Consider the following 56,032-nt stretch of genomic DNA (forward strand, 5'->3'; position numbering starts at 1 on the left):
CGGTGATCTGCGGTCCATCGGATTCGATGATGACGCCGCAGCCCACACCGCAGTAGGGGCAGGTGGAGCGGGTTTCGGTCATGGGCTCAGGCCTTGGCGGTTCTGCGGGCGGGGCCGGCGATCGGGCGCACCAGATCGGTGGCCTGCGTGGCGAGCTGGTTGGCGTCCAGGAACACCTGGCCGTTCTCCACCTTCACGCTGAACTTGGGCGTGCAGCCTTCGTCGGGCGCCGACGCCTGGCCGTCGCACAGGCCGATGGTCCAGTTGTGCAGCGGGCAGGCCACGTGGGTGCCGAAGACGATGCCTTGCGAGAGCGGGCCGCCCTTGTGCGGGCAGCGGTCGAGCAGGGCGAACACCTCGTCCTGGTCGTTGCGGAAGATCGCGACGTCCAGACCCTGCTCGCGCGCCACGCGGCGCGAACCGAGCACGGGGATGTCTTCAACCTGGCAGATGGGGGTCCATTGGCTCATGTTCATGGGGCTTTCGCAGTTTTCAGGATTTCACATTGGCGTAGAACTCGGTCACCCGGTCCATCACGCTCAGCAGGTTTTCGCTCGTCACGAAGACGTCGGACAGCGGCCGGGGAGATGCGGAAGCGCCCGACTGCACGCGTTGCAGCGCCTGATCGAAGAACAGCCACTGGCCGTCGGCCAGCACGAGTTCCTCACGGATGCGCGGCGTGGATTCGGGGGCGCGGCGCAGCAGCTCCATGGCGCTCAGGAACTCGCTGCGGGCCTTGCCGATCTCGGCCACCGCCGCCGCCGGATCGACCGGCAGCGTGGCGGCGTAATAGAACTTGGCCATGCGCTGGGACAGCATGCGCTGGCGGCCGGCGATGTTGACCAGCTTGCCGACCGGACGGCCCATGGCCGCCTCGTACTGCTGGGTGCCCTGGTGGGCCAGGGCCAGCACGCGGGCGTCGGCCTTGAGCACCTTGGTCGCGTTGTCCTTGCTGGGGGTGGCACCGACCAGGGCGCCCTGGTAGTCGCTCCAGGCCGCTTCCAGCGCAACGTAGGTTTCGCGGATCTCGGGCGATGGGGCGAAGGCCTTGAGCTCGGCCAGCTGGCGGTTGAACAGGGCCATCGACTTGTCCAGCACGGTCTGGGCGATGCGGCCTTCCGTCTGCTGGGCCAGTGCGAGCCAGGCCTTGCCCAGACGCTGCGAAAGCATGCGCTGGCGACCGGCCTTGTTGATGGCGTCGGACAGGTCGCTCACCTGGGCGTGCAGACCCAGGGGGGCTGCGCCCGCGAGGACCAGGAGGTGGCGGCGTTGCATGGTGCCGGCCTCAGGCCTTGACGACGGCCACGGGGTCGAACTGGCGCGTGTCCACGGCCGCGTCCTTGAAGTCGAACCACGGATCGGGTTCGCCATCCAGCGCGAACTGCAGCTGTTCCCACAGCGCCTTGCGGCCGGCCGCGTCGTCCAGGATGCGTTTCTTGACGTAGTCCAGGCCCACGCGGTTGACGTAGTGCACGGTGCGCTCCAGGTACCAGCCTTCCTGGCGGTACAGCTCGCAGAAGGCGCCGGTGTACTCCATCACTTCCTCGGCCGTCTTCACCTTCACCAGGAAGTGCGCCACCTCGGTCTTGATGCCGCCGTTGCCGGCGATGTACATCTCCCAGCCCGAGTCCACGCCGATCACGCCCACGTCCTTGATGCCGGCCTCGGCGCAGTTGCGCGGGCAGCCCGAGACGGCGAACTTGACCTTGTGCGGCGCGTACATGCGCCACATGGCTTTCTCCAGGTCCTTGCCCATCTGGGTCGAGTCCTGCGTGCCCATGCGGCACCACTCGCTGCCCACGCAGGTCTTCACCGTGCGCAGCGCCTTGGCGTAGGCGTGGCCGCTGGGCATGCCGATGTCTTTCCAGACGTTGACCAGGTCTTCCTTCTTCACGCCCAGCAGGTCGATGCGTTGCCCGCCCGTGACCTTGATGGTCGGGATGTTGTACTTGTCGGCGGCGTCGGCGATGCGGCGCAGCTCGTCGGCCGTCGTCTCGCCGCCCCACATGCGCGGGATCACCGAGTAGGTGCCGTCCTTCTGGATGTTGGCGTGCGAGCGCTCGTTGATGTAGCGGCTCTGCGGATCGTCCTTGGCCTGCTTGGGCCAGGTGCTGATCAGGTAGTAGTTGACGGCCGGGCGGCAGCTGGCGCAGCCGTTGGGCGTCTTCCAGCCCAGGGCCTTGAAGGTGTCGGCGATGGTCAGCAGCTTGTCGTTGCGGATCGCGTCGCGCACGTCCTGGTGGCTGTGGTCGGTGCAGCCGCACATGGCCTTCTTCTTCGGCGTGGCCGAGTAGTCGCCACCGGCGGTGAACATCAGGATCTGCTCGACCAGGCCGGTGCAGGAGCCGCAACTGGCGCTGGCCTTGGTGTGCTTCTTGACCTCGTCCAGCGTGAACAGGCCCTTGTCCTTGATGGCCTTGCAGATGGTGCCCTTGGTCACGCCGTTGCAGCCGCAGACCTCGTCGCTGTCCTTCATCGCGGCGGCCTTGTTGTGGCCCTGGTGGCCGACGTCGCCGATATTGCTTTCGCCGAACATCAGCTTGTCGCGGATGTCGCTGACGGTGCGGCCTTCGCGCAGCAGCTTGAAGTACCAGCTGCCGTCCACCGTGTCGCCGTAGAGGCAGGCGCCGACCAGCTTGTCGTCCTTGATCACCAGCTTCTTGTAGACACCGCCGAAGGGGTCGCTCATCACGATCTCTTCCGTGCCTTCGCCGCCCATGAATTCACCGGCGGAAAACAGGTCGATGCCCGTCACCTTCAGCTTGGTCGAGGTCAGCGAGCCGGTGTAGCGGCCGATGCCGAACTCGGCCAGGTGCGTGGCCAGCACCTTGCCCTGCTCGAACAGCGGCGCCACCAGGCCGTAGGCGATGCCGCGGTGCGCCGCGCATTCGCCCACCGCGTAGATGCGCGCGTCGGTGATGGTCTGCATGGTGTCGCTGACCACGATGCCCTTGTTGACGTGCAGGCGCATGCTTTCGGCCAGCGCGGTGTTGGGGCGGATGCCCACGGCCATCACCAGCAGGTCGGCCGGCACCTCGCTGCCGTCCTTGAAGCGGATCGCCTTCACGCGACCGTCGTCACCGCCGACCAGTTCCTGCGTCTGCGCGCCGATCAGGAACTTCATGCCGCGCTCTTCCAGCGACTTCTGCAGCAGCTTGCCCGCCACATCGTCGAGCTGGCGTTCCATCAGCCAGGGCGCGACGTGCACCACGCTGACCTGCATGCCGCGCTTCATCAGGCCGTTGGCCGCTTCCAGGCCCAGCAGGCCACCACCGATCACGACCGCGTGCTTGTAGGTGGCGGCGGCGTCGATCATGGCCTGCGTGTCGGCGATGTCGCGGTAGGCCAGCACGCCTTTCAGGTCCTTGCCGGGGATGGGCAGGATGAAGGGGTTGGAGCCGGTGGCCATGATCAGGCGGTCGTATTCCGCCGAGACCTTTTCTCCGTTCGGGCCGACCGAGTGCACGATGCGCTTGACGCGGTCGACCTCGGTCACCTTGTGGCCCGCGTGCAGGGTGATGTGGTTGTCGGTGTACCAGGACCAGTCGTTGAGGATGATCTCGTCGATGGTCTGTTCACCGGCGAGCACCGGCGAGAGCAGGATGCGGTTGTAGTTCGGGTGCGGCTCGGCGCCGAAGACCGTGATCTCGTAGAAATCGGGGGCGATCTTCAGCAGCTCTTCGAGCGTGCGCACACCGGCCATGCCGTTGCCCACCATCACGAGTTTCATCTTTTTCATTGCGGCGACTCCTGTCTGAAGATCACGGGGGATCACGGGGAAAAGGGGTCTGGCTCCGGCGGACGCACGCAGGCGGTCACATGGCGGCACGCAGGCCGGAACACAGGTCAAGGGAAGGTCGAAGCCCGGCAGAGCTGCCGGGGTGGCGCAGGCACAGGGCCGGCACCGGATCGGTCACTGCGCACGTCGTTGTGCACAGGGCCCCGACGCGAGGCCGGGGTTGGACGCGTCGTCACGTCTGGCCTGTTCAATGCAAGAGGTGTGCCATATGATCGGCGCCCCATCGGCTGGCCCGCCGCCGCTCCCCCGGCGTCGGCCGTCAACGCCGCGGCCGCGACCGCCCCGCATGACCACAAGTCCTTGATTCATATGACGTCCGTGCTGTTTCTTCGCCAGGGTTCCCGGGGCCTGCTGCCCTTGCCGGCCGACCTGGCGGCCGCCGGTTTCGAGCTGCTGGCCACCGTCGACGACTGCAGCAAACTGGTGCAGGCCAGCGTGCAGCACGCACCAGATCTGGTGGTCGGCGAAGCCACGCGCCCCGACGACGCCCTGTTCAGGGCCACGCAGACCCTGTCGGAGGTCGCGCCGCGCCCGGTGCTGCTGTTCACCGCGGACAACGACGCGGCCCACATCGAACGCGCGATCGGCGCGGGCGTGCACGCCTGGGTGGTCGGCGGCTACGGCGCCGAGCGGCTGCGCCCGCTGGTGAAGCTGGCGCAGGCGCGCTTCGGCCACGAGCAGGCCCTGCTGGCGCAGCTGCGCGACGTCTCGCAGCGCTTCGAAGACCGCAAGCTGGTCGAGCGCGCCAAGGGCATCCTCATGCGCGCGCGGGCGCTGACCGACGACGACGCCTTCCAGATCCTGCGCACCGCGTCCATGCACACCAACCAGCGCCTGGGCCAGGTGTCCGAGCAGATCATCCACTCGGCCCATTTCGCCGAGGCCGTCAACCGCGCGGGCCAGCTGCGCATGCTCTCCCAGCGCCTGGTCAAGCTCTACCTGCTGCGCCTGGCCGACGTGCAGTCGCGCCAGCAGCAGGCCCTGCTCGACGACTCGGTGCAGCGCGTGGACGCCAACCTCGCCTGGCTGGCCAAGGGGCTGTCGCAGCCCAGCTTCGGCGACCTGCTGGCCCAGCCCGGCGCCACCTGGCAGGCGCTCAAGCCCGCGCTCAAGGGCAAGCCCGTGGCGGCGCAGGTGCCGCAGGTGGACGCACTGGCCGGCCGCCTGCTGCAGGACGCCGAGCGCCTGACCACCAGCCTGCAGAGCGCCGGCCCGGTGGCTTCGCTGCAGGTGCTCAACGTGGCCGGCCGCCAGCGCATGCTCTCGCAGCGTTTTGCCCAGATGGCGCTGATGGACCTGCTGGGCGTGGAGGAAGGGGTGGAAGAAGGCGCCGCCAGCCGCAGCGCCGCCATGACCGCCGTGCAGCACGACTTCGAGCGCGCGCTGGCCTACCTGAACGGCCTGCCGCTGGCCACGCCCGACATCCGCGCCGCGCTGGACCAGGCCGCCACCGGCTGGCAGCAGATGCTGGCCGCGACACCGCAGGACCGCCGCCCTGCGGGCCGCGACCGGCTGGCGCGGCTGGAGACGGTGGCCAACGCCAGCGAGGCGCTGCTGGATTTGTTCGAGCAGCTGTCCACCCACTACGAGCGCAGCATGCAGGTGCTGATGGGATGACCGGATTTGTGCAATGCACCAACTTCGGGCGCTGTTCTTGCTAGAGGTGGTGCATGGCTTTTGACATCGACATCGGTTACGCCAGCCAGGCGGGCCGCAAGGAACCCAACGAAGACTTCTGCGCCGCCATGCTGCCGCCGCCGGGGCAGGCCGACATGGGCTCCATCGTCGCCATCGCCGACGGCGTGAGCGCGGGCGGGCTGGGCAAGGAAGCGGCGCAGACCACGGTGACCAGCCTGGTGCGCGACTACTACGGCACGCCCGACACCTGGGACACCACGGTCGCGATGGACCGCATCATCGGCGCGCAGAACACCTGGCTGGCCGGCGTCAACCGCCGCCGCCAGCCGGCCATGGGCCTGACCACGCTCACCGCCATGGTGCTGCGCGGCCAGGGCTACACCCTGGCCCACGTGGGCGACACGCGCGCCTGCCTGCTGCGCGACGGTGTGTTCACCCAGCTCACGCACGACCACGTCGCGACCCACCCCGACCTCAGCCACCAGCTGCTGCGCTGCATCGGCGTGGAAGACCGCGTGGTGGTCGACTACACGCAGGGCGACCTGCTGGTGGGCGATCTGTTCCTGCTGATGAGCGACGGCGTGCACAACGTGCTGCCCGAGGCGCGGCTGAAGGCCCTGCTGGACGAGCACGGCCCCGGCGCCACGGCCCAGGCCCTGGGCGAAGCGCTGGTGGCCGCCGCCCTGCAGCGCGGCAGCCAGGACAACGTGACCGCGCTGGTGGTGCGCGTGCGCGGGCTCGACAGCGCCACCCTGCAGGACCAGAACCGCCTGGCCGCGCAGCTGCCCATCCCCCCCAAACTCAAGCTGGGCGAACAGATCGACGGCCTGCACGTCACCGCCGTGGTGGCCGACAACGGCATCAACCTCGTCTACCAGGTGCGCGACCCGGCCACGCAGAAGCTCTACGCGCTCAAGACCCTGCACCCGCAGCGCGCGCACGACGCCGAGGAGCGCGCCATGCTCGCGCACGAGGCCTGGCTGGCGCGCCGCATGGCCACCAGCCGCGCGGCCGAACACCTGGTGGCGGTGCACGACGCGCCGCCCACGCGGCCGGCCGGGCAGGGCGCCAGCGCCTTCTACCTGCTCTACGACTGGCACGGCGGCGAATCGCTGCAGCACATGCTGGATCGCCAGCACCGCCCCGGTGTGGCGCAGTCCATCGCCATGGCCACGCAGGCCGCCAAGGCACTGGGCCACCTGCACCGCCAGGGCGTGATCCACCGCGACGTCAAGCCCGCCAACCTGCACCAGGGCGAAGACGGCGTGCTGCGCCTGCTCGACCTGGGCGTGGCCCTCAGCGGGCGCGAACCCGCGTCGGCGCGCGCGCTGCACGCCGGCACGCCCAGCTTCATCAACCCCGAGCAATGGGGCTTCCGCCTGCGCGGCGGCGGCGTGGACACCGACGCGCCGCCCGAACCGGCCGACGCGCGCAGCGACCTCTTTGCCCTCGGCGTCACGCTCTACCAGCTGCTGACGGGCAAGCTGCCCTACGGCGAGGTGCTGCCCTACCAGGCCGGCCGCTACTACCGCGACCCGGTCGCCCCCAGCCGCCACCACCCCGAGGTGCCGATCTGGCTCGACCACATCGTGCTCAAGGCCGTCAGCCGCGACCAGAAGCAGCGCTTCGAGACCGCCGAAGAGCTGCTGCTCGCGCTGGAGCGCGGCGCCTCGCGCCCGCTGACCGCACCGCCGGCCACGCCATTGATCCAGCGCGACCCGACCATGTTGTGGAAGCTGCTGCTGGGCTTCAGCGTGCTGCTGAATGTGCTGCTGGTGTACTGGCTGGCGTTTCTTCCGCGCTGAGGCCGGGCCGGGCTTCGGGCCCGGCGGGCGATCGGTGGGTGCACCACCGCTCCAGTCCCTCGGCCACGGTGGCCGGAGGCGGCATGGCGCGCATCTCTTCGGCCAGGCGCCGCGCGGCGCCGGCCCAGGCAGGGTCCGACAGCAGGTTCTCGGCGGCCTCGCGGATGTGGTCCGTGGTCTGCGCCGGCGGGGCGATCGTCCGCGCGACCGCGGCCTGTGCCAGGGCACGCGCGTTGCGGAAGTGGTCGGCGCCCTGCGGCAGGACGAGCTGCGGCAGACCGTGCGCGGCCGCGGCCAGGACGGTGCCCGCACCGCCGTGGGACACCACGAGATCACAGGCCTTGAGCACCGCGGACTGGTCGACGAAGGTCGCCGCCTGGACATTGGGGTGCGCGGGAACCTCCTCGGGGCGCCCATCCGGGCCGACCGAGACCACCACCTGCGCGCCGGTGTCCGCCAGCGCGCGGGCCGCCTGCAGCAACGCAGGGCTGCGGTGGAAGACGGTCCCGAACGTCAGGTAGACGCGGGCCGGTTGTCCGGCGGGACGGGGAGCGCGAAACCGGTGCCCGGCCGGCAGCACGCAGGGATTCAAGGCCAGGCTGGCCGCCGCCCGCGCGGGCGGGACCGGCGACAGGCCCGGCGGCGCGACATGGATGCTCCGGTGGCGGTACAGCCCGCCGTCGTCCGGGACCGGCAGTCCCGCGCGTTGCCACCAGGGGCCGAACCAGCGCATGGCGTCCTGCAGGTAGGCCGGTGGGACCGGCAGGCCATATTCGTGCGTCAGCCAGGGAAGGCCCCGCTGCGCGCAGACCAGGGGCGCGGCCAGCGCCGCCGGTTCGAGCACCACCAGGTCGGGCCGCCAGCGATCGACCGCGTCGCCGAGTGCGTCGAACATGGCCGGTGCCAGCGTGGCGCCGAACAGGCGCGGGAAGACCTGGGCGGAGAGCGCCTCGCCGGTGACCTGCAGCGCGTCCGCGTGCCGCTGCCGGAACGCCAGCCGGCCAGGCCCGAACGCGGGGCCGGCCGGAAACAGCGCCATGTCCAGCCCGTCCAGCCACCGCAGTGCGTCGGGTGCGGTGACCCAGGCCAGCCGGTGTCCCCGCGCCTGCAACGCCGCGGCCAGTGGACGCATCGGCAGGAGGTGCCCGAGTCCGCCGGTGGAGCAGAACAGAACCTTCATGGCCGTCGACCGCACATGCCCGGGCCGCAGGGCCCTCAGTCGGCGGTGAGCCGGTATTCGTCGATCAGCACCGCCCAGTCGGCGAGCTCCCGCCTGATCGTGGCCGCCACCTCCTGCGGCGACGCCGCCTCTGCGGCCAGCAGGCGCCGGCCCAGCTCCGCCTTCACGTCCGGCCGCGCGGCCACCGCCTGAACCGCCTGCGCCAGTCTCGCCTGACGGGCGCCGTCGACGCGCGCGGGCACGTACAGCGCCTGCCATGTCGGAACGGCCACGCCGGTGAAGCCGGCCTCTGCCGTGGTGGGCACCTCCGGCAGTGCCGCGCTGCGCTCGGCGCCGATCACCGCCAGCAGGCGCAGCGCGCCAGACTTGGCGTGCGGCTGCAGCGCGGACAGCGGGCCGAACATCAGCTGCACCCGGCCCGCCAGCAGGTCGGGCATGGCCTGCTGCGAACCCTTGTACGGCACGCGCGTCAAGGTGGCGCCGGCGGCCTTCATGAACTGCGCGGCCGCCATGACCTCGCTCGGCGTGCTGGTGGCGACGTTGAGGGCGCCGGGCTGCTGGCGGGCCAGTGCGGCCAGTTCGGCCATGGAGGTCGCGGGCACCCCCGGGTGGACCGCCAGTCCGAACGGCACGCGGCCGATCTTGCCCACCGGCGCCAGTTCGCGCACCCAGTCGAAGCCCGTGTCCCTGGCCAGCAGCGGCGCGGCGATCATGGAGCCGGGGGCGTACAGCAGCACCTGGCCGTCGCCACCGGCCGTGGCCACCTCGCGGGCGGCGATGAGGCCGTTGGCGCCCGGCCTGTTCTCGACCACCACCGGCTGCCCGAGCGCCTCGGTGAGGTGTTGGGCGGTCAGGCGGGCGATGAAGTCGCTCGGGCCTCCGGCCGGCAGCGGCACGACCATGCGGATGGCTCTGGCCGCCGCCGGATCTGCCGCGGCCGGTTGCGCGAGCGCCGGGCCGAACGGCACCAGCGCGGCGAAGACGATCAGGAGTTTTCTCAGGTGCAGCATGGTGGTTCCTTCCGGGGAAGCGCCGGTTCGGGGTGACGGTGGTCACGGCAGCCCCCGGCGGTTCGATGGACCGAACTCTAGGCAAACCGCCAGACCGTGGAAAGCCGATTCCGGATGACATGGCCTTTAACCTCCGGTAAAAACGGGAGTCTTCGACTTCGGGTCTTCGGGACATGGACAAGCTGCGTGCCTTGCACTATTTCGTGGTGGCGGCCGAGGAGGGGAGCTTCTCGGCCACCGCACGCCGGTTCGAGGTCAGTGTGCCGGCGGTCACCAAGATGATCGGCGCCCTGGAACGCGAACTCGGCGCCCGGCTGCTCGATCGCAGCACCCACGGACTGCGGCTCACCGCCCGGGGCGAGGCCTACCGGGAGATGTGTGCCCCCTTGCTGGCGCAACTGGAGCAGGCCGACAAGCTGGTGTCGGACCAGACGGCGGCGCGGGCGCGCACCCTGGTCGTCGGTGTGCCGCCCCTGCTGTCGCGGACCGTGCTGGTTCCGGCGCTGCCGGCCTTCCGTGAGCGCTTTGCCCATGTCCAGATCGAACTGCGGACGGTCAATCACCTGACGGTGACGGACGCCGAGGCCCGCGGAATGGACGTGCTGGTGGCGCTGGGTTGGCCGGGGGCGCTGGACTTCATCCAGGTGCCGCTGGCCCAGAGCCGCCTGATCGTCTGCGCCAGCCCGGCCTACTGGCGCCAGCACCCGCCGCCACGCCACCCCGCAGAGTTGCAGGCCCATGCCTGTGTGCTGGTCCGTTCGCCGGAGGGCACGGTGCTGGACCTCTGGCGGCATCACCGGGGTGACCAGGTCGAGACCGTGACCGTGCGCGGCTGGTTGACCTGCGGCAGCCGGGACGACGCGCTGCAGGCGGTGCTGCATGGCCAGGGTGTTGGCCGTTTCGCCGATCTTTCGGTCTGGCACCTGGTCAGGGAAGGGCGGCTGGAACCGGTGCTGATGGACTGGGACAGCGTGGACTCCCCGCCATTCCATGCGCTGGTGCGGCCCGATGCCCGGCGGGATCGGGATGTGCAGGGCTTTGTCGCATTCCTGGCGCGGCTGCTCCAGGGACTGGAGGCGGAGTGCACGGTGGCCGTCGGCCCGAGAACCCCCACCGAACGCCCGGACTGGTACGGCAAAGGCGTCGGACGCGCGTCGACGCGCGGCGCCTGATCCCCTTCTTTCAACCATGACGCCATGACCTCATCGCACACCGCTTCCACCATCGTCGTCATCGGTTCCGGGAACATGGGCGCCGGCATCGCCGCCATCTTCAGCGCGGTGGGCCACCCGGTCGTGCTGCTCGGCCGCGACCTGCCGGCCCTGCAGGCGAAGCTGCCCGCGATCGAAGCGCTGGCCGCCACGCTGCAGCCGGTGGCCCCGCCAGGCCCGCTCGGCGCCGCCGACCTGAATGAATGGAATGACTGGGGCGGCGTGGCGCTGGTCATCGAAACCATCAGCGAAGACCTCGCCGCCAAGCGCGCCCTGTTCGCCGAACTCGACCGCCGCGTGCCGCCGCACATCCCCATCGGCAGCAACAGCTCGGGCCACGGCATCGACGAGATGACCGAGGGCCTGGGCACCACCGACCGCATGCTCAACCTGCACTACTCCATGCCCGCGCACATGGTGCCGATGGTGGAAGTCGCGCTGGGTTCAAACACCCGCCTGCCGCTGGCCGAAGGCGTGTGCCGCCTCCTCCAGTCCACGGGCAAGAAGACCACGCTGATCCGGCAGTACATCCCCGGCCTGCTCATCACGCGCCTGCAGCACGCGCTGATGCGCGAAGCCCTGTCGCTGGTGGACCAGGGCATCGTGACCCCGCAGGACATCGACGACGCGGTGCGCTTCGGCTTCGGTTTCCGCTTCGCCGCGCTCGGCCCCATGGCGCAGAAAGAAATGTCCGGCTGGGACACGCACGTCGCCTCCGGCGCGTCGGTCTACCCCAGCCTGTCCAACATCGGCACCCCGCCGGCCTGCGTGGCCGAGCTGGTCCAGCAGGGGCGCACGGGCATGAAGAGCGGCGCGGGGTTGGCGGAGTGGACGCCGGAGGAAGTGGTCGCGTTCAAGCAGCGCTACGAGGCGCGTTTGCGGGCCGCGTTGGCCGTGTTGTCGGTGGCGCCGGACTGATGGCTTGCTCGCGACCCGGACCGGCCTCGGACGCCTGGCGATGCCGTCCATGTCAAACGCTGGGCAGCTCCATCCTCTGCGCTAGGCGATGTCCTCGTGAATGCACAGGTAGTTGCCCTCGGTGTCTTTGAACCAGGCCGCTTTCTCTGCGCCGAGCACGCAGACGTGGTTCACCGTCTTCAAACCCGGGAAGTCGTAGTCCTCAAACACAACGCCCGCGTGTTTCAGCTTCTCGATGCTGACGGCGATGTCCGGCACCCGGAAACTGATGGCGGTGTGATCCGCTTTGGTGCCTTCAGGCTTCGGAAACAGCGCCAACGTACTGCCAGCAACCATGTAGACAAATTTGCCGTCTGGCTTCAGGCCACCGGGCTTCAAACCCAGGCAGCCCTCATAGAAGGCACGAGCACGGGCCATGTCCTTGACCGGGAGCATGGTCGTCACCGTCGAGTCGGACAACATAGACAGTCCTTTCGCTTGGTTCGGCCAAGCCGTGCCCCATTGGCAAGCACCCCGTCGGTTCGGCCGGACAAGCAGCTTACGCCTGGCAGTCCAGTCTTTCCAGAGCACAACCCCTTTCCTTTGAGCGACCTGCGAACCGGCGACGTCACGCGGTGCGCGCCCGCCCACCCTTTTCCGCCCAGGTCCGCGTCCAGCGCACCTGCATCGTGCGCATCACGCCCAGCATCAGCACCGAGAACACGGCCAGCACGACAAAGCCGATCAGGAAGCTGTCGGTGCGCTGCTTGGCCTGGCCCATGAGCATGGGCACCAGGCCGCCGCCCAGGGCGCCGATCTCGCCGATCATGGAGCCGGCCACGGCGGTGGAGGTGGGCCAGCGCAGCGGCACCAGCTGGAACAGCGCGCCGTTGCCGGCGCCCAGCGCAGCGAAACACACGATCAGCAGCAGGGTGGTCAGCACGATGGAGTGCGCCGACAGGCCCACGCCGACCAGCGCGACCGCGACGACGACCAGCACCACGGTCAGCGTGTTCACGCCGCCCCAGTGGTCGGAGATCCAGCCGCCGAACACGCGCACCGCGGCGCCCATGAAGGCGGCGAGCATGGTGAGCTGGCCGGCCTGCACCTTGCTCACGCCGAACTGGTCGTAGTAGTAGGTCGGCAGGAAGGTGGTGATGCCGATGAAGCCACCAAAGGTGACGACATAGATCAGGCTGAAGACCCAGCCGTCTTTTTCCATCAGGCAGGCCAGGTGGTCTTTCATCTTGGCGTGCTCGTCGCGGTCGGGCGGCTCCTTGGCCATGAAGGCCACCACCAGCATGGGCACGAACGAGGCGAGGGCGGCGAAGCCGTAGACGGTCTGCCAGCCGAAGGCCTGCGCCAACGGGGGCGCGGTCAGGGCCGCGACGGCGGTGCCGACGTTGCCCGCACCGACCAGGCCCATGGCCAGGCCCTTGTACTTGGGCGGGTACCAGCCCGAGCCCAGCGACATGGCGACGCCGAAGCTGGCGCCGGCCACGCCCAGCAGCAGGGCCATCTTGAGCATGTCGTCGTAGCTGTGCACGAAGAAGTAGCCGAACGCCATGGTGAAGCAGATCAGGCTCAGCTCGACCAGGGTAGCGGTCTTGCGGCCCACGTACTGCGCCAGCAGGCCGAGCGGGAACCGCATGATGGCGCCGGCCACGATCGGGATGGACAGCAGCAGGCCCTTCTGCGCGGCGGTGAGATGGAACTCCTCGCTGATGAACGGGGCCATGGCGCCATTCATCACCCAGATGACAAAGGAGAACATCAGGTAGAAGAAGGCGGCGAACAGCGTGGGCGTGTGGCCACTTTGGAGGAACGAGCGAAATCCGGCCATGGTCGTGGTCTGCAGTGGGGTGGGTCGTGGGGAGGATGCACCACGGCCGCAGGCCGCCTGGAAAGGCGCTGCGGTCGCGGAGGCGCCCGGTCACCGCGGAGGCGGTGTGGCGCAGAGGGGGAAGGCCTTCGTCAGCCTTCGCCCCGTTTCTCGCAAGCTTCGTGCCCGTGAAAACCGGGCCGAATGCACCAGCTTGGGGTGTGGGGATCAGGCTGCTTTTTCCACGTGCGCCTGGCGCGTGTAGAGGAAGTCGATCACGGCCTTGCGGTAGTGCTGGTACTGCGGGTCGTCGGCCAGGGCCACGCGGTGGCGCGGGCGCGGCAGCTCGACGGCGAGCACCTCGCCGATGGTGGCGGCAGGCCCATTGGTCATCATCACGATCTTGTCGGAGAGCAGCACGGCCTCGTCCACATCGTGCGTGACCATGACCACCGTGCTGTGCGTGCGGGCCACGATGTCCAGCAGCTCGTCCTGCAGCTTGGCGCGGGTCAGGGCGTCGAGCGCACCAAAAGGTTCGTCCATGAGCAGCACCTTGGGTTCCATCGAGAGGGCGCGGGCGATGCCCACGCGTTGCTTCATGCCGCCGGAGATCTCGCCGGGGCGCTTCTGCGCGGCGGCCGTGAGGCCGACCAGGGCCAGCGCGTCCTCGGTGCGTGTCTTCAGCTGCGCCTTGGTGTCGGTCGCACCAAACACGCGCTCGACCGCGAGGTAGATGTTCTCGAAGCAGGTCAGCCAGGGCAGCAGCGAGTGGTTCTGGAACACCACGGCGCGCTCGGGGCCGGGGCCATTGATCTCCTTGTCGGCGCACAGCAGCACGCCTTCGGTGGGCGTGGTCAGACCGGCGATCAGGTTGAGCAGCGTGGATTTGCCGCAGCCCGAGTGGCCGATCAGGGCCACGAACTCGCCCTTGGCCACAGTCAGGTTGATCTCGCGCAGCGCGGGGAAGTTGCCCTTCTTGGTCTTGAAGGTCTGCTCGACGTTCTGGATGTCGATGTACTTCGTGTTCATGGCGGCGGTGTTCATGCCTTCACCTCTTCGTAGGTAAACAGGGAAGCCAGCTTGATGAGCGCGAACTCCAGCAGCAGGCCGACGATGCCGATCACGAAGATGGCGATGATGATGGAGGAGACGTTGAGGTTGTTCCACTCGTCCCAGACCCAGAAGCCGATGCCCACGCCGCCGGTCAGCATCTCGGCCGCCACGATCACCAGCCAGGCCGTGCCCACCGCCAGGCGCACGCCGGTCAGCAGGTAGGGCAGCACGGCGGGGAACAGGATCTTGGTGAAGATCTTCCACTCGCTGAGGTTGAGCACGCGGGCCACGTTCATGTAGTCCTGCGGCACGCGCTGCACGCCCACCGCGGTGTTGATGACCATGGGCCAGATCGAGCAGATGAAGATGGTCCAGATGGCGGCCGGGTTGGCGCCCTTGAACACCAGCAGGCCGATCGGCAGCCAGGCCAGCGGCGAGACCGGACGCAGCAGGCTGATCAGCGGGTTGAACATGCGCGAGAGAAACACCGAGCGGCCGATGGCAAAGCCCGCCGGAATGCCCACCAGGGCGGCCAGGCCGAAGCCGACCGCGACCCGCTTGAGCGAGGACAGGATGTTCCAGCCGATGCCCTGGTCGTTCGGACCGTTGCTGTAGAACGGATCGGAGAACACCTTGACCGCCTGCGCCCAGGTTTCGGCGGGCTTGGGGATGCCGCTGTTGGACGTCGACGCGATGCCCTGCCAGATCAGCACCAGCAGCGCCAGGCCGAGGATGGGTGGCAGCACCGCCATCCAGAAGCCGCGCCAGTCGCGCGCCGGTTTTTTCGGCGCAGGGCTCTTGCCGGTGACGGCCGGAACGGTGGTGCTCATGGGCTTGGCAGCGGGTGTGGGGCTGGCGGCCGGCACGGCCGACGCCTCCAGCGGGGAATGGAATACAGCAGCAACCATGGTGTTCTCCTGGGTTGGGGGGGTCAGGCTTTGATGGCAAAGCCGTCGGCGTACTTGGCGGGGTCCTTGCCGTCCCACACCACGCCATCCATGAGCTTGCTGCTGCGCATCGGGTCCTTGGGGACGCTGATGCCCATGGCGCTGGCGACCGACTTGTAGAGGTCGACCTGGTTGACCTGCTTGGCGATGGCCAGGTAGTCGGGGTGGCTCTTGATCAGGCCCCAGCGCTTGTGCTGCGTGACGAACCACATGCCGTCGCTCAGGTACGGGAAGTTGACCTTGCCGTCGTTGAAGAACTTCATGTGGTTGGGGTCGTCCCAGGTCTTGCCCAGACCGTTCTGGTAGCGGCCCAGGATGCGCTGGTTGATGGCGTCCACGCCGGTGTTGATGTAGGCCTTCTGCGCCACCGTCTCGGCCATCTTCAGCTTGTTCTGCAGGCCGGCGTCGATCCAGCGGCTGGCTTCGAGCACGGCCATCATCACGGCGCGCGTGGTGTTGGGGTACTTCTTCATGAACTCGGCCGAGGTGCCCAGCACCTTTTCCGGATGGTCTTTCCAGAGATCCTGCGTGGTGTTGGCGGTGATGCCGATGCCGTCCATGATGGCGCGGTGGTTCCAGGGCTCGCCGACGCAGAAGCCGTCCATGTTGCCCACGCGCATGTTGGCCACCATCTGCGGCGGCGGCACGGTGATCAGCTTGGCGCCCGAGAGCGGGTTGATGCCGGCGGCGGCCAGCCAGTAGTGCATCCACATGGCGTGGGTGCCGGTGGGGAAGGTGCCGGCGAAGGTGTACTCGCGTGGGTTGGCGGCCATCACCTTGGCCAGCGAGGGGCCGTCGACCGCACCCTTGTCGGCCAGCGCCTTGGACAGACTGATCGCCTGCCCGTTGTTGTTGATGTTCATCAGCACGGCCATGTCCTTCTTGGGGCCGGCCGTGCCCATGTGCACGCCGTAGATCAGGCCGTACAGCACGTGGGCCATGTCCAGTTCGCCGCTGACCAGCTTGTCGCGCACACCGGCCCAGCTCGCTTCCTTGGTGGGCACGATGGTCACGCCGTACTTCTTGTCGAAGCCCAGCACATTGGCCATCACCACGCTGGCGCAGTCGGTCAGCGGGATGAAGCCAATCTTGACTTCGGTCTTCTCCGGCGCGTCGGAACCGGCCGCCCAGACGCCGCTGTGGCCCAGGGTCGAGAAGAAGGTCGCGGCACCGATGGCCGTGCCTTTCTTGAGGAAGTCGCGGCGCGAGGCATTGTCCGCGGCCGGCGTTGCGGCGGTCTCGGGGGCGATGGCGCTGTGGTCGTTCATGCTCAACTCCTGTGAAGAAAAAACGAAAGAAACGAAGCTGGAAAACAAAACGGCGCCCATTCCTTGCCCCTGTCTTGGGGGCTCGAAATGGACGCCGTTGTCCTGTGTGTCTCGGAAGACTGCCGGGATGCTGTGCCGCCTTTGGCACGTCCCGTTGTGTCAAACAATGCAGGGACCGTGCCAGGCCAAGGGTTTGTACCTGTGTCCTGGCCTGTGTGCGCGTAAGTGCTTGATTTGAAAGCGCTGTCCGCGCCGGGAGGACCCGTTGTGGCGCCCTGTTGCAGGGCGTCAATCTGGTGCGCGCCGCAGAGGAAGCACGTTATTTGTGCGCCGCACCAGGGCGGTCAGCGCGTCCAGGGCGGCAGGATCTCGGCCATCGCCAGCACCGCCTGCGCCACGTCCACCAGGCGCCGGTTCTGGTTCATCGCCATCTGGCGCAGCGTCGCGTGGGCCTCGTGTTCGCTGAGGTGGCGGTGCGCCATCAGCAGGCCCTTGGCGCGCTCGACCAGCTTGCGCTCGTTCAGGCTGGCGCGCACCGTGTCCAGCTCGTCGCCCATCTGCTGCAGCCGCTGACCCTGCTCGTGCACCAGCTCCAGGATCGAGCGGTCGACCTGCGGTCCGTAGGCCTGCACGGGCGGCGCGGGCGCGGCCTGGCTGTCGTCGAAGAAGTCGTTGCTGCCCGGCAGCGCTGGACCGGTTTCCTGCCATTGCCGCAGGCTCTGCAGTTCGCTGCCGGCGGCCTTGAGGCGTTCGCGGCACAGGGCCTCCAGCTCGGCGGCCAGCGCGTCCTCGACCGTCTTCATGGCGTCCATGTGCGCGGTGCAGGCGTCGAACCAGACCTGGCTCAAGGCGGTGTCCAGCGGGCCGCCCGGCGGCGCCGTCGCCAGGATGCGGCGCAGGCGCTCCAGCGAGGCCAGCGTGTCGTGCCGCTGCACCGCCTGCCAGGCCTCGCGCAGTGGCTCGCTGGCGAAGTCGGCGAACACCTGCAGGCAGCGCTCCTGTGAGTCGATCAGGTGCAGCAGGCGCTGTTGCCCGTCGGCCACGGCCATGCCGGCGGCGAACAGCGCCGAGCCGGTGGCGCGTTCCTGCCCGGCGAATTCCTTGCCCTGCATGAAGTTGAACAGGGCGACCAGGCGGCGCGAGATGCCGGGGTCGGAGGCGCTGTCGGCCGCCTCGAACACCACCGCCAGCAGGCCGTTGATCAGGCGGATGTAGCCATCGGTGGCGCGGGCGGCGTTCCCCTGGCGGGTCTGCACCCGCTGGCGCAGCAACGGCAGGGCGTCCAGGCCCTGCAGCACATAGGCGATGCGCCCGAACAGGCGGGTGCCGTGACCGGCTTGGGCGGATTCGGTGTCCAGCACATCGAAAGCGGCCCGCACCTCGGCCTGCAGCGCATCGCAGTGTGTGGTCTGCGCCTGGCGTTCTTCGGCCCAGCGCTGGCCCTGCGAGGCCAGGTAGAGGTTGGACAGGCCACGCTCGCGCTGCAGCGCGTGGATCAGGCGACCGGTGGCGTTGACCAGGGCGCTGGTCAGCGCGAGCTGTTCCAGCCCGGCGATTTCGCCACGTTTGGCGGCAATGAGGAAGCTGAGGGCCGATTTCATCGGAGCGGGGTGAAGAGCATGGAAACAGGATGGCAATATCCGTGCCATCGTGCGCAGCTCGTGCGGCCGGTCGGGTGCAGCCAGCCGCCTGTCAGGCCTGACACCATTGGTGAGTCACCCGCTCGCGCGGATCGGGTCCAATCGGTGTTTTGCAAACGATTTGGACTTGGCGTCCGGAGGCTTGAACATGGGTGGGTTGGCACGGCGTTGCGCCTGGGTGGTGGTGTTGGCGGTCTGGCTGGCCGGTTGTGGCGGTGGCGAGCAACAGACCGGCGACGCCCAGACGAAGTCGCTGCAGACGGTCACGGCCACGCCCAAGGTGGCCGACGCGGACCGGGTCGGGGTCTTCCGCTTCTACAACACCGGTGCGGGCGTGCACTTCTACACCGCCTCCGTGGAAGAGCGCGAGAACGTCTACGCCACGGCCGCTTTTTTGGAGCCCGAAGGCACGGCGTTCTACGCCGCCAGCCGTTCCTCCACCGGCATGAGCCCGGTGTACCGGTTCTTCAACACCCAGACCGGTGTGCACTTCTACACGATCAGCGACGTCGAAAAAGCCCGCATCGAGACAGACCTGCCGCAGTTCCACTACGAGGGCGTGGCCTATTACGCCAGCACCACGCCGGCGGCCGGCTTCACCCCGCTCTACCGCTTCTACCTCAAGGGCAAGGGCGTGCACTTCTACACCGCCAGCCTGGAGGAAAAGCAGTCCGTGGAGACCCATCTGTCGGCGATCTACACCTACGAGGGAATTGGCTACTACGTGATGACGGCCGCCTGCGGCACGCCGCCCTGCGTGGTGGCTGGCCCCAACCGTCCGCGGGTGTTCATTCCGCTGACCGGCAACAACGACCTGGCCACCAACGCCGGCTACGACGCGCAGTGGAGCTATGTGCGGCAGAACGCCCACGGCATCTGGGGCAACAACGCCGGGATCACCGATGCGGAGAGTGGCGCCCTGATCCGCAAGCTCACCACCCGCAACCTGATCACCGAGTTCCCAGTGCCCTCACCCGGCAGCGCCTGGTGGCCGCTGGAGGCGTTCACCAACGTCCAGCGCCTGTATTCGGACATCCTGCTGCAACCGGAGGGCATCGCTTTCTACACCGACAACCCCGGCAACTGGAACGGGCGCAACCTGGCCGATGCGACCGCCATCTACACCGACCCCACCGCGCCGGTGACCCAGCGCTACCGGGGTGTCTACACCGGCTGGCAGCCATACAACTTTGATGCTGGCAACAGCAAGTACCTCTACGCGAACCCCAGCGCGATCCTGGCATTCCGCAGCAGCAAGGGCACCTTTGTCGAGTGTCCGGTGAACCTGTGTGCCGGAGGCCCGTTCGGCGACATGTTCCGCCGCGCGATCCGCGAGACCCACGTGCGCGGCCGGCCCTTCATCTGGTTCACCAGCAACAACAGCATGTCCTCGGGCTGGCTCACCGCGTTCCAGGAAACCTACAACGCGATCGCGGCCGAGGGCCTCTGGAAGCCAGAAGACGCGGTGGTGATCGTCAACTACGGCGGCGCGTACCCCAAGGTGCCCGAGTCGGTGGGCAGCGCGGCGGCCGACACGGCCATGGGCCTGGCCTACTGGGCCATCAAGCAGCGGGTCGCCGCGACGCCCTGAGCGCAGCGGCGGGGCGTGGGGGCACAGAGAGCCGGCGCCGGGCCGCCCCAAGCCGGATCAGCCCCCTCGGGGGGGCAGCGACCCGCGCAGCGGCGGAGCGTGGGGGCTCAGACACCTTCCATGCCGTGGTGGCGCTTGAGGTCGGCGGTGTCGGGGCTGGCAAGGAACGCCAGGAAGTCCTGCACGGCCTCGGGCTGCGCACTGACTGCGGCGCGCGCGGCCGAGAAGGTGGTGACGATCTGCACCGCCTCGGGCAGGCCGCCGATCACCTCAATGCCCGCCACGCCCATCATCTCGCTCAGCTGCTGGAAACCCAGCGCAACCTCGCCCTTGGCGACCAGCGAACCGACCGACACGCCCGGCGGCGGGGTGACGATGCGCGGGGCGATCTGTTCGGCAATGCCCCAGCGCTCGAAGAGCTTCGCCAGTTGCACGCCGCTGGGTCCGGTCGAATAGCCCAGGGTCGGCGCGGCCAGCACGGCCGCCTGGAGGGCGGCTTCGGTCGAGATGTCGGGGCGCGGTGCGCCGGCCGGAATGGCGACGGCGACGGCAGAGCGCACCATGTCGACCCGGGTGGCTTCCTGCACATGGCCGCTGGCGGCCAGCTTCCCGATCGCGTCCGAGGCCAGCGCCACGATGTCGAAGGCTTCGCCGGCCTGCACGCGCTTGGCGGCGTCGACGCCGCCGACCGAGGTCACGGTCACCGCGACCTCCGGGTGCTGTCGCGTGTACCCGGCCACCAGGTCGGCCAGCAGGGCCTTGGTGGCCATCGAAGAGATCAGGGTCAGGGTGGTGGTCGGCATGGCGTGGACGGGCTTGGGGGGAGCCTGCCAGCGTAGCAAACCGGGCGCCGTCTGCCCCCGGGGTGGGGCATCTTTCTGATATCAGGCCGCGGCATGGAAGGCCGCGGGCGCTTCGGCCACGACCGCGGGGAGGGCCGGCACCAGCTGCGCGCGCACCGACACCACGCCGCCGATCATGATCAGCGCCGGGGGCCGCACCTGGTGGCGCAGCGCCAGCGCCGGCAGCTCGGCCACGGTGCCGGTGATGCAGCGTTCGCCGGGCAGGGTGGCTTTCTCGACCAGCGCGGCCGGCGTCTGCGGCGACAGGCCGTGGGCCAGCAGCTGGCGGCAGATCTCGGGCAGGTTGTTCACGCCCATGTAGAGCACCACGGTCTGGCGCGGGCGGGCGAGCATGGCCCAGTCCATGTCCAGGCCCTGGCCGTCGCGCAGGTGGCCGGTGGCCAGCACCAGCGAGCAGGCGTGGTCGCGGTGGGTCAGCGGAATGCCGACCGAGGCGGCCGCGCCCTGGGCGGCCGTCAGGCCTGGCACCACGGTGAACGGAATGCCCTGCGCGGCCAGCGCCTGTGCCTCTTCGCCGCCGCGGCCGAAGATGTAGCCGTCGCCGCCCTTGAGCCGCAGCAGCGGGCGGCCGCTGCGGGCCAGCTGCACCATGAGTTCGATGATCGATTCCTGCGGCAGGGTGTGGCGCGAGGATTCCTTGCCGACGTAGATGCGCTCGGCGTCCGGGCTCAGGTACTCCAGCACCGCCGGGCTGACCAGGTGGTCGTAGAGCACCAGCCGGGCCGCCTGCAGCGCCTTCACCGCCTTGACAGTCAGCAGCTCGGAATCGCCCGGGCCGGCGCCGACCAGGGTCACGGTGCCGGGGGAGACCGGGGCGCTGTCGCCGGTGGCCGGCCGAACGGGGGTGAGCAGGTTGACCAGGTTCATGAATCGCTCCGTCGTGGGGTGGCGGCCTGGCAGTGGTCCCTGGCCGCCTGTGGTGTTGGTGCCCATTGTTGGGAAGCCACGAACGGCCGTCCTTGAACCAGTTCAAGGACAAGCCGCGCGGGCGCGCCGACCATGGTTCCCGTGCGCACCGGCCATGGACAGCCGCCGGGCGGACGGGCCACCGGTCCTCCCAGGGACGGCCACTTCAAACGCTGATCCACGACGGAGAGAGAACACCATGAAATCCCGCACCACGATTCGCCTGACGATGCTGGCGATGGCGGCCCTGGTTGGCGCCGGCGCTTTTGCGCAGACGGCGGCCGACAAGAAGGTCAGCCCGGCCGAGGCCAACTACCAGGCCGGCGGATCGCCCCTGGCCACCGAGCCGATGTACCAGGCGACCAATCCCAAGGCGCCGCCGATGACCCAGGCCGAGTTCGACACCGCCCGCAAGATCTATTTCGAGCGCTGCGCCGGCTGCCACGGCGTGCTGCGCAAGGGCGCCACCGGCAAGCCGCTGACCCCGGACATCACCGTGGGCAAGGGCACGGACTACCTCAAGGTGTTCATCGCCTACGGCTCGCCGGCCGGCATGCCCAACTGGCAGACCAGCGGTGAGCTCAACGAGAAGGAAGTGGACCTGATGGCCCGCTACATCCAGCACGACGCGCCCACGCCGCCGGAGTACAGCCTGGACGACATGAAGAAGACGTGGAAGGTCATCGTTCCGCCGGAGAAGCGTCCGACGAAGAAGATGAACAACTACAACATCGCCAACATCTTCTCGACCACGCTGCGCGACACCGGCGAAGTGGCGCTGATCGACGGCGACACCAAGCAGATCATCAACATCGTCAAGACCGGCTACGCGGTGCACATCTCGCGCACCTCGGCCTCGGGCCGCTACCTGTTCGTGATCGGCCGCGACGCCAAGGTCAACATGATCGACCTGTGGATGGAAAAGCCCGACAACGTGGCCGAGATCCGCACCGGTCTGGAAGCCCGCTCGGTGGAAACCAGCAAGTTCAAGGGCTTTGAAGACAAGTACGCGATCGCCGGCACCTACTGGCCGCCCCAGTTCGTGATCATGAACGGCGACACGCTGGAGCCGCTGAAGATCGTCGCCACCCGCGGCGTGACCGTGGACAAGCAGGAATACCACCCCGAGCCGCGCGTGGCCTCGATCGTGGCCAACCACTTCAAGCCCGAGTTCGTGGTGAACGTGAAGGAAACCGGCAAGACCCTGCTGGTCGACTACTCGAACATCGACGCGCTGAAGATCACCGAGATCGGCACCGCGCGCTTCCTGCACGACGGCGGTCTGGATTCTTCGCACCGCTACTTCATGGTGGCCGCCAACAACAGCAACAAGATCGCTGCGGTGGACCTTAAGGAAGGCAAGCTGGCCAAGCTGATCGACGTGGGCAAGATCCCGCACCCGGGCCGTGGCGCCAACTTCGTGCACCCGCAGTTCGGTCCCGTGTGGTCCACCGGCCACTTGGGCGACGAGACGATTTCCCTGATCGGTACCGATCCCAAGGGCCATCCGAAGGAAGCCTGGAAGGTCGTGCAGACCCTCAAGGGCCAGGGCGGTGGCGCGCTCTTCATCAAGAGCCACCCGAAGTCCACGCACCTGTACTCGGACACGCCGCTGAACCCCGATCCCAAGCTCTCTCAATCAGTGGCTGTGTACGACATCAAGCACCTGGACAAGGGCTACACCGTGTTGCCGATCGCCGAGTGGGCCGACCTCAAGGACGACGGTGCCAAGCGCGTGGTGCAGCCCGAGTTCAACAAGGCCGGTGACGAGGTCTGGTTCTCGGTGTGGAGCGCCAAGAACAAGCAGAGCGCCATCGTCGTCGTGGACGACAAGACGCTCAAGCTCAAGGCCGTGATCAAGGACCCGCGCCTGATCACCCCGACGGGTCACTTCAACGTGAACAACACCCAGCACGACGTTTACTAACTCCCCCCTGCGCCGCTGAAGCGGCTTCCCCCCTCCGTGGCGCGCCTGCGGCGCTTCGAGGGGGGGGGACGGCCCCTGTGGCCCGGCGAAGCCGGTTCGACGGGGCCTCTGGGTTGGAGGCACTTCGTTGTTGTTGCATTCCCTTTTGGAGAATTTCATGAAAGCTGTTTTTTCCGCTGTGGCACTTGCTGCTTTTGCGCTGTCTTCCGGCGCGGCGTTCGCGGATGCGGATGCGGTGCTGAACAAGGCCGGCTGCATGGCCTGCCATGCCAAGGACAAGAAGGTGGTCGGTCCGGCGTTCAAGGACATCGCGGCCAAGTACAAGGGCCAGGATGCCTCGGCCCAGCTGTTCGACAAGGTGCGCAAGGGCGGCTCGGGAGTGTATGGCTCGGTGCCCATGTCGCCCAACGGTCCGGACAAGATCGGTGATGCCGAGCTCAAGGAAGTCATTGCGGCGATCTTGAAGTCCTGAGGTGAGGCATGAGCGCAGCGCAGGGCCGTCCCAAGCAAGCTCGCGCCCCCTCCGGGGGGCAGCGAAGCACACGCAGTGGCAAGCGTGGGGGCTCTTGTTGCTTGCGCACCGCCCTTGTCCTGCCTCTGCTGCTCGGGCCTTTGCTGGCCCTGGCGCAGACCCCTGCCGCACCCGACGCTGCCCGCGAGCGTGCGCTGGTGCGCATGGTGCGGCAGGACTGCGGCTCGTGCCACGGCATGCGCCTGACCGGCGGCCTCGGCCCCGCGCTCACCCGCGAGGCCCTGGCCGAATTCCCTCTCGACAGGCTGACCGCCGTGATCTTTCACGGCCGGCCGGGCACCCCCATGCCGCCCTGGAAGGCGATGCTCAGCGAGCCCGAAGCCCGCTGGATCGCGCAACGCCTGCAGCAGGGCTTTCCTGAAGAAATGGTGAAAGCACCATGAAGCGCCGTACCTGGCTCACCGCTGCGGCCACCCTCCCTTCGGTCGCCGCGCTTGGCGGTCTTACCGGCTGCGCCGTGCCCGTGCTGCGCGGCACCGGCGACCTGGGCGTGGTCATCGGCCGCGCCAATGGCACGCTGTATCTCATCGACACCTCGACCCGCGCCCTGATCGGCGAGGTACCGGGCCTGGGCGACCTCTCGCACGCTTCGGTCGTGTTCTCCCGCGACGGGCGCTATGCCTACGTGTTCGGGCGCGACGGTGGCCTGACCATGGTCGACCTGCTGACCCAGCGCATCACCCGCCGCGTGATGCAGGCCGGCAACTCGATCGGCGGCGCCATCAGCGCCGACGGCACGCTGGTCGCGGCACAGAACTACACGCCCGGCGGCGTCAAGGTGTTCGACGCGCGCACGCTCGAACTGGTGGCCGACATCCCGGCCGAGTACGCGCCGGGCAAGCTGTCCCGCGTGGTCGGCCTGGTCGATCTGCCGGGCCGCCGTTTCGCCTACAGCCTGTTCGACGCCGACGCGATCTGGGTCACCGACTGTTCGAATCTCTCAAAGCCTGTCACACACAAATTCGACGGTATCGGCCGCCAGCCCTACGACGCGCTGGTCACACCCGATGGCCGCCACTACATCGCCGGCCTGTTCGGCGAAGACGGCCTGGCCATGGTCGATCTCTGGGCCGACCAGCCGGCCGTGCGCCGCATCCTCGGCGGCTACGGCAAAGGCCAGGAGCCGCTGCCGGTCTACAAGATGCCGCACCTGCGCGGCTGGGCCGTGGCGGGGCGCCGCGCCTACCTGCCCGCCATCGGCCGCCACGAGGTGCTGGTGGTCGACACCGACACCTGGCAGGAAGTGGGCCGCATCCCGGTCGCCGGCCAGCCGGTGTTCGTGATGGCGCGGCCCGACGGCCGCCAGGTCTGGGTCAACTTCGCCGTGCCCGACTACCACCGCGTGCAGGTCATCGACACCCAGCGCCACCAGATCGTGCAGACCATCGAGCCGGGCAAGGCCGTGCTGCACATGGAATTCACCCCGCGCGGCGATGCCGTGTGGATCAGCAGCCGCGACGACGACCGCGTGAGCGTGGTCGACACCACCAGCTTCCGCAGCCTGGCCCGGCTCCAGGTGCCCGCGCCCAGCGGCATCTTCTTCACGTCGCGCGCGGCGCGTCTGGGGTTCTGACGATGGACCGCCCGATGGACGCCCCGATGGATGCCCCCATGGACGCTTGTTTGCGGCTGCTCAACGACTGGCAGCACGGCTTTCCGCTCTGCCCGTCGCCCTTTGCCGCGCTGGCCCGCGACACCGGTCTGACCGAGGAAGCCGTGTTGCGCGCCTTGCGCGAAGCCCGCGACGACGGCCGCCTCAGCCGCATCGGCGGCGTGTTCGCGCACGGTGCCGGTGGCGACGCCGTGCTGGTGGCGATGGCCGTGCCAGCGCACCGCATCGACACCGTGGCCGAGCAGGTCTCGGCCCACCCGGGCGTGAACCACAACTACCTGCGCGAGCACCACCACAACCTCTGGTTCGTGATGACCGGTGCCGACCGCGATGCGGTCGAGGCCGGCGTGAGCGCGCTGGAAACGGCCACCGGCCTGTCCGCGTTGCGCCTGCGGCTTGAAAAGGCCTACCGCATCGACCTGGGTTTTGACCTGGGCGGCGACACTGCGCGGCGCCCGATGCGCCGCAGCACACCCCTGACCAGCGAGCGGCCGCTGTTGGCCGACGAGCTGCCGCTGGCGCAGCGGGTCGAAGAAGGTCTTCCGCTGGTGGCGCAGCCCTACGGCGCTCTGGCCCGCGAACTGGGCCAGAGCGAAACCTCGGTCACCGGCCGCATTGCCGAGTGGCTCGCCGAAGGCCGCCTCAAGCGCTTCGGCGTCGTGGTGCGGCACCACGAACTGGGCTTCGACGCCAACGCCATGACGGTGTTCAACGTGCCCGACGACCGTGTCGACGCCTGCGGGCAATGGCTGGCCGAGCAGGCCGGCGTGACCCTGGCCTACCGCCGCTCGCGCGCCGAGGGTTGGCCTTTCAACCTCTACGCCATGGTGCACGGCACGCACCGCGACGCTGTGCTCGCCGTGATCGAACGGGTGACGCAGGCAGCCGGTCTGTCGGCGGTGCCGCGCGAGGTGCTGTTTTCCACCCGCCGCTTCAAGCAGACCGGCGCCCGCCGGTTCCGCGGCTGGGCCACGGCGACCGGGCACAGCCCCGCCGTGACCCCCATGCAGGAGTCCGAACATGCCATCGCCCGATGACCTGCGCCTGATCGACCGTCTGCACGGCGGCTTTCCGCTGAGCGACCGACCCTTTGCCGAGGTGGCGGCCAGCCTGGGCTGCAGCGAAGACATGCTGATCGACCGGCTGCAGCGCCTGCTCGCGCACGGCGACCTCACGCGCTTCGGCCCGCTGTTCCAGATCGAGCGCGCCGGTGGCCGCTTCGTGCTGGCCGCGATGGCCGTGCCCGAGCACCGCTTCGACACGGTGGCGGCCCAGGTGGGCGCGCTCAACGAGATCGCGCACAACTACCGCCGCGAGTCCGCCCATCCCGACCAGCCCGGCGCGACCACGCTGAACATGTGGTTCGTGATCGCGGTCGAAGACGCCGGGCAGATCGAGCGCGTGATCGACGACATCGAAGAAATGACCGGCCTGCCCGTGTTTGCCTTTCCCAAGGAGCGCGAGTTCTTCGTCGAGCTGCGCCTGCCCCTCTTGCCTGGAGCCCACCATGCCGCTGGATGACATGGACCGCCGCATCATCCACGCCACCCAGTCGGGCCTGCCGCTGGTGCAGCGGCCCTACGAAGCCGTCGGCGCCGCGCTGGGCATCAGCGGCGAACAGGTGCGCGAACGCCTGCAGGCCATGCTCGAAGAGGGCCTGGTGCGCCGCATCGGTGCCGTGCCCAACCACTACCGCCTGGGCTTCACCGCCAACGGCATGAGCGTCTGGGACGTGGCCGACGACCGGGTCGATCAACTTGGCGAACAGATCGGGAAGCTGCCCTTCGTGAGCCATTGCTACCGCCGCCCGCGCCGCCTGCCGGTCTGGCCCTACAACCTGTTTGCCATGCTGCATGGCCGCTCGCGCGAGGAGGTCGAGGCCCAGGCGCAGCAGGTGGCGGCCCTGCTCGGCGACGCCTGCCGCGCCCACGACATCCTTTATTCGACCGCGATCCTCAAGAAGACCGGTCTGCGCATCTCCGAAAGCTGACACACCATGTTCCGCATCAGCCAATACCTGCGCGAACTCGCGCAAGCCGAACAGACCGGGCAATGGCCCGTCGCCAGCCGCCGTGGCACCGGCACCCCGCCGGGACCGGTCGTGATCTGGAATCTGATCCGCCGTTGCAACCTCACCTGCAAACACTGCTACGCCCTTTCGGCCGACCACGACTACGCGGGCGAGCTGAACTGGAACGAGGTGGTCACGGTGATGGACGACCTCAAGGCCTTCCGCGTGCCGGTGCTCATCCTCTCGGGCGGCGAGCCGCTGATGCGGCCCGACATCTTCGACATCGCCCAGCGCGCCAAGCTCATGGGCTTCTACACCGGCCTCTCGACCAACGGCACGCTGATCGACGCGCCCATGGCCGACCGCATCGCCGCGCAGGGCTTCGACTACGTGGGCATCAGCCTCGACGGGCTGCGCGAGACGCACGACAAGTTCCGCCGGCTGGAAGGCGCCTTCGACCGCAGTCTCGCGGCCGTGCGCCTGCTGCGCGAGCGCGGCGTCAAGGTCGGCCTGCGCTACACCATGACCGCGCTGAACGCGCACGACTTCGCGCCGCTGCTGGACCTCACGCGCCGCGAGCGGGTCAACAAGTTCTATTTCTCGCACCTCAACTACGCCGGCCGCGGCAACATCCACCGCGGCAAGGACGCGCAGTTCCAGTCCACCCGCGACGCGCTGGACCGGTTGTACGACCGCGCCTGGCAGGCCGCCCGCGAAGGGCTGGACGAGGAGTACGTGACCGGCAACAACGACGCCGACGGTCCCTACCTGCTGCAATGGGTGGCGCGCCGCTTTCCGCAGTGGGAAGCCACCCTGCGCGAACGCCTGGTCGCCTGGGGCGGCAACGCCAGTGGCGTGAACGTGGCCAACATCGACAACCTCGGCGAGGTGCACCCCGACACCATGTGGTGGCACCACAAGCTGGGCAATGTGCGCGAACGGCCGTTCTCGCAGATCTGGATGGACACGACCGATTCGCTGATGGCCGGCCTGAAGGCCAGCCCGCGCCCGGTCGAGGGCCGCTGCGCCCAGTGCCAGCATTTCTCGATCTGCGGCGGCAACACCCGCACCCGCGCCCAGCAGCTGACCGGCAATGCCTGGGCCGAAGACCCGGGCTGTTACCTGACCGATGAGGAGATCGGGTTGCCCGCTGGTGGGGCCGCGGCCCCGTCGGCCCGGCGCACGACCATCCTGCTCAGGGAGGAGGCTGTCGATGCGTGACGCACACCGCCACCGCTGGAGCGAGGCACTGGCCGACCTGGCGCGCGCCGCGCTGGTCGCCGGCCTGTGCTGGATGGGCGTGGACATGGCCAGCGCGCAGACGGCACCTGCCGCCCCGGCCCCGGTCAACGCCGCCGCGCTTTACCAGCAACACTGCGCCAGCTGCCACGGCGAGCAGCGCACCGGCCTCATGGGTCCGGCCCTGCTGCCCGAAAGCCTGGAGCGCCTGCGCGCGGCCGAGACGCTGCAGGTCATCACCCAGGGCCGCCCCGCCACGCAGATGCCCGCCTTCGCCGGCCAGCTCAGCGCCACCGACATTGCCGCGCTGGCCGCGCACATCCGCACGCCGGTGACGCCCGCGCCGCGCTGGAACGACGACGACATCCGCGCCTCGCGCAGCTTCAACCCGGCGCCCGCCGGTGAGCCGGCCAAGCCCGTGTGGACCGCCGATCCGATGAACCTGTTCGTGGTCGTCGAAGGCGGCGACCACCACGTCAGCCTGCTCGACGGCGACAAGTTCGAGGTCATCACCCGCTTCGCCAGCCGCTTCGCGCTGCACGGCGGGCCGAAGTTCTCGCCCGACGGCCGCTACGTCTACTTCGGCTCGCGCGACGGCTGGATCACCAAGTACGACCTCTGGCGCCTGCGCGTGGTGGCCGAGGTGCGCGCCGGCCTGAACATGCGCAACGTCGCGGTCAGCGGCGACGGCCAGTGGATCATGGCCGCCAACTACCTGCCGCACACCCTGGCCCTGTTCGACGCCGACCTGAACCTCAGGAAGAGCTACAGCGCCGCCACGCTCGACGGCAAGCAGACCTCGCGCGTCTCGGCCGTCTACGACGCCACGCCGCGCAACAGCTTCGTGATCGCGCTCAAGGACATCCCCGAGCTCTGGGAGATTTCCTACGACCCCAAGGCCGCCCCGATCTACGACGGTCTGGTGCACGACTACAAGATGGGCGAATCCATCGCCAAGCCCGGCTTCCTCGGGGTGCGCCGCACGCCGCTGGACGAACCGCTGGACGACTTCTTCTTCGACCAGTCGTATCGCCATGCACTCGGCGCCACACGTCCCAAGACCGGCGACGGCGCGGCCACCGCGCAGGTCGTCAACCTCGACGTGCGCCGCAAGATCGCCGACCTGCCGATCGCCGGCATGCCGCACCTGGGCTCGGGCATCACCTTCGCATGGAACGGCAGCACCGTGCTGGCCTCGCCGAACCTCAAGGGCGGTGCGATTGACGTGATCGACATGAAGACCTGGAAGCCGGTGGCGACCATTCCGACGCCCGGCCCCGGTTTCTTCATGCGCAGCCACGAGAACACGCCCTACGCCTGGACCGACTCGATGATGAGCCCGACCGCCAAGGACACCATGACCATCATCGACAAGGCCACGCTCAAGCCAGTGGCGACGGTGAAGGAACCCGGCAAGACCCTGGCCCACATCGAGTTCACCAAGGACGGCAAGTACGCCCTCGCCAGCGTCTGGGAAATGGACGGCGCGCTGATCGTCTACGACGCCGCGACCTTCAAGGAAATCAAGCGCCTGCCCATGAGCAAGCCGGTCGGCAAGTACAACGTGTGGAACAAGATCAGCCGCAGCGAGGGAACTTCTCATTGAACCCCCTGCGACGCTGCGCGTCTTCCCCCTCTCCTGCGGGAGGGGGACGCAGCCAGTGGCCTGGCGAAGCCAGTTCCACGGCTGCCCTGGGTGAGGCACGCGCTCCGGAGAAGCTTTTGCCGCGCCTGGCCGGCGACGGTGTGGTCTGGCTGCTGGTGCTGGCCGAGTTGCTGACCTTCGGCCTGCTGTTCGCTTCGTTCGCGGTCGCGCGATGGAAAGAGCCTGCCGTGTTCGCGCAAGGCCAGGCGGCGCTGAGCCTGCACACCGGCGCGCTCAACACCCTGCTGCTGGTCGCGGCGAGCTGGGCGGCGGTGCGGGCGGTGAAGGCGTTTGAATCGGACCGGGGCGACATCGGCGCGCACTGGCTGCTGGCCGCGCTGGCCGGGGCGCTCGGTTTCCTGGCCGTGAAGTCGCACGAGTTCGCCGGCAAGATCGCCGCCGGCTTCGACTGGGCGACGAATTCGTTCACGCTGCTCTACACCCTGCTCACCGGCTTTCACTTCCTGCACGTGGTGGTGGGCGCCATCGTATTCACCGTGCTCTGGCGCAAGGCGCGGGCCGGCGCTTACGGCCGGGCCAACCACATGGCGCCGGCCTCGGGCGCGGTGTTCTGGCACATGGTCGACCTGCTGTGGATGGTGCTGTTCCCGCTGGTCTATGTGATCCGTTGAGGAAAGAAACAAGCCATGCGCTTCACCCGCACCGACGCCGTCTTCGCGCTGCTCGCGCTCGCCACCCTGGCGAGCTGGTGGCTGGGGGAGGGTGCCGCCGTCAGTGGCCGACACCTGGGCACCATCGCGAGCCTGGCGGTGCTCGCGCTCGCGGCCTTCAAGGGCGCGTGGATCGCGCTGGACTACATGGAGCTGCGCAGCGCGCCCGCGCTGTGGCGGCGCGCGGTGCTGGGCTGGCTGGTGGTGGTGTTGGGGCTGATCACGCTGTTCAGCGTGGCGCTCTGAGGCCTTGTCAGGTGCTCGCAGAGCGCGGAAGCGCCGCCGCCACATCGCGAAACGCCGCCAGCGCCGCTTCCAGGTGGTCGATGATCTCCTGTTGCAGCACATCCGGTGGCGGCAGATCGGCCAGGTTGTCCAGGCTGTCGTCCTTGAGCCAGAAGATGTCCAGGCTCGCCTTGTCACGCGCCATCAGGTCTTCGTAGCTGTAGAACTGGAAGCGCTCGGTCGCCTTGCGGATGTGCCGGTTCTCCGGGTGGTAACACTCGATGAAGTCGCGCAGGTCGTCCAGCTTCAGCGGCCGGGTCTTGAGCGTGAAGTGTTTGTTGGTGCGCAGGTCGTAGAACCACACACCCTTGGTGTGCACCCGCCCGTCTTTGGGCGCGTTGTCGAAGAACACCACGTTCGCCTTCACCCCTTGCGCATAGAAGATGCCCGTGGGCAGCCGCAGGATGGTGTGCACATCGCAGTTCTCCAGCAGCTTCTTGCGGATCTTCTCGCCCGCGCCGCCCTCAAACAGCACGTTGTCGGGCAACACCACCGCCGCCTTGCCGTCCACCTTGAGCATGCTCACGATGTGCTGCAGAAAGTTCAGCTGCTTGTTCGACGTGGTTTCCCAGAAGTCCTGGCGCTGGTAGGTCAGCGCCTCCTTGTCTTCCTCACCCTCTTCGTTGGTGATGGTCATGCTGCTCTTCTTGCCAAACGGCGGGTTGGCCAGCACGTAGTCCACCTTGCGCCGGGGTTCGGTAATCAGCGCGTCCGCCCGCTCCACCGACGGCTCTCCGTCCAGCTCGCCGATGTTGTGCAGGAACAGGTTCATCAGGCACATGCGCCGCGTGTTCGCCACGATCTCGTTGCCGTGGAAGGTCTCGTCACGCAGAAACGCCTTCTGGCTCTTGTTCAGCGTGGTGCCGGGCCGGGTCAGCCAGTTGTAGGCCCCCAGGAAGAAACCGCCCGTGCCACAGGCCGGGTCGGCAATGCTCTTCATCGGCTCGGGCCGCGCACAGGCCACCATCGCGTCGATCAGCACGCGCGGCGTGAAGTACTGCCCCGCGCCACTCTTGGTGTCTTCCGCGTTCTTCTGCAGCAGCCCTTCGTACAGGTCACCCTTGGTGTCCACACCCAGGCTGATCCAGCTCTCCGCGTCGATCATCTGCACCAGCCGCGCCAGCTTGGCCGGGTCCTGGATCTTGTTCTGCGCCTTGAAAAAGATCGCCCCCAGCATGCCCGGCTTCTCGCCCAGCTGGTGCAGCACCGCCAGGTAGTGCGCCTCCAGCGGCTCGCCGGTCCTGGCCGTCAGGCTGGGCCAGTCGTGGCCCTTGGGAATTTGCGTCTGGCGGTTGTAGGGCGGCTGCGCGTACTCGTGCGCCAGCTTCAGGAACAGCAGGTAGGTCAGCTGCTCCAGGTAGTCGCCATAGCCCACCCCGTCGTCGCGCAGGGTGTGGCAGAAGTTCCAGACCTTCTGGACCAGGGTGGAGGTGTTCATCGTCGCAAATCGGTGAGGTTGGGGTACGTCAATCAAGTACCCATCAAGTAAAAAAGTTTGCTAAGTGGTTGATTTTTAAAGGCTGACATCGCCCAATCCGCCCGTCCATCAAGTACCCGTCAAGTACCAACACCTCGCTGTTCGGTCACAACCGTCGCGCAGGCAAGCGTGAGCGCAACAGAGGTCGCCAATCTGGCGGCAACCCCCATCGGGTGGGATCCTCGAGCTCAGGGCCTGCTTTTTTTCGTCAAATACCCATCAAGTACCGCCTGAGCAGATAAGTTGTTGTTTTAGAAGGGAAACACGGCTTGCGTACAGCCTCAGACGGTCCTTCCATCAAATACCCATCAAGTAGCGCGCTTGAGTTCAAGCCCAGTGCGGCACATACCGCCTCAACTTGGGCGCCGCATCCGGGTCGGCCAGCCGGACCAGCCCCGCTGCCATTGCCTCCTTCAGCAGACGCGAAGCTGTGGCACTGTTTTTGGGGTCTATGCCAAAACGGTCTCGCAGTGTGGTGTTGGTCATGAACTCCCGCTGAACGTACCGAAGACAGGCGTGCAGATACACCGCACGGTTGCGGTCTTCCTTGTCCATCTTGACCAAAGGCATGGGCGTGAACAGCGTGCTGCGGGTCGATTCGCCCACCGTATCAAAAGCCGGCGCAGGCAACTGGTACAGCTCGGTCTGGAACACCACCTTGTCCACGCCACTGCCGCGCTCCTCGCAAATGCCAACGCGCCGCATCAGTGATGCCAACATCTCGTTGCGCGAACGGGGCGGGTGGTCCAGCAGACGTTGCGTGTCCACCAACGGGATGCCCGGGTTCGACACCTCCATGCGGTCGGAAAAGATCTCGACCATGGGGCCACTGCCGCCCACGGTCAGGTCCTGGTGAATCAGCGCATTGGCCACCAGCTCACGAATGGCCAGTTCGGGATACATCGGCACCGACTTGCGCAAGGCCTGCCCGATCACCTCGTTGCTGGGCAACAAACCATTGATGAACGCGATCAAACCCTCGAATCCGGCCGCGTAGCCGCGGTTGCCTTCTTTCTCGCGTGGCGGATCCATCCGACTGGTGCCCTGGTAGGCAATCACCCGAACCGCCTTGCGCTGCAAGCGGCCAAAGTCGCTCAGCCGTTTGGCAAAAAGAATGGCACCCAGGTTTCGAACGGTCCAGCTGCCCGCATCGTCGCGCTCGATCAAGTGGTCTGCAGCCAGCGCCTGCAGGATGGCATCGCGTCCATCCGGCAGTGGGCGGGACATCATGTCGAAATACGAGGGATAGTCCAGCAAGCCCAACACATCGTCTGCAGCCAGGCGCTCGGCCGCTGCCAGCATCTCGAACGGCACCGCATCCAGAATCCGCCAGAGCGCGCGCTCCTTCTCCTGAAAGTCCTTGAGCACCTTCTTGTAGGACCCCACGCGGATGTACTCCACGTTCGTGAACTGCACCGGGTGGCGGAAGGCCCGCGAGATGACCAGCACGACCACCCGTTGGCTGTCCACCTCCACGTGCTTGAACTGAAAGTCGATCTTTGGCGCCAGACGTCGCAGCAACCAGCTCTCCAACTCCTCATTGCCCACCCGCCGGGCAGCCGGATCGAAGGTGGTGCCCACCACTTCATGGGTGTTGTCATCCACCCCCCAGACCAGGTAAGCCTGGGCCTTGCCATCAAGAGCCGCTGTGTTGGCCATCGCCGAGATGTACTCGCCGATTTCCTGCGGATCGTCCTTGTTCTGCTTGAACTCCAGCCAACCCGTTTCCCGTGGCAGTGCGGTCAGTTCGCGGACCAGGCTGCGCCAGTAGTCTTCGTCGCGGATCATGTGTGTTCCTTTGCCTGACGACCCCGTGCCTTGCGCTGCACCGTCCCAGCAGTCGCCCGTTCGGCGCGGATGCGTTCCAGCAGCACGCTGGCCGGTTCGTCGGCCGGGTCTTGCGGCACCAGCTGGCCGGCGAAGGCGGCGCGGAGGATGTTTTGGCGTTGGGCGGTGGATTGTTTGAGAGACAACCCAACAGCCGCGTCCTGTGCTGCGATCTCCCTCGTTGCAGTTCCCACCAAGGCGATCAATTCATCTTGTTCTTGGATCGGGGGCACGGGAACCGCGAGGCTCGTGAACCGTCCGAGGCTGACTTTTTTCTGCGCGACGCCCTGCGTCATCGGCTCAATCTGCTGGCGCCCGATATGCGAGTTGATCGTCGCCTTCAGGAGGTCGGGACGCACAAGCCCTGCCCAGCAGCGGACCTTTATGCAGTCCGCTGTGATGATCGCGGGCGGTTGACCATCTGGATACACATCCGCGTCACCCGGTGGTTCGCCCATCTTGGTGATCAACACATCACCTGCATCCACGCGGTGAGCGCTGAGTTCTTCGGCCTTTTCAGGCGTCACGTACTTGGTGTGTGTGCCGCCGTAGTTTCCTGACCGGATGTTCCGGACGAAGACCAGCGGAACCCCAGATTCTCGGTAGTCGGGCACTTTCAGGTTGCTCCCAAATGGGCCAATCGCGAGGCTGTACGGTTCGTCAGATGCGATCTGCTCAACGCTCGCCCACACCCACCCCTGCGGCAGTTCAGGCAGACCGCTGGTGTCGGGCTGCACCGGCTCGGGGTATTTCTTCTGCCAGTCCTTGGGCGGGGTCTTGCCTTGCTCCTGATACTTGGCGAGTTGTTTGGCTTCCCAGTGCGCGCGGCGTTCGGCGAGGATGCGTTGCAGCAGTTGTTCGCCCGTCTCGGCGGGCGGGTGCTGGGTGCGCCACTCGGCGGTGAGCGCGCCTTCCACGGCGGCCTTGAGCAGCGACTGGCGGTATTGCGCCAGCTTCTTCTGCGCGGCCTTCAGCTCGGCCACGCCGGCATCGAGGTCGGAGAGCAGTTCTTCGAGTTTTTCGACGATGCGGGTTTGCTCGGCCGGTGGCGGGAGCCAGATGGGCAATGCACCGAGCTTCTTCAGGCTGATGGATGCGAGGTTGGTGGTTTGCGAGCCTTGCTCGGAAAAGTAGGCCTGAGCCATTGAGTTGGTGAAGTGCGCGACGTACACCGGATCGATGTCTCGGCTGGCCAGTCGTGCGCGAAAGACATGGTTCTGGTGGATGCACAGCGGCAGCTGCCCTTGCCAGATCCAGCCGCGACCGAGCTTGTCCCTGTCGCCGCCTTCGTTCAGAAGAATGTCACCGGGCAACAGCTGGAGCGCCTGAATGTCCGACTCAGAGGCCGAAATGACCTTCACATCCGTCAGGTCGAGTCGCCCCCGCTGCACGTTGGCAACTCTCAGGTAGGGCACCTCGCGAAGCCCTTGCGCCAGGGCCTTCTTGGCGTCCTTCGTGACCCCGCCAACAATCTCCGCAATCTCACGCAAGGTGGTCTGTTGCCAGCCATCGGGCAATCCGTGTTCGGCACCACTCACGCCACCAACTCCCGATTCATCTCATCCATCAGTCCATCCAGTTCGGGGCCAAACACCTGCCACACGCGCTGCAGCCCGCCCTTGTCGGCCAGTTCGGCGTAATCAAAATCGTCGCGCGCAATGCTGCAGCTGCTGGCGATGTGGTCTTTCATCAGGCGCAGCCACTCGGTCTGCTCTGGGGTGAACGCGGTGCCGCGCTGCGCGTTGTGCCGCCAGATCCAGGCCTGGAAGCGTTTGTCCACCTCGTCGGCAAAGGGGCGCAATTCTGCACCGTCGCCGTCCAGCCCCAGCGCGAAGCGCACCAGGCTGACGAGGTCGGTCAGCTGGCGTTTGGTGTCGGCGCCTTTCACGCGGCTGGCCTGCACCCGCGCATACGCGCTCCACAGGCGCTCGGTGGTCAGCATCAGCGGTGGGCGGGCCAGGCGTTCGTGCAGGTCTTCGATCATGTCGAAGGTGAGCGCGCGGCGCTGGTAGGGCTGCTGGTAGAAAAAACCGAGCGCGGCGATTTCGTCTTTGTGCTGCTGCAGGTAGCTGGCAAAGGTCTGAATGACCGCGTTGGCCTGCGCTTCGGCCTGGGCCGAGAAGCCGCTGAAGGTGACTTCATCGAGGTTGATGTGGTCGATGATCTGCTCGCGTTCGCGGCGGGCGTTCTCGATCTCGTCGCGCAGGGCGGGCTGGTCGAATGGGGCACAGGCAGCGGCCACGCGGGTGGCGCGGGCGGCGTCCAGCTCGGCGGGCAGCAGTTGCTCTTCGTTGACGGTTTTGCCCATGGCCTGGGCGGTGGCCAGCGCGGTCTGCACCACCGCGTCGGGGTTGAGCGCGGCGATCAGGGCCTTGCCCAGCTCAGCCACCGGCACGCCGCCGCTGGCTTTCTCGATGCGGGCCTGGGCCTTGTCGTCCAGCTGCTTGGCCAGCCGAACCAGGCGGTTGGCCAGCGAGAGCACGGTGTCGTCGTCGCGGTGGCCCATGGCCACGCCTTGCAGCAGGTCTTTCAACGGCACGCCGGGCTTTTTCTCCAGCGGGCGGCTTTCGGTCTTCAGGCTTTTTTCTACGCCCACGGCGTCGATGAGCACGAAGCGGGTCTTGGCGCCGTCGGCGCTGTTGCTCACGCGCTTGAGGCCGTCGGCGTCCAGGCTGCGCACGCCGCGGCCCTTCATCTGCTCGTAGTAGCCCTTGCTGCGCACATCGCGCATGAAAAGCAGCACCTCCAGCGGCTTCACGTCGGTGCCGGTGGCGATCATGTCGACGGTGACGGCGATGCGCGGGTGGTGGTCGTTGCGGAAGCTGCTCAAGACGCTGTCGGCGTCTTTCTCGCTGTAGGTGACCTTGCGGCAGAAGGCGTTGCCCTGGCCGTAGACCTCGCGCACGATCTGGATGATGTCGTCGGCGTGGCTGTCGGTCTTGGCAAAGATCAGGGTCTTGGGGGTTTCCTGCCGGGTGGGGAAGATCTGCGTTTCCACCGCCGTCTTCATGGCCTGGATCACCTTGCGGATCTGGCTGGGGTTGACCACGGAGCGGTCCAGCTCCTTGGCCGAATAGGCGGTGTCTTCCTCGGTTTCGCTCCAGCGCTTTTTGCGGGTCTGCCGGTCGCGGTGGTCCACCCATTCCTTGGCCTTGAGTTCGGCGCCTTTCTGGGTGATCTCGGTTTCGATGGTGTAGACGTCGTAGCCCACGTTGACGCCATCGGCCACCGACTGCTCGTAGGTGTATTCGGCGACGATGTTTTCGTTGAAGAAGCCGAAGGTGCGCTTGTCGGGCGTGGCGGTCAGGCCGATGAGGCTGGCGTCAAAGTAGTCGAGCACCTGCTTCCAGGTGTTGTAGATGCTGCGGTGGCATTCGTCGATGACGATGAAGTCGAAGCTCTCGACCGGCACGGCCGGGTTGTAGCGCACGACCTTGGCCTGTTTGGCGGTTTGCTGCACCTCGGCCAGCGACACGTCTTCGGCCGACTCGTCGATGGGCTCGCCGCTCAAGATGGAGTACATGCGCTGGATGGTGCTGATGCACACCTTCGCGCCCTGGTCGATGGTGGGACTGCTCAAACGCTGCACGTTGTACAGCTCGGTGAAGGTGCGGCCGTCGTCGGGCGGCGTGTAGGCCATGAACTCCTGGTGCGCCTGCTTGCCCAGGTTGCGCGTGTCCACCAGGAACAGGATGCGCTTGGCCCCGCCGAACTTGAGCAGCCGGTAGACCGCCGTGATGGCGGTGAAGGTTTTGCCCGCGCCGGTGGCCATGTGCACCAGGGCGCGTGGTTTGTTCAAGGCGAGCGACGCCTCCAGCCCGGTGACGGCGCTGACCTGGCAGTCGCGCAGGTTGCGCTCGGGCAGTGGCGGCATCTGCTCCGCGAGGCGCCGGCGCAGGGTATCCGGCTGGGCCAGCCAGTCGGCCAGGGTGTCGGGTTTGAAGAAGTGGAAGATTTCGCGCGAACGGGGTACCGGGTCGCGCCCGTCGGTGAAACGGATGATTTCACCCGTGGCCTCGAACAGAAAGGGCAGCGGCGCTTTGTCTTTTTGCCATTTGAGCGTGGCGTTGGCGTAGCGCTCGGTCTGGGTTTCGGTGGCGGTGAGGTTCTCGCCGGCTTCGTTGCGCTTGGCTTCGATGACGCCAACGGCCTGGCGATCCACAAACAGCACGTAGTCGGCAGGGCCGGTGTCGGTGGGGTACTCGCGGACGGCCACGCCATGGGCAGCGCCCAAGTTGAACGCCTTCATGTCCTGCACCACCCAGCCGGCAGCGGCAAGCTTGTCGTCGATGGTCTGGCGCGCTTTGGCTTCGGGTATCATGGCGAGGGCAGCCCTTCCCTGGGTGCTGGCCCACTCTTGCTGGCAGGCCGTTCTGGTGTGCCGGCAGTATGCCTCTATTTAGAGGCTGATCTGAGCGTCAGCGTCCCCGACGCACCGCCCGCACCATCACCGCGCCGAACAGCACGAAGGCCAGCGCGTGGCCGGCGCCCGCCAGCATCAGACCGACCGGCCAGCCATTGACCGACGACACGACCCGCAGCGCCAGACTCAGCCCCAGCACGCCCAGCGGCAGCAGCGCCCAGCGCGTGGGCTCGGGCCGCCAGCCGGCCAGGGCGGGCAGCATGATGGGGGCGTGGCCGAACACCATGGCCATGACGAAGCCCAGCCAGAGTGCGTGCCAGGCGACGGTCTGGCCCAGCAGACCGAGCACGGCGGCCAGCGCCAGCCAGACGTAACCCACCAGCAGGCAGATGGCCGTGTGGCCGGCCCAGCCTCTGGCGCGCCATTGCCGCGTGGCCACGTCCCAGCGCAGCAGCCAGGCGGCCAGCAGGGCCATGGTGATCCACCAGAGCATGCCTGCGATATCGGGCCGCAGCAGGGCCAGCAACACGGCCGCCACCGAACCCGCCCACACGGCCAGGAAAGCTTGCGAGGCCCAGGCCGGCAGCTTCACCAGCCGCGTGAGCTCGCGCCGTTCGCCGGCGATGGTCAGCACCAGAAAGCCGCTCCAGCCGATGCGCGCGGCCTCGGGCTGGCCCAGGGTGAACGCTGCGTTGGCGGCCAGCAGCGCCAGCGCGCCCGAGGCCTCGACCGCCAGCGGCAGCGACATGGCGCGGTTCGACCCCGCCCAGGCGTAGAGCCAGACCAGGCCCGCAGCCGAGGCGATCCACAGCACGCCAGAAACGGTCCACAGCCCTGCACCCCAGCCCAGCCAGCCGCCGAGTGCGGCCAGCGCCGGCACCCACAGGCCGCGCCGCAGGGCGACCACGCGTTCGAGCGCGATCAGCGCGCCGAAGAAGCCGGCCATCATCACCGCGCCGTGGCCGCCGATGGCTTGCGCACCCGTCGGGCCGAGGTCCGCGGCGGGCAGGGCGCCCAGCCGCACCAGGCCGCCGCCGACGGCGCCCAGCAGGTTGAGGATGGCCATGAGCGCGGCCGCACCCACGGCCCAGCGGGGCAGGGCAGGCGGTTCGACCGTGCGGGGCCGGGCGGGTGTCACCATCCGAAGCGGGCCCGCAGTTCGGGCGCCAGCCGCTCGGGCGACCACTCGGTGTCCCAGTCCATGTGAACGTCCACGTCGATGCCGGGCGGGCAGGCGCGCTGCACGGCGGTCAGGGCATCGTCAATCATCACGTCGGCCATGGGGCAGGTGGCGCTGGTCGGGATCAGGCTGACGCGCACGCTGTCGCCTTCGATCAGCACCTCGCCGACGACACCCAGGTCCACCAGGTTTTCGCCCATCTCTGGGTCGTCCACGCTGGCCAGGGCGGCCATCACGGCCGCATGCAGATCGGTGTCGGTGTTCTTGGATTCCATGGGATCTCACTGTGAACGGGCCTTCTGACCCCATCCTTGAACCAGTTCAAGGACGGTACCCGAGCAAAAAAGGAGGATACGCCCCATCAACCAGTGATGGAGGGCTTCATGAGCCAAACGCAAAGCGGGTTCACCAAACAGACCGCCCGCAACATGTTCTACGGTGGCAGCGTGTTTTTCGCGCTGCTGTTCGCGGCCATCGTGTTCGACAGCGAACGACGAATACCCGAGCGCTCCAACGCGCAGGCCATCACGCCCGCCGTGGTCGCCGGCAAGAAGATCTGGGAGACGCGCAACTGCATCGGCTGCCACACGCTGCTGGGCGAGGGTGCGTACTTCGCCCCCGAGCTGGGCAACGTGTACCAGCGCCGCGGCGGCGACTTCATCAAGGCCTGGATCAAGGCGCAGCCCACCGGCGCGCCGCACCGCCGCCAGATGCCGCAGTTCAACCTGACCGACCAGCAGCTCGATGACCTGGTCGAGTTCCTCAAGTGGACCAACGGCGTGAACACCGAAAAGTGGCCACCCAACATCGAAGGTTGAGAGGAGAAACAACATGACCATCGCCACCCTCAAGTACCAGAGCCAGTCGGTCTCCAAGCTGTACTTCATCGCCGCCATGGCGCTGTTTGCCGGACAGATCCTGTTCGGCATCGGCCTGGGCCTGCAATACGTGATCGGGGACCTGTTCTTCCCCTACATCCCCTTCAACGTGGCCCGCATGGTCCACACCAATCTGCTGATCGTCTGGCTGCTGTTCGGCTTCATGGGCGCGGCCTACTACATGGTCCCCGAAGAGGCCGAAACCGAGCTGCATTCGCCGCTGCTGGCCAAGATCCTGTTCTGGATCTTCCTGGTCGCCGGCGCACTGACCATCGTGGGCTACCTCACGGTGCCCTACGCCAAGCTCGCCGAGCTCACCGGCAACGACCTGCTGCAGACCATGGGGCGCGAGTTCCTGGAGCAGCCGCTGCCGACCAAGGTGGGCATCGTGATCGTGGCGCTGGGCTTCCTGTTCAACATCAGCATGACGGTGCTCAAGGGCCGCAAGACCGCGATCTCCATGGTGCTGCTGATGGGCCTGTGGGGTCTGGCGCTGATGTTCCTGTTCAGCTTCGTCAACCCGCACAACCTGGTGCGCGACAAGATGTACTGGTGGTTCGTCGTCCACCTCTGGGTGGAGGGCACCTGGGAGCTGATCCTGGGCGCGTTGCTGGCCTATGTGCTGGTCAAGACCACCGGCGTGGACCGTGAAGTGATCGACAAGTGGCTGTACGTGATCATCGCCTTCGCGCTGATGACCGGCATCCTGGGCACGGGCCACCACTTCTACTTCATCGGCCTGCCCGGCTACTGGCACTGGATCGGCTCGATCTTCTCGGCCATGGAACCGATTCCCTTCTTCATGATGACGGTGTTCGCCTTCAACATGGTGCAGCGCCGCCGCCGCGAACACCCGAACCAGGCCGCCGTGCTGTGGGCCGTGGGCACCTCGGTGCTGGGCTTCCTGGGCGCCGGCCTCTGGGGCTTCATCCACACGCTCAGCGCCGTCAACTACTACACCCACGGCTCGCAGATCACCGCGGCCCACGGCCACCTGGCCTTCTACGGTGCCTATGTGCTGGTGGTCATCACGCTGATCAGCTACGCCATGCCCACGTTGCGCGGCCGCATCGCCAACAGCGCCAAGGCGCAGAACGTGGAAATGTGGAGCTTCTGGATCATGACCGTCGGCATGGCCGTCATGGTGCTGGCCCTGACCGGCGCCGGCATCCTGCAGGTCTGGCTGCAACGCATGCCCACCACGGGTGCGCTGAGTTTCATGGCCACGCAGGACCAGCTGACGTTCTTCTACTGGACCCGCATCGCCGGTGGCGTGATCTTCCTGATCGGCCAGTTCACCTACTTCGCCAGCTTCTTCGTCGGTGGCGAGCCGATCCGGGTGGACAACGCCAGCAGCGCCGGCGGCGGCATGCTTGGTGCCCGTCCCGCGCAACGTGCCTGATCAACCGGGAACACGGCCATGGACCACAGTGAACAGCAGCACCTGATGAATGCCCCGTTCTACGCCGAGCAGGCCGGCGAGGTCGCGCTCTTCGAGCACGCCCACCGCCAGCGCCTGCCGGTGCTGATCAAGGGCCCGACCGGCTGCGGCAAGACGCGCTTCGTGGAACACATGGCCGCGCGCCTGGGCCGGCCGCTCATCACGGTGAGCTGCCACGACGACCTGAGCGCGGCCGACCTGGTCGGCCGCCACCTGATCGGCGCCGACGGCACGGTCTGGCACGACGGCCCGCTGGCACGCGCGGTGCGCAGCGGCGCCATCTGCTACCTGGACGAGGTGGTCGAGGCCCGCAAGGACACGACGGTCGTGCTGCACCCGCTGGCCGACGACCGCCGCGTGCTGCCGATCGAACGCACCGGCGAACAGCTGGTCGCGCCGCCCGGTTTCATGCTGGTCATCAGCTACAACCCGGGTTACCAGAACCTGCTCAAGAGCCTCAAGCCGAGCACCCGTCAGCGCTTCGTGGCGCTGACCTTCGGTTACCCGGCGCCCGAGGTCGAGCGCCGCATCGTGACCACCGAGGCCGGCGTCGACCCGTCGCTGGCCGGACGGCTGGTGAAGCTGGCCGAGGCGCTGCGGCGCCTGACCGACCACGATCTCGAAGAAACCGTGAGCACGCGCCTGCTGGTGATGGCGGCGCGGCTCGTGGCCAGCGGCCTGCCGCTGGCTGTCGCCTGCCGCTCGGCCATTGTCGATGCGCTGACCGACGACCAGGACACCGCCGCCGCCCTCGACGAGGTGGTGCAGGCGATGCTGGGCACCGTCACCTGAAACTGTTTGCAGCGGCGGCGCTGCGCCTCTCCTCCTCTGTTTGCCACACACCATGCAGCGCCGCCGCCTCTTCTTCCAGCTGGGCTTCTTCGCCCTGTTTCTGCTGGCCCCCGCGTTGAACCTGCTGCGCTTCGATCTGAACGAGACGCAGCTGTGGTTCCTGGGCCAGCGCTGGTCGCTGGGCATCGATGCCTTCCGCGCCGGCGACATCACGGCCAACCAGGCCGCAATCCAGATCTTCACGCGCGCATTCCTGCCCGCCATCGCGCTGATCGCGGCCTTCCTCGCGGTGGCCTGGCGTTACGGGCGCCTGTACTGCGGCTGGCTGTGTCCGCACTTCACCCTGGTCGAGACACTCAACACCGCGCTGCACCGCGCCTGCGGCAAGCTCAGCATCTGGGACCGGCACCGCACGCCGCGCGCGGGGGTGAAGCCCTCGGCACGCTGGTGGCCGGTGTTCTTCACGCTGTGCGTGGTGTTCGGCTTCCTGTGGGCCATCACGCTGCTGTCCTACCTGCTGCCGCCGGCCGAGGTCTGGGGCAACCTGCTGACCGGCCGGTCCACGCCCAACCAGGCGCGATTCCTCATTGCCGGCAGCACCGTCTTCACGCTGGAGTTCGCGTTCGCCCGCCACCTGTTCTGCCGCTTCGGCTGCGCGGTGGGCTTCTTCCAGAGCCTGGTCTGGATGGCCAACCCCAAGGGCATGGTGGTCGCCTTCGACCGCGACCACGCACGCGATTGCCGCAGCTGCACCACCGCCACCTACCCGCAGGGCTCGGCCTGCGACAACGGCTGCCCGATGCGGCTGCACCCGCGCAACATCAAACGCATGATGTTTTCCTGCGTGCAGTGCGGGCAGTGCCTGGATTCGTGCGAAGAGACGCAGGTCGCGCAGTCGCGCGAGCCCTTGCTGGAGTGGAAGGTCGGTGCCGATGCGGTGCGCGAAACCCTGCGGCAACGCAAGGAAGAACGCGAAGCCACCGCCATGCTCGAAAGGAAAATCTGATGGAAGAGTGGGTTGGCAAACAGTGGGACCGCTTCATCCGCCGGGCGGCGCACCGGCAGCACGACGGCGCGGCCGTGGCGCTGTCGCAGATGCAGCGCAGCATCGGCCTGATGTTCCGTGCGGCCGGTGGCGCGGCGGCGGTGCGCGTGGGCGCGGCCGGCGAGAGCCGGGTCGGTGGCGCGCGCGACTGGCTGCAACGGGTGGCCGGCACCGGCACCCACGCGGCCACTGCGCGGCTCGAACCCGAGGTGCTGTCGCTGCCGCCGAGCATCGCGGTGCATGCCGAGGCGGCCCTCAACCGCGCGCTCTACCTGTGGCTGGCGGCGCTGGCCGCGCACATCGAACCGACCGGCGACTGGATCGCCGACAACCGGCGCGCCAGTGCGCGCGCGCTCGAACAGTTTCCCGGCCTGCGCGATCGCCACGACCAGCTGCTGGCGGCCGAACGTGCGCTGCGGCCCGACCCGGCGCGCCTGCGAGGTGCCGCGGCCGAGGCCGAACGGCTGGTGCAGCAGGCACTGGCGGGGCAGGGCGCCGACGGAACGGGCGGCGTGCGGCCCGAGGCGGTGGCGCCGGTCTGGATGTGGCTGGACACCGGCGCCGCGCCGGCGACCGCGGTGGCCCGCGACCAGGACCCGGCCGCGGCCGACGCGCAGCGGCCACCGACCACACAGGACGCCCGCCGCCGCAAGGCCCAGGCCGTGGTCGACGAGCGCGACAAGGCACCGCTGATGATGTTCTTCCGCGCCGAGTCCATCCTGTCCTGGGGCGAGTTCGTCAAGGTCAACCGCGCCAGCGACGACGACGACGACGGCAACGCCCTGGCCGCGGCCAACGACATGGATGTGCTGGCCATCGCGCCCGACGGCCAGACCACCGCCTCGCGCGTGAAGTTCGACCTCGACCTGCCCAGCGCCGCCGCCGACGACCGGCCGCTGGGCCCCGGCATCCGCCTGCCCGAATGGGACTGGCGGCGCGGCGCGCTGATCGAAGACCACTGCGCGCTGCAGACGATGGTGACCGCGGCGCCGCCGGCGTTTGCGCCGTCGCCGTCGCTGCGTGTGACCGCCCGCCGCGTGCGCCGGCGCATGGAGGTGCTGCGCGGTGGCCTGGGCCGCCTGCATGCCCAGACCGAGGGTGAAGAGATCGATCTCGACGCCTGGATCCGCCACCACGTCGAAGCGGCCGCCGCACCCCGCAGCGACGCGCCCGCGGTGTTCACGCGCCGGGTGCGCAGCGAACGCAGCCTGGCCACGCTGCTGCTGGCCGACCTGTCGCTCTCGACCGACGCCTATGCGACGCAGACCGCGCGGGTGATCGACGTGATCCGCGATGCGCTCTACGTGTTCGGCGAAGCGCTGTCCGCCAGCGGCGACCCGTTCGAGATGCTGGGCTTCTCGTCGGTGCGGCGGCAGAACGTGCGCATCCACCAGCTCAAGGGCTTCGACGAAGCCTGGGGTCCGCGCACCCGCGACCGGGTGGGGGCGATCAAGCCCGGCTACTACACCCGCATGGGTGCGGCGATCCGCCACGCCACGGCACGGCTGGAGAAGCGGCCCGAGCGCCAGCGCCTGCTGCTGCTGCTGACCGACGGCAAGCCCAACGACCTGGATGTGTACGAGGGCCGCTACGGCCTGGAAGACACGCGCCACGCGGTGCAGGCCGCGCGCGCCGCCGGCCTGCTGCCGTTCTGCATCACCATCGACGAGACCGCGCACGACTACCTGCCCATGCTGTTCGGCCAGCAGGGCTATGCCCTGGTGCACCGGCCGCAGGATCTGGTCAACAAGCTGTCGGCGGTGCACCAGCGTTTCATGGCACGCGCGGCCTGAGGGCTGCACCTAGGACGGTGGCCGGTTCGCGGCTACAGTTGGCAGCCCTGCCGAACTGCCTGCTCATTCCCATGGACCTGTCCCGCTTCGACCTGCCACGCTACCTCTCGATGCTGCCGCTGTTCCAGGAGATGCGGGCGGAAGAACTGCAACGCCTGGCGGAAGGCAGCCGCCTGCGCCAGTTCGCGCGGGGCGAAGACCTGTTCCGCATCGGTGAACCCTGCGAGGAGTTCCACGTGACGGTGTCCGGGCAGGTCAAGCTGTTTGCGATCTCGCCGGCCGGGCAGGAAAAGATCATCGAACTGGTCGGGCCAGGCAACACCTTTGCCGAAGCGCTGATGTTCATGCAGCGGCCCTACATCATCAACGCGCAGGCACTGACCGACACGCTGATGCTCAGCGTCTCGCGCGAGGCCGTGACGCGGGAAATCCTGAACGACCCGCAGTTCAGCATGCGCATGCTCGCCGGCCTCTCGCGCCGGTTGCACGGTCTGGTGAACGACGTGCAGGCCTATTCGCTGCACAGCGGCGTCGAACGCGTGATCGGTTACCTGATGCGCGACCTGCCCGACGACGGCGGCGAGGCGGCGGCCAGTGTGCTGCTGCCCGTCAGCAAGGCCTCGATCGCTTCGCGCCTGTCGATGACGCCCGAGTACTTCTCCAAGGTGCTGCGCGAGCTCGAAGACAAGGGCCTGATCGAGGTCGACAAGCGCGAGATCCGGATACCGGAACCTCAGCGGCTCACCCGTTACCCCCTGCGCTGAGCCTCCCCGTACACTCGCCGCCCATGTTGATTCTCGGATTCGAATCCTCTTGCGACGAAACCGGTGTGGCGCTGGTGGATGCCAGCGGCACGGCCACGCCGCGCCTGCTCGGCCACGCGCTGCACAGCCAGATCGAGATGCACCAGGCCTACGGCGGCGTGGTGCCCGAGCTGGCCAGCCGCGACCACATCCGCCGCGTGCTGCCGCTGACCGATGAGGTCATGGCGCAGGCCGGCGTGGCGCTGTCGGCGGTGGACGCGATCGCGCACACGCGCGGGCCAGGCCTGGCGGGTGCGCTGCTGGTGGGTTCGGGCGTGGCCTGTGCGCTGGGCATGGCGTTGGGCAAGCCGGTGATCGGCGTGCACCACCTCGAAGGACACCTGCTCTCGCCGTTCCTGAGCGCCGATCCGCCGGAGTTTCCGTTCGTGGCCCTGCTGGTCTCGGGTGGCCACACGCAGCTGATGCGGGTCGACGGGGTGGGGCGCTACGCACTGCTGGGCGAAACCATCGACGATGCCGCGGGCGAGGCCTTCGACAAGTCGGCCAAGCTGCTGGGCCTGGGCTATCCGGGCGGGCCGGCGCTGTCGAAGCTGGCGCAGCAGGGCGATCCGGCCGCGTACAAGTTCCCGCGCCCGCTGCTGCACAGCGGTGATCTGGATTTTTCCTTCGCCGGCCTCAAGACGGCGGTGCTGACCCAGGTCAAGCGTCTGGCGAAGGCACACCCGGACGGTCCGGCCACCATGCTCCTGGCCGATCCGCTGACCCTGCAACAGAAAGCCGATGTGGCCGCCAGCGTGCAGGCGGCGATCGTCGACGTGCTGGTGAAGAAGTCGCTGGCCGCGATTGCCGACACGGGGTTGAAGCGCCTGGTGGTGGCTGGTGGTGTGGGCGCCAATGCGCGCCTGCGCGAACAGCTCAACGCCGCCTGCGCCCAGCGGCAACTGCGCGTGCACTACCCCGAGCTGCACCTGTGCACCGACAACGGCGCCATGATCGCACTGGCCGCCGGGCTGCGGGTGCAGGCCGGACTGGTCGACCTCGCGGCGGCCGGCGGCGACTACCACTTCGACGTGAAGCCGCGCTGGCCCCTGGCCGAACTCGCCTGAACCTCGGCGGCGCCGGTGACGGGTGCTTGCAGAGCTTGCCGGGTGTTGCACCGGCGATGCGCTGCCTGCTGAACAGAATGGTTGCCCTGGAGGGAGCGGCGACCATGAAACATCTGCGCAGCATCGACGACCTGGCCCCGGCCGACATCGCAGCGGTCTTCGACACCATCTGGCGCTACCGCGCAGGGCAGGCTTTTCCGAAGGCGCTGGACGGCAAGCAGGTGTGCCTGGCCTTCTTCCAGCCGAGCACGCGCACGCGGGTCGGGTTCCAGCGCGCCGTGGGTCTGCTCGGCGGCACGGTGACCGGCTTTTCCGGGCTGGGCGAGACGCGGGCGGTGCCGCCGTATGGCGAGAGCATGTCCGACAGCCTGCAGGTGCTGGCGCAGATGGCCGACGCCCTGGTGTTGCGCAGCCCGGTCGACCTGCGCGACATCGAAGAGGTGGCCTGGCTGGACGTGCCCCTGGTCAACGCCGGCGACGGTCACCACGAACATCCCGTGCAGGCACTGACCGATGCCTGGTGCATCGCTTCGCGCCGCCCCGAGTGGGCCGATCTGACGCTGGGCCTGGTCGGCGATCTCGGCGCGCGGGTGGTGCGCAGCCTGCTCAAGCTGTGTGTGCGGCTCGGGCTGCGCCGCTGCCTGGCGTATGCGCCCGATGTGGAGGCCTTGCCGCCGGACCTGGCCGAACTGCTGCGGACGTGCGGGGTGCGGTTCGAGTTCGTCGACCGGCTGGAAGACCTGCTGGCGCACAGCGACGCGATCGAGGTGATGCCTTACCGCATGCCCGATCGCGAACGTGGGCCGGCGCCGCCCGATCCGTCGCGCACGGTGACCAAGGCGCTGGTGCGGCGCTGCAATCCGCAGCTGCTGGTGCTGCATCCGGGGCCGCGTTCCTGGGAGCTGCATCCCGACACCGACGAGCTGCCGCACAGCCTGTTCTACGAGCAGGTGCGGGCGGGTTGCGGCGCCAAGATGGCAGCATTGATGTGGTTGTTGGCACCCGCCGCACTGGCGGTACGGGAAAAATCGGGTCCTGGGCCGCGCAAGAGCCGGCAAGTACACTCCGCAACCCTGTCGCGTGCGTGACACATCATGCACTTTCTCCACCCGGTGGCCTGGGGTCACCGCCATTGTGAAGATCCGATGAACCGACGTTCTCTTGTTTCCCGCGCCGCTGGTCTGCTGGTGGCTGCGGCCGTGTCTTTCCCCTTGTGTGTGTCCGCGCAGACCGCCGCGCCGATCCGCATCGGCATGATCGAAGGCCTCTCCGGCCCGTTCGCCAACACCGGCGAAGCGGTCTGGCGCAACCTGGTCTGGGCCACCGAACGCGTCAACGCGCGTGGCGGCGTCAAGCTGCCCGGCGGCAACCGCCCGCTGGAAATCGTGCGCTTCGACAGCAAGGGCCAGACCGAAGAGGCGCTGTCGGCGCTGCGCGCCGCGGTCGACAAGGACATCGCCATCGTGACCCAGGGCAATTCGTCGGCCGCCGCCGCCGGACTGATCGACGCGATCGGCAAGCACAACGAGCGCGAGCCACAGCGTCAGGTGCTGTTTCTCAACTACTCGGCGGTCGACCCGGTGCTGACCAACGAGAAGTGCAGCTACTGGCACTTCCGTTTCGACGCCCATGCCGACATGCGCATGAGCGCGCTGATGAGCGTCGTCAAGGAAGACAAGGCGCTCAAGAGCATCTACCTGATCGGTCAGGACTACTCGTTCGGGCAGACCGTGCTGGCCGAGGCCCGCCAGCAGCTCGCTGCCCAGCGGCCCTACGTGAAGATCGTCGGTGACGAACTGCACCCGATGGCGCGCGTCAAGGACTTCGCGCCCTACGCCGCCAAGATCAAGGCCAGTGGCGCGCAGGCCGTGCTGACCGGCAACTGGGGCAACGACCTGACGCTGCTGGTCAAGGCCGCGCGCGAGGCCGGCTTCGAGGGCAGCTTCTACACCTTCTACGGCAACGCGCTGGGCGCACCGGCGGCCATCGGCGACGCCGGCATCGGCAAGGTGATCGCCGTGGCGGACTGGTTCCCCAACGTGCCCGGCAAGGCCTCCGAAGCGTTCTACCAGTCGTTCCGCCAGCGTTTCCCCAACCCGGCCGACGACTATGTGCACATGCGCATGCAGCTGATGGTCGAGTCGCTGGCGCAGGCGATCGAGAAGGCCGGCTCCACCAGGGCTGCCGACATCGCGGCCCAGCTGGAGAAGGTGCAGGTCACGCTGGCGGGCCAGACGGCCCAGATGCGCGCCGGTGACCACCAGTTCCAGCAGCCGCTGGCGGTGGCGGTGATGGACCGGCAGGGCGCGCCCGGCACGAAGTTCGACGTTGAAGGCTCCGGCTACGGCTTCCGCGTGATCCGTCAGCTGACCCCGAAGCAGGCCGAGCAGCCGCACACCTGTACGATGCAGCGTCCCTGATTCATAGGAGCGTTCATGCGGCCGGTGGTGGAAAGTCTGGAAGAGTCGCGCATCCGCGAAGTGGCGAATGCGGGCATGGGCCGCAAGGACGTGCTGCGGTTCTGGTTCGGCGAGAGCGATGAGGTCACGCCCGAGTTCATCCGCGAGGCGGCGATCGCTTCGCTGAATGCGGGCGAAACCTTCTACGCCCACAACCTGGGCCTGCCCGAGCTGCGCCACGCCATCGCCGGTTACACCCATGGCCTGCATCCGCAGCAGCCGACCGACCACTGGTTCGACCGCATCGCCGTCACCTCGGGCGGTGTGAACGGCCTGATGCTGGCCTCGCAGACGTTGGTCGAGGCCGGCGACGACGTGGTGGTGGTCACCCCGGCCTGGCCCAACCTGGTCGCGCAGCCGCAGATCCTGGGTGCCCGGGTGCGGACGGTGCAACTGCAGGTGGCGGCCACGGGCGCCTGGGTGCTGGACCTGCCGGCGCTGCTGGCGGCGGTGACGCCGGCCACCAAGCTGCTGATCGTCAACGCCCCCAACAACCCCACGGGCTGGACGCTCCGCCGGGATGAGCAGCAGGCCATCCTCGACCACTGCCGCCGCACCGGCACCTGGATCCTGGCCGACGAGGTCTACGAGCGCCTGTATTACGCGGGCGATTCGACCAACGGCGCGGCGCCGAGCTTCCTGGACGTGGCGGCGCCGGACGACCGGCTGATCGTCGCCCACAGCTTCTCCAAGAGCTTTCTGATGACGGGCTGGCGCCTGGGCTGGCTGGTGCTGCCGCCCGCACTGACCCACGCGGTGGGCAAGCTGATCGAGTTCAACACCTCCTGCGCCCCGGTGTTCGTGCAGCGGGCCGCCACCGTGGCGCTGCAGCGCGGGGAAGAGGTCACGCCGGCGCTGGTCAGGCACCTGCAGGCCTGCCGCGACACCCTCGTTCCGCTGTTGCAGGCGGTGCCGGGGGTGACGCTGGCCAATCCGAACGGCGGCATGTACGCCTTTTTTCGGCTGGTGGGACAGGACGATTGCCTGGACACCGCCAAACGGCTGGTGCGTGAAGCCGGGCTGGGCCTGGCGCCCGGCAGCGCCTTCGGCCCGGAGGCCGCGGGCTGGCTGCGCTGGTGTTTCGCCAGCCGCGATCTGCACCGGCTGGAGCTGGGCGTGGAGCGGCTGCGCGGTTGGCTCGGCAACCAGCCTGGGCTATAATTTGCGGTTGCCGTCCGTTCTGGATGGCAATTCACGCCCGCTGCGGCGGCCCCCACACTCGGTGGAATGGTCAGGCTGCGACGGGACGCACGTCACCGACTGGAATCATCATGATCGAAAAAACCGTCAAGGCCGCTGTGGTGGCCGACAACGCCCGCGCTGTCAACGACACCGGTAGCCCCGAAGTGCAGGTCGCCATCCTGACCGCACGCATCAACGAACTGACCCCCCACTTCAAGCTGCACGCCAAGGACCACCATGGCCGCCGCGGCCTGCTGCGCATGGTCAGCCGCCGTCGCAAGCTGCTGGACTACCTCAAGTCCAGGGACGCCGACCGTTACGTCGCACTGATCGCCAAGCTGGGTCTGCGCAAGTAATCTTGAGCTTGCTGTGACACGCAAAACGCCTGAGTTGGTTTGCCGGCTCGGGCGTTTTTCACTTTGATTTTTCGGTAGACAGGGACGAGCCGAGCGAAGCTGTGTCATTCCAAGGGGTTTGCGCCACCGCAGACCCGCTGGAATGGCATCGTGTTCTGCAGGTTTCTGACTCCGGGCTGCGGGCGGCGCCAAAGACGCCCAATCAACAGGAGAGACACATGACCATGTTCAACAAAGTCACCAAGACCTTCCAGTGGGGCCAGCACACGGTCCGCATGGAAACCGGCGAAATCGCCCGCCAGGCCAGCGGCGCCGTGCTGCTCGACATGGAAGGCACCGTGGTGCTCGCCACCGTCGTCGCCAAGAAGGACGCCAAGGCCGGTCAGGACTTCTTTCCCCTGACCGTCGACTACCTCGAGAAGTCCTACGCCGCCGGCAAGATCCCCGGCAGCTTCTTCAAGCGCGAAGGCCGCCCCAGCGAATTCGAAACCCTGACCAGCCGCCTGATCGACCGTCCGATCCGCCCGCTGTTCCCGGACGGCTTCTTCAACGAAGTCCAGGTGGTCATCCACACCGTGTCGCTGAACCCCGAAGTCGACGCCGACATCGCCGCCATGATCGCGACCTCGGCCGCTCTGTCGATTTCCGGCATCCCGTTCAACGGCCCGATCGGTGCCGCCCGCGTGGGCTACGTCAATGGCCAATACGTGCTGAACCCCGGCCAGACCGAGCGCAAGAACTCCTCGATGGACCTGGTGGTGGCAGGCACCCAGGCCGCCGTGCTGATGGTCGAGTCCGAAGCCGAGCAGCTGTCCGAAGAAATCATGCTGGGCGCCGTGGTGTTCGGCCATGACCAGGGCAACATCGCCATCGCCGCCATCAACGAGCTGGTGCGCGACGCCGGTAAGCCCGAGTGGACCTGGCAGGCTCCTGCCAAGGACGAGCCGCTGATCGCCAAGGTCGAAGCCCTGGGCAAAGCCAAGCTCGAAGCCGCCTACCAGATCCGCAACAAGCAGGCCCGCACCCAGGCCTGCCGCGAAGCCTATGCCGCCGTGATGGATGGCCTGAAGGCCGACGGCGTGGAATTCGACGGCGTGGCCGTCGAAGGCCTGCTGTTCAACATCGAAGCCGGCATCGTGCGCGGCCAGATCCTGGCCGGCGAGCCCCGCATCGACGGTCGCGACACCCGCACCGTGCGCGCCATCGAAATCCGCAACAGCGTGCTGCCCCGTACCCACGGCTCGGCCCTGTTCACCCGCGGTGAAACCCAGGCCCTGGTGATCGCCACGCTGGGCACCGACCGCGACGCGCAGCGCATCGACGCCCTGTCCGGCGACTTCGAAGACCGTTTCATGCTGCACTACAACATGCCTCCGTTCGCCACCGGCGAGACGGGTCGCGTGGGCAGCCCCAAGCGCCGCGAAATCGGCCACGGCCGCCTGGCCAAGCGCGCACTGATCGCCGCGCTGCCGAGCAAGGAAGACTTCCCCTACACCATCCGCGTGGTGTCGGAAATCACCGAATCCAACGGCTCCTCGTCCATGGCTTCCGTCTGCGGCGGCTGCCTGGCGCTGATGGACGCCGGCGTGCCGATGAAGGCGCACGTGGCCGGCATTGCCATGGGCCTGATCAAGGATGGCAACCGTTTCGCCGTGCTGACCGACATCCTGGGCGACGAAGATCACCTGGGCGACATGGACTTCAAGGTGGCCGGTACCACCAACGGCGTGACCGCCCTGCAGATGGACATCAAGATCCAGGGCATCACCAAGGAAATCATGCAGGTCGCCCTGGCCCAGGCCAAGGAAGCGCGCATGCACATCCTGGGCAAGATGCAGGACGCCATGGGCGAGGCCAAGACGGAAATCAGCAGCTTCGCGCCCAAGCTGTACACAATGAAGATCAACCCCGAGAAGATCCGTGACGTGATCGGCAAGGGCGGCGCCGTGATCCGCGCGCTGACCGAAGAGACCGGTTGCCAGATCAACATCGAGGAAGACGGCACCATCACCATCGCCGCCACCGACGGCGCCAAGGCCGACGAGGCCAAGCGCCGCATCGCCGAGATCACGGCCGAAGTGGAAGTGGGCAAGGTCTACGAAGGCCCGATCACCAAGATCCTGGACTTCGGTGCCCTGGTCAACCTGCTGCCCGGCAAGGACGGTCTGCTGCACATCAGCCAGATCGCCCATGAGCGCGTCGAGAAGGTCACGGACTACCTCAAGGAAGGCCAGATCGTGAAGGTCAAGGTCCTGGAGACCGATGAAAAGGGTCGCGTCAAGCTGTCCATGAAGGCCCTGCTGGACCGCAACGGCGGTGGCGAGCAGGCCCAGCAACAGCAGCAGTAAGCCGCAGGGGCCCAAGGCATGCAAGCGGTCGAAATCAGCAGCTTCGGTGCGCCCGAGGTCCTGCGCCTGACGCAACGTCCGGCGCCGGTCGCGGGCGCTGGCGAGGTGCTGATCCGCGTGCGTGCCTCTGGTGTGAACCGGCCGGACGTGCTTCAGCGCAGCGGTGCCTATCCGCCGCCGCCAGGCGCATCGGATCTGCCGGGCCTCGAAGTCGCGGGTGTCATCGAGTCGGGCGATGTGGCTGCGATCGCTGCCGAGGGCCTGAAGGTCGGAGACCGTGTCTGTGCGCTGGTGGCTGGTGGCGGTTATGCCGAGCTCTGCGTGGCGCCTGTGGGGCAGTGCCTGCCGGTGCCGGCTGGGTTGGACGATGTGCAGGCTGCGGCCTTGCCCGAGACCTTTTTCACCGTCTGGAGCAACGTGTTCGACCGCGGGCACCTGCAGCCAGGCGAAACCCTGCTGGTGCAGGGCGGCACGAGCGGCATTGGCGTCACGGCCATCCAGCTGGCCAAGGCCTTCGGTGCGACCGTGATCGCCACGGCGGGCAGCGACGACAAGTGCGCCGCCTGTCTGAGCCTCGGGGCCGACCACGCCATCAACTACCGCACGCAGGACTTTGCTGCCGTGGCGAAGGCGCTGACGGACGGGCAGGGCGTGAATGTGGTTCTGGACATGGTCGCGGGCGACTACGTGGCGCGCGAGGTCGAGTGCCTGGCCGAAGATGGCCGTCTGGTCATCATCGCGGTGCAGGGCGGTGTCAAGGCCGGCTTCAACGCTGGCCTGGTGCTGCGCCGCCGCCTGGTGATCACCGGATCCACGCTGCGTCCGCGTCCGGTGGCCTTCAAGGCCGCCATCGCGCAGGCGTTGCGCGACAAGGTCTGGCCGCTGCTGGAGCAGGGCCGTGTCAGGCCCGTGATCCACAGCACCTTCGAGGCATCGCGCGCGGCCGAGGCCCATGCGCTGATGGAAACCAACCAGCACATCGGCAAGATCGTGCTGACCTGGGCCTGAACCAGGAACTCCCGGAGACTTTGATGAGCAGAAAACTGATCGCAGGCAACTGGAAGATGAACGGCGGACTGGCCGCCAACGAGTCGCTGGTCAAAGCCATGCTGGCCGGCATCGGCCAGCCGGCGGCGGACGTGGCGCTGTGCGCACCCGCGCCATACCTCACCCAGCTGCAGGGTTTGCTGCAAGGCACTCCGATCGCCTGGGGTGCGCAGGATGTGTCGGCGCACGAGCAGGGCGCTTACACCGGCGAGGTGAGCGTCGCGATGCTCAAGGATTTCGGTTGCCGTTACGCCATCGTCGGCCACAGCGAACGCCGCCAGTACCACGGTGAAACCGACGAGTTGGTGGCCGCCAAGACCCAGCGCGCGCTGTCCGCCGGCGTGACCCCGATCGTGTGTGTCGGCGAGACGCTGGCGCAGCGCGAGGCAGGTGAAACCGAGGCGGTGGTCAAGCGCCAGCTC

Annotated in this window: 50 protein-coding genes (2 of these 50 cut by a window edge); 30 read left to right on the forward strand and 20 right to left on the reverse strand. The window is 67.8% G+C overall.

Going from position 1 to position 56,032, the window contains the following annotated elements:
- The 4 genes in view from ACS5NL_RS02925 to nirB are tightly spaced (at most 22 nt apart) and all read right to left on the reverse strand, a layout consistent with a single transcriptional unit that may run on beyond the window.
- Nucleotides 1-82, reverse strand: the start of a protein-coding gene (locus ACS5NL_RS02925; protein ID WP_439352091.1) for a nitrate reductase. The gene continues 2,705 nt to the left of window position 1, outside the view; 82 of the gene's 2,787 nt are visible here — the first part of the coding sequence; the start codon lies at nt 80-82; its stop codon lies beyond the left edge, outside the window.
- Nucleotides 83-86: 4 nt separating this feature from the next.
- Nucleotides 87-470, reverse strand: coding sequence for a nitrite reductase small subunit NirD (gene nirD / locus ACS5NL_RS02930; protein ID WP_439352092.1), 384 nt, complete (start codon nt 468-470; stop codon nt 87-89).
- Nucleotides 471-492: 22 nt separating this feature from the next.
- Complete coding sequence (locus ACS5NL_RS02935) at nt 493-1,275, reverse strand: type IV pili methyl-accepting chemotaxis transducer N-terminal domain-containing protein (protein WP_439352093.1); 783 nt, start codon at nt 1,273-1,275, stop codon at nt 493-495.
- Between the two features lie 10 nt (nt 1,276-1,285).
- Nucleotides 1,286-3,739 carry a nitrite reductase large subunit NirB gene (nirB, locus tag ACS5NL_RS02940; protein WP_439352094.1) on the reverse strand — a complete coding sequence of 818 codons (2,454 nt, stop codon included), beginning with the start codon at nt 3,737-3,739 and terminating at the stop codon, nt 1,286-1,288.
- 369 nt (nt 3,740-4,108) lie between these two features.
- Between nirB and ACS5NL_RS02945 the strand changes: the two genes are divergently transcribed.
- Nucleotides 4,109-5,416: a type IV pili methyl-accepting chemotaxis transducer N-terminal domain-containing protein gene (locus ACS5NL_RS02945; protein WP_439352095.1), complete on the forward strand. Its 1,308-nt coding sequence runs from the start codon at nt 4,109-4,111 to the stop codon at nt 5,414-5,416.
- A gap of 53 nt (nt 5,417-5,469) precedes the next feature.
- Complete coding sequence (locus tag ACS5NL_RS02950; RefSeq protein WP_439352096.1) at nt 5,470-7,242, forward strand: bifunctional protein-serine/threonine kinase/phosphatase; 1,773 nt, start codon at nt 5,470-5,472, stop codon at nt 7,240-7,242.
- On the opposite strand, the gene ACS5NL_RS02955 is transcribed toward ACS5NL_RS02950, so the two are convergent.
- Complete coding sequence (locus tag ACS5NL_RS02955) at nt 7,187-8,422, reverse strand: glycosyltransferase (RefSeq protein ID WP_439352097.1); 1,236 nt, start codon at nt 8,420-8,422, stop codon at nt 7,187-7,189. The genes ACS5NL_RS02950 and ACS5NL_RS02955 overlap by 56 nt on opposite strands.
- 35 nt (nt 8,423-8,457) lie before the next feature.
- Entirely contained in the window at nt 8,458-9,432 is a 975-nt protein-coding gene (locus ACS5NL_RS02960; protein ID WP_439352098.1) for a tripartite tricarboxylate transporter substrate binding protein, read from the reverse strand.
- A gap of 173 nt (nt 9,433-9,605) precedes the next feature.
- On the opposite strand from ACS5NL_RS02960, the gene ACS5NL_RS02965 reads away from it, so the two are divergent.
- Nucleotides 9,606-10,604: a LysR family transcriptional regulator gene (locus tag ACS5NL_RS02965; protein WP_439352099.1), complete on the forward strand. Its 999-nt coding sequence runs from the start codon at nt 9,606-9,608 to the stop codon at nt 10,602-10,604.
- 24 nt (nt 10,605-10,628) lie between these two features.
- Entirely contained in the window at nt 10,629-11,561 is a 933-nt protein-coding gene (locus ACS5NL_RS02970) for a 3-hydroxyacyl-CoA dehydrogenase NAD-binding domain-containing protein (RefSeq protein ID WP_439352100.1), read from the forward strand.
- Nucleotides 11,562-11,642: 81 nt separating this feature from the next.
- Here the strand turns inward: ACS5NL_RS02970 and ACS5NL_RS02975 are convergent, their stop codons facing one another.
- The 6 genes from ACS5NL_RS02975 to ACS5NL_RS03000 form a co-directional block, all read right to left on the reverse strand.
- A complete protein-coding gene (locus ACS5NL_RS02975) occupies nt 11,643-12,023 on the reverse strand; it encodes a VOC family protein (protein WP_439352101.1) in 381 nt (126 codons plus the stop codon).
- Nucleotides 12,024-12,168: 145 nt separating this feature from the next.
- Nucleotides 12,169-13,383: an MFS transporter gene (locus ACS5NL_RS02980; RefSeq protein ID WP_439352102.1), complete on the reverse strand. Its 1,215-nt coding sequence runs from the start codon at nt 13,381-13,383 to the stop codon at nt 12,169-12,171.
- A gap of 207 nt (nt 13,384-13,590) precedes the next feature.
- On the reverse strand, nt 13,591-14,406 hold the full coding sequence (locus ACS5NL_RS02985; protein WP_439352103.1) for an ABC transporter ATP-binding protein: 816 nt from the start codon (nt 14,404-14,406) through the stop codon (nt 13,591-13,593).
- Nucleotides 14,403-15,323: a nitrate ABC transporter permease gene (gene ntrB / locus ACS5NL_RS02990; protein ID WP_439352104.1), complete on the reverse strand. Its 921-nt coding sequence runs from the start codon at nt 15,321-15,323 to the stop codon at nt 14,403-14,405. Before ntrB ends, ACS5NL_RS02985 begins: the two co-directional genes overlap by 4 nt.
- A gap of 23 nt (nt 15,324-15,346) precedes the next feature.
- On the reverse strand, nt 15,347-16,630 hold the full coding sequence (locus ACS5NL_RS02995) for an ABC transporter substrate-binding protein (protein WP_439352105.1): 1,284 nt from the start codon (nt 16,628-16,630) through the stop codon (nt 15,347-15,349).
- Between the two features lie 344 nt (nt 16,631-16,974).
- Complete coding sequence (locus tag ACS5NL_RS03000; RefSeq protein ID WP_439352106.1) at nt 16,975-18,231, reverse strand: nitrate- and nitrite sensing domain-containing protein; 1,257 nt, start codon at nt 18,229-18,231, stop codon at nt 16,975-16,977.
- A 187-nt stretch (nt 18,232-18,418) separates the two neighbouring features.
- Between ACS5NL_RS03000 and ACS5NL_RS03005 the strand changes: the two genes are divergently transcribed.
- Nucleotides 18,419-19,861 carry a hypothetical protein gene (locus tag ACS5NL_RS03005; protein ID WP_439352107.1) on the forward strand — a complete coding sequence of 481 codons (1,443 nt, stop codon included), beginning with the start codon at nt 18,419-18,421 and terminating at the stop codon, nt 19,859-19,861.
- Nucleotides 19,862-19,968: 107 nt separating this feature from the next.
- Here ACS5NL_RS03005 and ACS5NL_RS03010 read toward each other — a convergent pair whose 3' ends face one another.
- On the reverse strand, nt 19,969-20,664 hold the full coding sequence (locus tag ACS5NL_RS03010) for a substrate-binding domain-containing protein (protein ID WP_439352108.1): 696 nt from the start codon (nt 20,662-20,664) through the stop codon (nt 19,969-19,971).
- An 81-nt stretch (nt 20,665-20,745) separates the two neighbouring features.
- Nucleotides 20,746-21,591 (reverse strand): uroporphyrinogen-III C-methyltransferase, encoded by an 846-nt coding sequence (gene cobA / locus ACS5NL_RS03015; protein ID WP_439352109.1) that lies wholly within the window; start codon nt 21,589-21,591, stop codon nt 20,746-20,748.
- A gap of 238 nt (nt 21,592-21,829) precedes the next feature.
- Between cobA and ACS5NL_RS03020 the strand changes: the two genes are divergently transcribed.
- The 11 genes from ACS5NL_RS03020 to ACS5NL_RS03070 all read left to right on the forward strand — a co-directional run bounded on the left by ACS5NL_RS03020 (nt 21,830) and on the right by ACS5NL_RS03070 (nt 31,513).
- Nucleotides 21,830-23,557, forward strand: a complete 1,728-nt coding sequence (locus tag ACS5NL_RS03020; RefSeq protein WP_439352110.1) for a cytochrome D1 domain-containing protein — start codon at nt 21,830-21,832, stop codon at nt 23,555-23,557.
- Between the two features lie 157 nt (nt 23,558-23,714).
- Nucleotides 23,715-24,029: a c-type cytochrome gene (locus tag ACS5NL_RS03025; protein ID WP_439352111.1), complete on the forward strand. Its 315-nt coding sequence runs from the start codon at nt 23,715-23,717 to the stop codon at nt 24,027-24,029.
- A gap of 101 nt (nt 24,030-24,130) precedes the next feature.
- Nucleotides 24,131-24,472, forward strand: a complete 342-nt coding sequence (locus ACS5NL_RS03030) for a c-type cytochrome (RefSeq protein ID WP_439352112.1) — start codon at nt 24,131-24,133, stop codon at nt 24,470-24,472.
- A complete protein-coding gene (locus ACS5NL_RS03035; RefSeq protein ID WP_439352113.1) occupies nt 24,469-25,662 on the forward strand; it encodes a cytochrome D1 domain-containing protein in 1,194 nt (397 codons plus the stop codon). The genes ACS5NL_RS03030 and ACS5NL_RS03035 overlap by 4 nt, the downstream gene beginning before the upstream one ends.
- A 38-nt stretch (nt 25,663-25,700) precedes the next feature.
- Nucleotides 25,701-26,738: a siroheme decarboxylase subunit beta gene (gene ahbB / locus ACS5NL_RS03040; RefSeq protein ID WP_439352114.1), complete on the forward strand. Its 1,038-nt coding sequence runs from the start codon at nt 25,701-25,703 to the stop codon at nt 26,736-26,738.
- Nucleotides 26,722-27,222 carry an Lrp/AsnC family transcriptional regulator gene (locus ACS5NL_RS03045; RefSeq protein WP_439352115.1) on the forward strand — a complete coding sequence of 167 codons (501 nt, stop codon included), beginning with the start codon at nt 26,722-26,724 and terminating at the stop codon, nt 27,220-27,222. The genes ahbB (ACS5NL_RS03040) and ACS5NL_RS03045 overlap by 17 nt, the downstream gene beginning before the upstream one ends.
- Nucleotides 27,209-27,691, forward strand: coding sequence for a siroheme decarboxylase subunit beta (ahbB, locus tag ACS5NL_RS03050; protein ID WP_439352116.1), 483 nt, complete (start codon nt 27,209-27,211; stop codon nt 27,689-27,691). The genes ACS5NL_RS03045 and ahbB (ACS5NL_RS03050) overlap by 14 nt, the downstream gene beginning before the upstream one ends.
- A 6-nt stretch (nt 27,692-27,697) precedes the next feature.
- Nucleotides 27,698-28,933, forward strand: a complete 1,236-nt coding sequence (nirJ, locus tag ACS5NL_RS03055) for a heme d1 biosynthesis radical SAM protein NirJ (protein ID WP_439352117.1) — start codon at nt 27,698-27,700, stop codon at nt 28,931-28,933.
- Complete coding sequence (locus tag ACS5NL_RS03060; protein ID WP_439352118.1) at nt 28,926-30,557, forward strand: cytochrome D1 domain-containing protein; 1,632 nt, start codon at nt 28,926-28,928, stop codon at nt 30,555-30,557. The genes nirJ and ACS5NL_RS03060 overlap by 8 nt, the downstream gene beginning before the upstream one ends.
- 116 nt (nt 30,558-30,673) lie before the next feature.
- Nucleotides 30,674-31,228, forward strand: a complete 555-nt coding sequence (locus tag ACS5NL_RS03065) for a cytochrome c oxidase subunit 3 (RefSeq protein WP_439352119.1) — start codon at nt 30,674-30,676, stop codon at nt 31,226-31,228.
- Nucleotides 31,229-31,243: 15 nt separating this feature from the next.
- The gene (locus ACS5NL_RS03070; protein ID WP_439352120.1) at nt 31,244-31,513 is read left to right on the forward strand and encodes a cytochrome C oxidase subunit IV family protein; all 270 of its coding nucleotides are present in this window, start codon (nt 31,244-31,246) and stop codon (nt 31,511-31,513) included.
- Nucleotides 31,514-31,520: 7 nt separating this feature from the next.
- Here the strand turns inward: ACS5NL_RS03070 and ACS5NL_RS03075 are convergent, their stop codons facing one another.
- The 6 genes from ACS5NL_RS03075 to ACS5NL_RS03100 form a co-directional block, all read right to left on the reverse strand.
- Nucleotides 31,521-32,990 (reverse strand): class I SAM-dependent DNA methyltransferase, encoded by a 1,470-nt coding sequence (locus tag ACS5NL_RS03075; protein WP_439352121.1) that lies wholly within the window; start codon nt 32,988-32,990, stop codon nt 31,521-31,523.
- Between the two features lie 366 nt (nt 32,991-33,356).
- Nucleotides 33,357-34,817 carry an ATP-binding protein gene (locus ACS5NL_RS03080; RefSeq protein WP_439352122.1) on the reverse strand — a complete coding sequence of 487 codons (1,461 nt, stop codon included), beginning with the start codon at nt 34,815-34,817 and terminating at the stop codon, nt 33,357-33,359.
- Nucleotides 34,814-36,394 carry a restriction endonuclease subunit S gene (locus ACS5NL_RS03085; RefSeq protein ID WP_439352123.1) on the reverse strand — a complete coding sequence of 527 codons (1,581 nt, stop codon included), beginning with the start codon at nt 36,392-36,394 and terminating at the stop codon, nt 34,814-34,816. Before ACS5NL_RS03085 ends, ACS5NL_RS03080 begins: the two co-directional genes overlap by 4 nt.
- Nucleotides 36,391-39,177: a type I restriction endonuclease subunit R gene (locus ACS5NL_RS03090; RefSeq protein ID WP_439352124.1), complete on the reverse strand. Its 2,787-nt coding sequence runs from the start codon at nt 39,175-39,177 to the stop codon at nt 36,391-36,393. The genes ACS5NL_RS03085 and ACS5NL_RS03090 overlap by 4 nt, the downstream gene beginning before the upstream one ends.
- 97 nt (nt 39,178-39,274) lie before the next feature.
- A complete protein-coding gene (locus ACS5NL_RS03095; RefSeq protein WP_439352125.1) occupies nt 39,275-40,360 on the reverse strand; it encodes a DUF8744 domain-containing protein in 1,086 nt (361 codons plus the stop codon).
- Nucleotides 40,354-40,674: a metal-sulfur cluster assembly factor gene (locus ACS5NL_RS03100; protein WP_439352126.1), complete on the reverse strand. Its 321-nt coding sequence runs from the start codon at nt 40,672-40,674 to the stop codon at nt 40,354-40,356. Before ACS5NL_RS03100 ends, ACS5NL_RS03095 begins: the two co-directional genes overlap by 7 nt.
- A 108-nt stretch (nt 40,675-40,782) precedes the next feature.
- Here ACS5NL_RS03100 and ACS5NL_RS03105 point away from each other — a divergent pair, with 108 nt between their 5' ends.
- The 14 genes from ACS5NL_RS03105 to tpiA all read left to right on the forward strand — a co-directional run.
- Complete coding sequence (locus ACS5NL_RS03105; protein WP_374408523.1) at nt 40,783-41,217, forward strand: c-type cytochrome; 435 nt, start codon at nt 40,783-40,785, stop codon at nt 41,215-41,217.
- Between the two features lie 13 nt (nt 41,218-41,230).
- The gene (locus ACS5NL_RS03110) at nt 41,231-42,679 is read left to right on the forward strand and encodes a cbb3-type cytochrome c oxidase subunit I (RefSeq protein WP_439352127.1); all 1,449 of its coding nucleotides are present in this window, start codon (nt 41,231-41,233) and stop codon (nt 42,677-42,679) included.
- A gap of 18 nt (nt 42,680-42,697) precedes the next feature.
- Entirely contained in the window at nt 42,698-43,510 is an 813-nt protein-coding gene (locus ACS5NL_RS03115) for a CbbQ/NirQ/NorQ/GpvN family protein (protein ID WP_439352128.1), read from the forward strand.
- 52 nt (nt 43,511-43,562) lie between these two features.
- Entirely contained in the window at nt 43,563-44,516 is a 954-nt protein-coding gene (locus ACS5NL_RS03120) for a 4Fe-4S binding protein (protein WP_439352129.1), read from the forward strand.
- Complete coding sequence (locus ACS5NL_RS03125; protein WP_439352130.1) at nt 44,516-46,348, forward strand: nitric oxide reductase activation protein NorD; 1,833 nt, start codon at nt 44,516-44,518, stop codon at nt 46,346-46,348. The genes ACS5NL_RS03120 and ACS5NL_RS03125 overlap by 1 nt, the downstream gene beginning before the upstream one ends.
- A gap of 71 nt (nt 46,349-46,419) precedes the next feature.
- The gene (locus tag ACS5NL_RS03130; protein ID WP_439352131.1) at nt 46,420-47,112 is read left to right on the forward strand and encodes a Crp/Fnr family transcriptional regulator; all 693 of its coding nucleotides are present in this window, start codon (nt 46,420-46,422) and stop codon (nt 47,110-47,112) included.
- Nucleotides 47,113-47,135: 23 nt separating this feature from the next.
- Nucleotides 47,136-48,218 carry a tRNA (adenosine(37)-N6)-threonylcarbamoyltransferase complex transferase subunit TsaD gene (gene tsaD / locus ACS5NL_RS03135; RefSeq protein WP_439352132.1) on the forward strand — a complete coding sequence of 361 codons (1,083 nt, stop codon included), beginning with the start codon at nt 47,136-47,138 and terminating at the stop codon, nt 48,216-48,218.
- 104 nt (nt 48,219-48,322) lie between these two features.
- Nucleotides 48,323-49,306, forward strand: coding sequence for an aspartate carbamoyltransferase (locus tag ACS5NL_RS03140; protein WP_439352133.1), 984 nt, complete (start codon nt 48,323-48,325; stop codon nt 49,304-49,306).
- Nucleotides 49,307-49,363: 57 nt separating this feature from the next.
- Nucleotides 49,364-50,638: a branched-chain amino acid ABC transporter substrate-binding protein gene (locus ACS5NL_RS03145; protein WP_439352134.1), complete on the forward strand. Its 1,275-nt coding sequence runs from the start codon at nt 49,364-49,366 to the stop codon at nt 50,636-50,638.
- A gap of 15 nt (nt 50,639-50,653) precedes the next feature.
- Nucleotides 50,654-51,838, forward strand: a complete 1,185-nt coding sequence (locus ACS5NL_RS03150; RefSeq protein ID WP_439352135.1) for a pyridoxal phosphate-dependent aminotransferase — start codon at nt 50,654-50,656, stop codon at nt 51,836-51,838.
- A 110-nt stretch (nt 51,839-51,948) separates the two neighbouring features.
- Nucleotides 51,949-52,215: a 30S ribosomal protein S15 gene (gene rpsO / locus ACS5NL_RS03155; RefSeq protein WP_439352136.1), complete on the forward strand. Its 267-nt coding sequence runs from the start codon at nt 51,949-51,951 to the stop codon at nt 52,213-52,215.
- 218 nt (nt 52,216-52,433) lie between these two features.
- Nucleotides 52,434-54,563 carry a polyribonucleotide nucleotidyltransferase gene (pnp, locus tag ACS5NL_RS03160; RefSeq protein WP_439352137.1) on the forward strand — a complete coding sequence of 710 codons (2,130 nt, stop codon included), beginning with the start codon at nt 52,434-52,436 and terminating at the stop codon, nt 54,561-54,563.
- A gap of 18 nt (nt 54,564-54,581) precedes the next feature.
- Nucleotides 54,582-55,571 carry an NAD(P)H-quinone oxidoreductase gene (locus ACS5NL_RS03165; protein WP_439352138.1) on the forward strand — a complete coding sequence of 330 codons (990 nt, stop codon included), beginning with the start codon at nt 54,582-54,584 and terminating at the stop codon, nt 55,569-55,571.
- A 23-nt stretch (nt 55,572-55,594) separates the two neighbouring features.
- Nucleotides 55,595-56,032, forward strand: partial view of a triose-phosphate isomerase gene (gene tpiA, locus ACS5NL_RS03170; protein WP_439352139.1) — the 5' portion only. 306 nt of this gene lie beyond the right edge of the window; only the first 438 of its 744 coding nucleotides appear in the window; it begins with the start codon at nt 55,595-55,597; its stop codon lies beyond the right edge, outside the window.

The sequence above is a fragment of the Hydrogenophaga sedimenti genome (assembly GCF_051857515.1).
Lineage (GTDB): Bacteria > Pseudomonadota > Gammaproteobacteria > Burkholderiales > Burkholderiaceae_C > Hydrogenophaga.

Bases quoted from the DNA above. Each gene is read 5' to 3' on its own strand.
- nirD (WP_439352092.1), bottom strand. From the start codon at position 470: ATGAGCCAATGGACCCCCATCTGCCAGGTTGAAGACATCCCCGTGCTC.
- ACS5NL_RS02935 (WP_439352093.1), bottom strand. From the start codon at position 1,275: ATGCAACGCCGCCACCTCCTGGTCCTCGCGGGCGCAGCCCCCCTGGGT.
- nirB (WP_439352094.1), bottom strand. From the start codon at position 3,739: ATGAAAAAGATGAAACTCGTGATGGTGGGCAACGGCATGGCCGGTGTG.
- ACS5NL_RS02945 (WP_439352095.1), top strand. From the start codon at position 4,109: ATGACGTCCGTGCTGTTTCTTCGCCAGGGTTCCCGGGGCCTGCTGCCC.
- ACS5NL_RS02950 (WP_439352096.1), top strand. From the start codon at position 5,470: ATGGCTTTTGACATCGACATCGGTTACGCCAGCCAGGCGGGCCGCAAG.
- ACS5NL_RS02955 (WP_439352097.1), bottom strand. From the start codon at position 8,422: ATGAAGGTTCTGTTCTGCTCCACCGGCGGACTCGGGCACCTCCTGCCG.
- ACS5NL_RS02960 (WP_439352098.1), bottom strand. From the start codon at position 9,432: ATGCTGCACCTGAGAAAACTCCTGATCGTCTTCGCCGCGCTGGTGCCG.
- ACS5NL_RS02965 (WP_439352099.1), top strand. From the start codon at position 9,606: ATGGACAAGCTGCGTGCCTTGCACTATTTCGTGGTGGCGGCCGAGGAG.
- ACS5NL_RS02970 (WP_439352100.1), top strand. From the start codon at position 10,629: ATGACCTCATCGCACACCGCTTCCACCATCGTCGTCATCGGTTCCGGG.
- ACS5NL_RS02975 (WP_439352101.1), bottom strand. From the start codon at position 12,023: ATGTTGTCCGACTCGACGGTGACGACCATGCTCCCGGTCAAGGACATG.
- ACS5NL_RS02980 (WP_439352102.1), bottom strand. From the start codon at position 13,383: ATGGCCGGATTTCGCTCGTTCCTCCAAAGTGGCCACACGCCCACGCTG.
- ACS5NL_RS02985 (WP_439352103.1), bottom strand. From the start codon at position 14,406: ATGAACACCGCCGCCATGAACACGAAGTACATCGACATCCAGAACGTC.
- ntrB (WP_439352104.1), bottom strand. From the start codon at position 15,323: ATGGTTGCTGCTGTATTCCATTCCCCGCTGGAGGCGTCGGCCGTGCCG.
- ACS5NL_RS02995 (WP_439352105.1), bottom strand. From the start codon at position 16,630: ATGAACGACCACAGCGCCATCGCCCCCGAGACCGCCGCAACGCCGGCC.
- ACS5NL_RS03000 (WP_439352106.1), bottom strand. From the start codon at position 18,231: ATGAAATCGGCCCTCAGCTTCCTCATTGCCGCCAAACGTGGCGAAATC.
- ACS5NL_RS03005 (WP_439352107.1), top strand. From the start codon at position 18,419: ATGGGTGGGTTGGCACGGCGTTGCGCCTGGGTGGTGGTGTTGGCGGTC.
- ACS5NL_RS03010 (WP_439352108.1), bottom strand. From the start codon at position 20,664: ATGCCGACCACCACCCTGACCCTGATCTCTTCGATGGCCACCAAGGCC.
- cobA (WP_439352109.1), bottom strand. From the start codon at position 21,591: ATGAACCTGGTCAACCTGCTCACCCCCGTTCGGCCGGCCACCGGCGAC.
- ACS5NL_RS03020 (WP_439352110.1), top strand. From the start codon at position 21,830: ATGAAATCCCGCACCACGATTCGCCTGACGATGCTGGCGATGGCGGCC.
- ACS5NL_RS03025 (WP_439352111.1), top strand. From the start codon at position 23,715: ATGAAAGCTGTTTTTTCCGCTGTGGCACTTGCTGCTTTTGCGCTGTCT.
- ACS5NL_RS03035 (WP_439352113.1), top strand. From the start codon at position 24,469: ATGAAGCGCCGTACCTGGCTCACCGCTGCGGCCACCCTCCCTTCGGTC.
- ahbB (WP_439352114.1), top strand. From the start codon at position 25,701: ATGGACGCTTGTTTGCGGCTGCTCAACGACTGGCAGCACGGCTTTCCG.
- ACS5NL_RS03045 (WP_439352115.1), top strand. From the start codon at position 26,722: ATGCCATCGCCCGATGACCTGCGCCTGATCGACCGTCTGCACGGCGGC.
- ahbB (WP_439352116.1), top strand. From the start codon at position 27,209: ATGCCGCTGGATGACATGGACCGCCGCATCATCCACGCCACCCAGTCG.
- nirJ (WP_439352117.1), top strand. From the start codon at position 27,698: ATGTTCCGCATCAGCCAATACCTGCGCGAACTCGCGCAAGCCGAACAG.
- ACS5NL_RS03060 (WP_439352118.1), top strand. From the start codon at position 28,926: ATGCGTGACGCACACCGCCACCGCTGGAGCGAGGCACTGGCCGACCTG.
- ACS5NL_RS03070 (WP_439352120.1), top strand. From the start codon at position 31,244: ATGCGCTTCACCCGCACCGACGCCGTCTTCGCGCTGCTCGCGCTCGCC.
- ACS5NL_RS03075 (WP_439352121.1), bottom strand. From the start codon at position 32,990: ATGAACACCTCCACCCTGGTCCAGAAGGTCTGGAACTTCTGCCACACC.
- ACS5NL_RS03080 (WP_439352122.1), bottom strand. From the start codon at position 34,817: ATGATCCGCGACGAAGACTACTGGCGCAGCCTGGTCCGCGAACTGACC.
- ACS5NL_RS03090 (WP_439352124.1), bottom strand. From the start codon at position 39,177: ATGATACCCGAAGCCAAAGCGCGCCAGACCATCGACGACAAGCTTGCC.
- ACS5NL_RS03095 (WP_439352125.1), bottom strand. From the start codon at position 40,360: ATGGTGACACCCGCCCGGCCCCGCACGGTCGAACCGCCTGCCCTGCCC.
- ACS5NL_RS03100 (WP_439352126.1), bottom strand. From the start codon at position 40,674: ATGGAATCCAAGAACACCGACACCGATCTGCATGCGGCCGTGATGGCC.
- ACS5NL_RS03105 (WP_374408523.1), top strand. From the start codon at position 40,783: ATGAGCCAAACGCAAAGCGGGTTCACCAAACAGACCGCCCGCAACATG.
- ACS5NL_RS03110 (WP_439352127.1), top strand. From the start codon at position 41,231: ATGACCATCGCCACCCTCAAGTACCAGAGCCAGTCGGTCTCCAAGCTG.
- ACS5NL_RS03115 (WP_439352128.1), top strand. From the start codon at position 42,698: ATGGACCACAGTGAACAGCAGCACCTGATGAATGCCCCGTTCTACGCC.
- ACS5NL_RS03120 (WP_439352129.1), top strand. From the start codon at position 43,563: ATGCAGCGCCGCCGCCTCTTCTTCCAGCTGGGCTTCTTCGCCCTGTTT.
- ACS5NL_RS03125 (WP_439352130.1), top strand. From the start codon at position 44,516: ATGGAAGAGTGGGTTGGCAAACAGTGGGACCGCTTCATCCGCCGGGCG.
- ACS5NL_RS03130 (WP_439352131.1), top strand. From the start codon at position 46,420: ATGGACCTGTCCCGCTTCGACCTGCCACGCTACCTCTCGATGCTGCCG.
- tsaD (WP_439352132.1), top strand. From the start codon at position 47,136: ATGTTGATTCTCGGATTCGAATCCTCTTGCGACGAAACCGGTGTGGCG.
- ACS5NL_RS03140 (WP_439352133.1), top strand. From the start codon at position 48,323: ATGAAACATCTGCGCAGCATCGACGACCTGGCCCCGGCCGACATCGCA.
- ACS5NL_RS03145 (WP_439352134.1), top strand. From the start codon at position 49,364: ATGAACCGACGTTCTCTTGTTTCCCGCGCCGCTGGTCTGCTGGTGGCT.
- ACS5NL_RS03150 (WP_439352135.1), top strand. From the start codon at position 50,654: ATGCGGCCGGTGGTGGAAAGTCTGGAAGAGTCGCGCATCCGCGAAGTG.
- rpsO (WP_439352136.1), top strand. From the start codon at position 51,949: ATGATCGAAAAAACCGTCAAGGCCGCTGTGGTGGCCGACAACGCCCGC.
- pnp (WP_439352137.1), top strand. From the start codon at position 52,434: ATGACCATGTTCAACAAAGTCACCAAGACCTTCCAGTGGGGCCAGCAC.
- ACS5NL_RS03165 (WP_439352138.1), top strand. From the start codon at position 54,582: ATGCAAGCGGTCGAAATCAGCAGCTTCGGTGCGCCCGAGGTCCTGCGC.